The sequence below is a fragment of the Bacillus sp. NEAU-242-2 genome (genome assembly GCF_027853835.1).
GTDB classification, from domain to species: domain Bacteria; phylum Bacillota; class Bacilli; order Bacillales; family Bacillaceae; genus Bacillus; species Bacillus velezensis.
Genome location: NZ_JAPNNY010000001.1, coordinates 115,344 through 172,463 on the forward strand (window position 1 = coordinate 115,344; position 57,120 = coordinate 172,463).

Consider the following 57,120-nt stretch of genomic DNA (forward strand, 5'->3'; position numbering starts at 1 on the left):
ACGACCACCCGGAGCCCTGTGCGGTCAGTTTCATCCCTGACTTCAGAAATGCCTTCGACTTTTTTGTCTATGCGGTATTCGTCCATTTTCTTAACGAGATTGGCTTTGTTTACTTCAAACGGAATTTCTGTAATGACGATTTGCTCCCGTCCGCCTCTTACGGATTCCACTTCAGCCTTGCCGCGGATAATAATTTTGCCTTTACCGGTTTCATAAGCCTTCCGAATGCCGTCGACTCCTTGAATAATGCCTCCTGTCGGAAAGTCAGGCCCTTTAATCACCTGCATCAAGTCATCGACGGTGCAATCCGGAGATTCAATCCGTTTAATGACGGCATCAATGACCTCACCCAGATGATGAGGGGGAATATCAGTCGCATAGCCCGCTGAAATCCCGGTTGATCCGTTGACAAGCAAGTTAGGGAACATGGCGGGCAAAACAACCGGCTCTTTACTGGTGTCATCAAAGTTCGGAACGAATTCAACCGTATTTTTATCAATATCACGCAAAAGCTCTGACGCGATAGAAGATAATCTCGCTTCCGTATAACGCATGGCAGCCGGCGGATCACCGTCAATGCTTCCGTTATTGCCGTGCATCTCAATCAGCACATTCCGCACTTTCCAATCCTGGCTCATCCGCACCATCGCTTCATAAACGGAGCTGTCACCGTGCGGATGATAATTACCGATAACGTTTCCGACCGTTTTCGCCGCTTTACGGAAATTTTTATCGAATGTATTTCCGTCTGCGTGCATGGCGTATAAAATTCTCCGCTGCACCGGCTTTAAACCGTCACGAGCGTCGGGCAGCGCCCTGTCTTGAATAATGTATTTACTGTAGCGTCCGAAACGGTCGCCGATTACTTCTTCTAACGGTAAATCATGAAATAATTCTGGCTGTGCCACTATTAAACCTCCTCAGCGACCGACAAGTTTTCATTTTCTAAAATATTGCTTTCCTCATCTAATCCGAAGGCAACATTCTTTTCAATCCATTTTCTTCTCGGTTCTACTTTGTCTCCCATTAATGTCGTTACACGGCGCTCTACCCGTGCCGCATCGTCGATCTTGACTCTGACGAGCGTTCGCGATTCGGGATTCATCGTCGTTTCCCAGAGCTGGTCTGCGTTCATTTCTCCCAGACCTTTATAGCGCTGGATGGTATACCCTTTGCCGACTTTCTTTAAAACGCCGTCCATTTCTTCGTCGGACCAAGCATATTCAATAATCTCTTTCTTGCCGCTTCCTTTGCTCACTTTGTAAAGAGGCGGAAGGGCGATGAAGACTTTTCCATGCTCGATTAAAGGTTTCATATAGCGGTAGAAAAACGTTAACAGCAAGACTTGAATGTGCGCGCCGTCGGTATCTGCGTCCGTCATGATGATGATCTTGTCATAGTTGATGTCGTCTATATCAAAATCTGCGCCGACACCGCCGCCGATCGCATGAATAATCGTATTGATTTCTTCATTTTTGAAGATGTCTGCAAGCTTTGCTTTCTCTGTATTGATGACCTTTCCGCGAAGGGGCAGCACGGCTTGGAATTTCCGGTCTCTTCCCTGTTTTGCAGAACCTCCCGCAGAGTCTCCCTCCACCAGATACAATTCATTCTTCGCCGGATTTCTGGAACCGGCCGGTGTGAGTTTTCCGCTCAGCGTCGCTTCTGATTTTTTGCGCTTTTTGCCGCTTCTCGCTTCTTCTCTCGCTTTACGGGCCGCTTCACGGGCCTGGCTTGCTTTAATCGCTTTTTTGACAAGCAGGGTTGCCGTATCGCGGTTTTCTTCCAAGAAATAAGCAAGATTCTCGGAAATGACGGCATCCGCGGCGGATCTCGCCTCACTTGTGCCGAGCTTCCCTTTCGTCTGGCCTTCAAATTGCAGCAGTTCCTCCGGGATACGGACGGAAATGATTGCGGACAAACCTTCCCTGATATCGGCGCCTTCAAGATTCTTGTCTTTCTCTTTTAAAAGGGCGACCTTTCGCGCATACTCGTTAAACGCTCTTGTCATTGCCGTTTTGGCTCCTGATTCGTGGGTGCCGCCGTCCTTTGTTCTGACGTTATTAACGAATGACAGCATATTTTCTGAATACCCGTCATTAAACTGAAACGCGAAATCGACTTCAATGTCATGATGCTCGCCTTCAAAGGACACCACTTCGCATAAAGCGTCTTTTTCCTCGTTTAAATAAGCGACAAATGCTTCAATTCCGTTCTCATAATAAAATACTTCTTTTACGCCGTTCCGTTCATCAATTAATTCTATTTTCAAACCTTTTAACAAGAAAGCCGATTCGCGCAGACGTTCTGACAGCGTGTCAAAATTATAAACCGTTGCGCTGAACATTGACGGATCAGGTTTAAAATGGGTAAGCGTTCCCGTTTTTTTGGTCGTTCCGATTTTTTCAAGTGAAGTCACGGGCTTGCCGCCGTTTTCAAACCGCTGTTTATAAACATATCCGTCACGCTCAATAGTAACTGTCAGCCACTCCGATAATGCGTTTACGACAGATGCGCCGACACCATGCAGACCGCCGCTTGTTTTATAGCCGCCCTGTCCGAATTTCCCCCCGGCATGCAGCACGGTGAAAATAACTTCCGGCGTCGGCTTTCCGAGCTTATGCATCCCGGTCGGCATTCCGCGTCCTCTGTCCTGTACAGAGATGCTGTTGTCCTTATGTATCGTTACGATAATATGATCTCCGTAGCCGGCAAGAACTTCATCGACGGAATTGTCGACGATCTCATATACCAGATGGTGCAGGCCGCGTGCGTCCGTCGAACCGATGTACATTCCCGGTCGTTTTCTGACGGCTTCCAGGCCTTCAAGCACCTGTATGGCATCTTCGTTGTAATCAAATTGCTGTTTTCTAGCCAAACGTACAAACCCCTTTCAAAAAACCTGCTCTTAATCATTCTCTTTTTTAAATGTTTTCATGTCTTTGTTTTTCAGTATGCGCAAGCTTCGGTCCAATTCTCCTCGGACTCACAATTATAACCAATATGCTTGATTTCGCAACATATTTAAGCGAATGGCTCGTTTTTTTAGGCCGCAAGACATACATTCGAACGGCTTTTCATCTTTTTGGTGCCCTTTTCGGCAGATAAGAACATGAGTTCGCTTTCTATTATATAGCTTTATGCCGGCCATCGCAAACAGACTGCAAACCCCTGTATAAAGGGGTTTCTAAAAAAGCTGTTCATGCTTTATTGTATCTGTTTCATCATCATACGCAAAGAGTATTCTTTCAATAAAAAAGCAAAAACCCCTGATTTGCCAAGGATTTTTGCCTTTTTTGTTCCTATTTTATAACAGCGCGGGCGACTTTTATACATAAATCCATAACAGCCGTCCGTCCTTTGTCTGTAATCATGCGATACGCTTCTTCATTTGCAAGGCCCTGCTGCGCCCAAAAAACGGGAGCGTCCGTCTGTAAAAATTCTTCAGCAACGCCGGGAAGCTGCTCAGAGCGTCTGAACACATTCACGATATCAATCGGCCCCTCCACGTCTTTTAACGAAGCAACGGCTTTAACGCCAAGCGCCTCATCAATCGTTGGGTTGACGGGAATAATTTCATATCCTTCATCCTGCATCGCTTTGGAAACCATGTAAGAAGTCCGGTCGGGACGGTCTGACAGCCCGACGACTGCGATCCGTTTGCTCCGGTCCAGAATTTCTTTAATCTCTGATTTTGAAGGATTTTGCATCTTTACCATCTCCTTTTGATATATTGTACATGACCGCTTCGCCGGAATCAAAAAAAGCGCTTTGTCAGCTTAATTCTCAAAAAACTTGTCATCAGACGGTAACAACTCGTGTTAAAATAGAGTGAAGGGACATTGAAAAGGAGAAATGTAGATGTTGATTGTTTTATTGATTATTTTGGCCTATGTAATAGGCAGCATCCCGTCAGGTTTAGTCGTAGGCAAACTTGCGAAAGGGATCGATATTAGAGAACACGGAAGCGGCAATTTGGGCGCTACAAATGCTTTTCGCACGCTTGGCGTTAAAGCGGGATCTGTCGTCGTCGCAGCCGATATTTTAAAAGGCACCCTGGCCGCAGCGCTCCCATATTTACTGCACGTCCCCATTCATCCTCTTCTCGCAGGGGTGGCAGCAGTGATCGGCCATGTATTCCCGGTGTTCGCAAAGTTTAAAGGAGGCAAAGCCGTAGCCACATCAGGGGGCGTCCTGCTGTTTTATGCTCCGCTGTTATTCGTTACGATGGTTGCAGTATTTTTCGTATTTTTATTCCTTACGAAATTTGTTTCTCTGTCTTCAATGTTAACAGGGATTTATACGATTATTTACTGTCTGTTTGTAAAAGACCCTTATTTATTAATCGTAGTGACGCTCTTGACCGCGTTTGTTATCTACAGACACAGGGCAAACATCAAACGGATTATAAACAAAACAGAACCTAAGATCAAATGGTTTTGATGAAACTTCAATTTTGACATCAAAATGCCATATGCGTTTATAATAGAGATAATTTCTTTATATGAGAAACAAAAAGGGAGTGTTCCGGATGAACATGAAAGTAACGAAAGGCGCGCTGGATTGGTACAAAGAAGAGCTCGATCTGGAAACAGGCGACCATGTCCGTTTCTTTGTCCGTTACGGGGGATGCAGCAACGTCCAGAAAGGCTTTTCTCTCGGCATTTTAAAAGACCGGCCGATGAACATCGGCACCAGCACGGAAGTTGAAGGCATTACCTTTTTTATTGAAGAAAGCGACTTATGGTACTTTGATAATCACGATTTGTCAGTCACATATTCAGATCAGGCAGAAGAGCCGGTATTTGATTACGTGTAAAAAAAAGAACGCAGCGGATGCGTTCTTTTTTTACAGCCTGAACCTTTTGAGATGATCAGTCAGACGTTCTTTTTCTAATATGCTTCTTTGCGTTTCTCCGAGCAGGTCAAAGTGGGGAAATTCATTTTTATGGTGAATCCACTCCGGCTTCAGCCCGTACTCCGCTCCCCATCTGATCAGTTTATTGAGATCGCTTGAACCGGCCTTCGTCACGGTCTTAGCCTCCGGAAAGCGGTCGTCCAGCCAGTAATGCGTTAAAAAAGCGATTTTCCCTTCCGATACATCCCGCTTCCATCTTTCCAGTTCCTTACGCGTAATTCCAAATGCCATAACTGCAGCCGCTCCTTATTTTTTTGCCTTTTCGTAAGCGGCATGCCAATCAGGAAAAGCCTTGCGAAACTGAATCGGTTTGAAGCTCTCTTTATCAACGCATATATGAGAGGATGTCGCTTTGATGGCAAGTTCTTGATCCGGATTATAGATGTGGTAGCCGTAAACGGTTTTAAATCCGTTATATTCTTCAATCCAAGTATGTACGACAGCCGTTTCTCCGTAGCGGAGCGGCTTTTTATAAGAAATGCTGATATCCAATACAGGGGACAGCACTCCTCTATCTTCCATATCTTTGTAAAGGAATCCGAGTTCCTTAATCAGCGCCGTTCTGCCGACCTCCATCCAGACTAAGTAATTGGCATGATAGACGATGCCCATTTGATCTGTTTCCGCATAACGCACTTCTATTTCTTTTTTTGACACACGCAACGTTCTCTGCTCCCTTTTTATCAGATTAGCCCCATTTTATCACAACGAGCCGGAAAGAGAAAAAAACCAGGTTTCCCTGGTTTTTATTATGATTGATAGCCGTTTTCTCTTGCAGCCGATTCATCCTGAATTTCACTGCGGAACGATTCAATGCTTTCATTGCGTCTGGCATTCTTCTCTTGAATGCGCTGTTTTTCCTCATCTGTCGCAAATTCCATTGATTCTTTCGCTTCTTCTATATTTTCAATTGTATTCTGCACCATATCCTGCAGCTTTTCAACGTTATCGGAACGGTCATCCGGATTCGGTTTTTGATCATTGTTTGTCATAATGTCTGCTCTCCTTTGATGATGTTATTCGCCTTTCGTCTGCATGACAATCGGATGTCCGTTTGACTTGTCATGAAACTTTTCCCCTTTATTGCGTTTATATTTAACGGGTTTTGTCCCTAAGTGGCTCGGAGCGTATTGCGGCTGGCCGTCTTTCTTGTTTATGCCCATGTTCATCCCTCCTTAAGAGTATATTTTGCAAAAGGAGGTGTAAACATGACTGCAAATTAAAGGTTATTTTTGTTTGAACCGCTGCTCCAGCTTTTCTTCAAGCTGATTCAAATATTCCGTATTGGTCATCAGCTCACGTTTATTTTCCATAACCAATTCATGAAAAGAACGTTTTCGCATTTTTTTCAATCTTCTCACCTCCGTGTTTTCATTCATTTTTTCCAATTTTTCAAAACCTAAGCCCTTTACAATAAAAAAACTGAACCTCTATTTGAGATCCAGTTTTTCTTTCATTTCTTTTTTTGTCATCGTGCCTACGCGAATGTGCTGAATGGTTCCTTTTTCGTCTAATATGTATGTTGTCGGATAAGAAAGCACGTTGAAATCCCCGTTAATTCCGCTTTTGTCAATCAGAATAGGAAAGGTCAGCTGATAATGATCAGCAAATGATTTCACAGCCTGTATATTTTTTTCAGAGGATGTAAAATTAACGGCTGCTACCGCAATATCAGGATATTCTTTCTGCAGCTCCTGCATATCGGGCATTTCCATTCTGCACGGCTTGCACCACGTCGCCCAGAAATTGAGGAGCACTTTTTTTCCTTTATAATCAGAAAGGGAGATACTTTTTCCTGACAATGTATCAAGTGTAAAGTCAGGGGCTTTCATCCCTTCTTCTGTCCCTTCTTTCGGACTTTTTTGCACAGAATAAATGTTCCAGCCCGCATACACTAACAACCCGATAAGTAACATTCCGCCCAGCCATTTCGCAAGCATCTTAAGGCCTCCCGCATAAAAAGAGAGAAAGCAGACTGCTTTCTCTCCTTTGTTCATTCTGCTACTGTTTCATTTTATCGCGAAGCACCATTTGTAAAATGCCGCCGTGGCGATAGTAATCAATTTCCACTTCACTGTCGAAACGGACAACGACTTCAAACGTTTTTACCGTACCGTCTTCACTGATTGCTCTGACAGTCAGCAAGTCGCGCGGACGTACAGATTCATCAACATCCACCTCAATGACTTCCTTACCTGTTAAGCCGAGTGTATCCGCGTTTTCACCCTGTTTGAACTGGAGCGGCAGCACACCCATGAAGACGAGGTTGCTTCTGTGAATTCTTTCAAAGCTTTCGGCAATGACTGTTCTGATGCCGAGCAGGTTTGTTCCTTTTGCAGCCCAGTCACGTGAAGAGCCCATTCCGTAATCTTTTCCGGCCAGGACGACAAGACCCGTTTTATCTTCTTTATACCGCATGCAGGCATCATAAATAGATGTCACTTCCCCGGTAGGCCAATGTGTTGTGTATCCGCCTTCTGTACCCGGTGCGATTTGGTTTTTAATGCGGATATTGGCGAATGTTCCTCTCATCATGACTTCATGGTTTCCGCGGCGTGAGCCGTAAGAGTTAAAGTCACGAGGAGAAACGCCTTTTTCCTGCAGGTATTTGCCCGCCGGTGTGTCTTTTCCGATCGCTCCGGCCGGAGAAATGTGGTCAGTCGTCACGGAATCGCCGAATTTGCCGACAACGCGAAGTCCTCTTAAAGGCTCAACTTTTCCCGGCTCTACAGACATTTCCTCAAAGAACGGCGGGTTTTGAATGTAAGTGGAATCCTGGTCCCACTTATACAGCGCTTCATCCGTCGTTTCGATTTCGTTCCAGCGCTGGTTGTCGTCAAATACCGTTTCATACTCTTTGCGGAATAATTCCGGCGTAACAGTCTGTTTGACGAGAGAATTGATTTCATCCATGGACGGCCAGATGTCATCGAAATAAACATTTTGTCCGTCATTTCCGACACCGATCGGGTCCGTTTTCAGGTTGATGTTTACAGTGCCCGCCAATGCGTATGCGACAACAAGCGGCGGTGACGCAAGGTAGTTTCCTTTGACAAGCGGATGGATCCGGCCTTCAAAGTTTCTGTTACCCGACAGGACAGAAGTGATCAAGAGATCATTTTTAGCAACTGCTTCTTCAATCTCTGGAGAAAGCGGGCCGGAGTTCCCGATACATGTCGTACAGCCATACCCTACAAGGTTAAAGCCGAGCTCCTTCATGTAAGGAAGCAGACCTGAGTTGACTAAGTATCCAGTAACAACCTTAGACCCCGGTGCAAGTGAAGTCTTCACATAATTCGGCACTTTCAAGCCTAATTCTACCGCTTTTTTGGCTACCAATCCGGCACCGATTAATACATAAGGGTTTGATGTATTCGTACAGCTTGTAATAGCGGCGATTGCAATCGCCCCTGTTTTCATAACCGCATCTTCACCGCTGTTAAGTTTAAATGAAATTTCTTTGTTCTCTTCAGCAGCATCCGCTCCGAATCCTTGGTTGCCGGCCGGGCTGACAAGATGTTTTTTAAACGTTTCCTGCATAACGGAAAGCGGGATTAAATCCTGAGGACGTTTCGGGCCTGAAAGGTTCGCTTCGATTTTTGACAGATCAATTTCCACAACGTCTGTAAAAATCGGCTCTTCCGCGTCAGGCGTATAGAATAAACCGTTGCTGCGGCAGTATGCTTCCACAATATCGATCTGCTCTTCTTCACGGCCGGTCAGACGCAGGTAAGAAAGTGCTTCCTCGTCAACCGGGAAGAATCCGCAAGTCGCTCCGTATTCCGGCGCCATATTGGCAATAGTCGCCCGATCCGCAAGCGGAAGCTCAGCAACACCAGGACCGAAGAATTCAACAAATTTATTGACTACGCCTTTTTCACGCAGCACTTGAGTGACTTTCAGCGCCAAGTCAGTCGCCGTCGTTCCATTAGGCAATTTTCCGACAAGTTTCGCGCCGATGACCTCAGGAACAGGGAAATATGAAGGCTGGCCGAGCATTCCCGCTTCCGCCTCAATACCGCCGACACCCCAGCCGAGGACGCCGATTCCGTTAATCATTGTTGTATGGGAATCTGTTCCCACCAAAGTATCGGGATAGGTCACAAGTTCTCCGTCTTCCTCTTTCGTATGAACAACACTTGCCAAAAACTCAAGGTTTACCTGGTGAACGATACCTGTTGCAGGCGGAACGGCCTGATAATTGTTAAACGCTTTCTTTGCCCAGCTTAAAAATTTATAACGTTCTGCATTTCTTTCGAATTCTAAGTCCATATTAATGGCTAACGCATCTTCCGTACCGGCTTTGTCAACTTGTACGGAGTGGTCAATGACCAGGTCAACCGGAATTTCAGGATTGATTTTATCAGGGTCTCCGCCGACAGAGGCCATGGCTTTTCTTAAAGATGCCAGGTCAACTACGGCCGGAACGCCGGTAAAGTCCTGCAGAATAACCCGTGACGGTTTAAACGGCACATCGATATCTTTTAATTCAGCAGTACCCCATCTTGCTAAATTTTCAACATGTTCTTTTGTAATGACGCGTCCGTCTACCTGACGCAAAACGGATTCCAAAAGAACCTTAATAGAATAAGGAAGTTTTGAAACATTGCCGACCCCTGCGTCTTCCAATGCTTTTAATGAATAGTAGTTGTATGTTTTCCCATTTGAAGAAAATGTTTTTCTTGCTTGGAAAACGTCTTGTGTTGCGACTTTTTGCTGATTTGTCATTCTCCAAAATCCCCCTTCAATGATCAAGATCGTTCTTTAGATGAATGTTCACATTCCATCACAATTTTCTCACAATTTCATCTTAGTATAAAATCATACATAAGTAAATATCAATGTTTTTATTAAATACAATAAGATCGTCTTATCAGCATGATTTTCGGTAAATTTTGTCCGATTTTCCGCCTCATACAACGGGCTGTAAAGAGCCATATTAATGTTGAGGTGATGATCATGGTAAAACGGAAAGCCAATCATGTAATTAACGGCATGAATGATGCGAAAAGCCAAGGCAAAGGCGCGGGTTATATAGAAAATGACCAGCTCGTCCTGACGGAAGAAGAACGGCAGAACAATAAAAAAAGAAAAACAAACCAATAGCCGGAACACCTTAAAAAGGAGGCTTTAACATGACAAATAAAAATACAAGTAAAGATATGCATAAAAATGCTCCGAAGGGCCATAACCCCGGCCAGCCTGAACCGCTGAGCGGAAGCAAAAAAGTAAAAAACCGCAACCATACAAGACAAAAACATAATACAAGCCACGATATGTAAAACAGACCCCGGTGTCTGTTTTTTTGTGCCATTCACCCATTTAAAGCTTCTGCATACGTTATAGCAAGGCTTTTTAATATGGAGGAATGCTTCCATGAATCACTCAAAAAACGCTGAAGAATTTGATGATACGGAAGAATGGCTGCGGCAGTTTTACGAGGACCCGTATGCTTGGTATGACGAGACGCTGCCGATCGATCTATATGAAACAAGCCGTCAATATATCATTGAAGCCGACCTGACGGCGCTGAAGCAGGTGCAGGCGATCACCGTCACTCTTTCGGGAAATGAGTTTATGCTCTCTGTTAAAACGCTTGAACGGACGTTAAACAAACAAATGGTGCTTCCTTTTTATCTGAATGACAAACATATTTTCACTGATTTCACCAACCATATTCTGACCGTCTCCATGAACAAGGAGCCTAATGAGACTCCTGCCTCATTTTCCTTTCAATTTCCTCTATAACATAAAAAAGCCGCTTTCATCCCTCAATGGAAGCGGCTTTTTTGTCCGGTCATATCAGTCATATACCCTCAAAGTGAATCTCCCATGGCCAAATAGCAGAATCACTATACGATAGAATATGTTCTAGCAACCGGAATGACTGGACATCTATCATTTTTTCTATTCTTTTTTTCATGTGTTCTTCTATTCTGTCTTCGTTTACAATATGGTTAAAGTAAGGAGGAGATAGAACAATGCTAGAAGGCTGGTTTATGTGGTTTATTTTATTTTGGGTCATCGTGATGATCGGATTGCTGTCTATCGGCGGGTTTTTTATGTTTCGAAAATTTTTAAAACGCTTACCGAAAGAAGACGGCCGGTCAGAACTGGATTGGCAGGACTATTATATTGAAAAAAGCAGGCACTTATGGAATGCGGGTGACAAGGCGTTTTTGGATGAATTGGTCGCTCCCGTGCCGGAGCTCTTTCGGGATGTAGCCAAAGCGAAAATCGCCGGAAAAATCGGTGAACTTTCCTTAGCGGAGGAAGCTGAACAAATAAACCGTGATTTAATCATCAGGGGTTACATACTCGCCACTCCTAAGCGTGATCATCAATTTTTAAAAAAGCATCTTCGCGAAAAACAGATTGATCTTACTCCTTATCAGGCCCTGCTCAAATAAAAAACCTTTCCGGCGGACGGAAAGGTTTTAATTCATCTGAATATCAGCGGTCTTCAGTTCATTAGAAAGTTTGCGGTAAGACATAAACATCGCGATGCGCCACGGGACAATCATTCCGAAAGCCAGAATCCAAAACATTCCGCTTAAAGCTCCGTAATCAATCGTCGTGCTCAAAATAGATTTCATAGCGATTCTGATAACCAGCAAACCAATCAGGATAAACACAAACGCTTTTGACCGTTTTAAATAGATTTCATTATTTTTAATCTCAAATTTAGATGTTTTAATCAGAAAAATAGAGAAGATCACGCCCAGCGTAATGGCCTCCAAAAATTCTTCGCCCGTCACTCTGAAAATCGGAAAAAGGAACATAAGCGCTCCCGTACTCATGAAAATCGGCGGGAGAATTATTTTTTTAGGTGAAGCGGGCTTGTCGGAGGCTTTAATCCTGACGATCATCACGGAAATTGCCATGGCCGCTGCAATAACGGATGAAATTATAATCATCATCTTTATCATTCCTTTGCTTGCACGGAGTTTGATACTATATACTATACTCCAAAAACATAAAAAAAACCAATTTGAAAAGAGAACACGTTTACGTTCCCGCTACCCGGCCTACGGCCTCCAGCACTTTAGATGCTTCAAACGGTTTAACGATAAAGTCTTTAGCGCCTAATTCAATCGCTTCCAGAACGATCCGCTGCTGCCGCATGGCGGTGCACATGATGATCCGGGCTTTCGGGTCAAAAGCTAAAATATCCTGCAGCGCCTGTATACCGTTTTTGACCGGCATGGTAATATCCATTGTCACCAGGTCGGGACGGATTTTTTGATATACTGCCAGAGCTTCCTCGCCGTCAGCCGCTTCCCCGGCCACTGTGTAATTTGCCGATTCCAGAATCTCTCTGATTTTCACCCTCATGAACTTGGCGTCATCTACAACTAAAACTCGTGTCATATTCCCCTCCACATATTTAACATTAACTAGTCTTATTGTACCAAAAACGAAAGGGTATATAATAGTTCAAAAGTTATTAATCCGTTACAGACCCGTAAATCCTCCGAAAAGATTTGACAGAACGATCAGAATGTAGCTCATCCAGTTAAAAAACAGCATAACTCCGATCAGAATCATAAGAATGCCGCCGATTTTCATGATAAGCAGCTGATGCTTGCGAATCCAATTCATTCTGGTAATAAAAAATGAAAGAACAAGAAAAGGAATCGCAAAACCGAGAACATATAAAAACATATACGGCACTGCTGAAGAAGGATTTGTATTTGCCAGCGAAAACACGGCTCCTAAAATAGGCCCGCTGCACGGCGACCATCCGGCTGCAAACGCAAGACCGATCAGAACCGAACCGATAAACCCCTCCGGACGGCGCTTAAAGTGAATGCGCCGCTCTTTCATCATGAATTTCGGCTGAAACACGCCAGCAGTAATCAGCCCGAAAAGGATCAGCATGATAGCGCCGAACTGGCGGATCGCTTCATGATATTGGGTAAAAAAACTGCCGATAAACGAAGTTCCATATCCCAATGCGATAAAAATCACGGAGAAACCAAGCAAAAAACAAAGTGTATGCACGAGGCCACGCTTTTGCAGCATCACCTTTTCTGTTTTCACCTCGTCCATACTGACACCAGTTATGTAAGATAAAAAGGCGGGGTACAGCGGCAGACAGCATGGAGAAATGAAAGACAGAAATCCGGCCCCAAACGTCAGAAAGTAATTAAAACTCACGATGACACACTCCCTTCGAGTTATGACAAAATCATTTCATTTTTTTAACACTTTCCCGAGAAGGATTACTTTTTATAGAAAAAGCTTATATAATTTAATTTGACATCGAGATATTATACTCCTTCTTATTTGAAAAACAGTATAAATGTGGATATAATAATAGCGACTCAGGTGAAAGATTTATGTATGAAAGGATATATCCCTGTGATTAGAGAGCATCTATTAAATGAAATTGAAAAAAAACGGGCAGAGCTGCTTAAAATCGTCATGACAAACGGAATGACATCAAACATTACGATAGAACTCAGCCAGGAGCTTGACCACCTTCTCATACAATACCAAAAAGAACTGCACACCGGCAGTTGGGGTGAAACATGACGCCAAAATAAAAAACCCTCTCCGGGTTTTTTATTTTTATAACCATGTATCTCTATATCATAATCTGTACGTATTATTTCGCTTGATTATTCATGGCTTTCATCATTTGATTAATTTTCTTTTGAGAAGGTTTCATTCCCATTTGCATCATCATCATGCGTAACATTTGTTCATTAATAGGCGGATTCTTTTTCAAATAGCTCATCATATATTTACGAGCAATAAAAAACCCGAGTGCAACACCTATGAGCAATGCGACAACGCCCACTAGGATGCCAACCCATAAAGTCATTTTATTTCCTCCTTCATGTTGTCTAGTTTAAAGTGTACTAAACCAAAGGCTATTATACAACATTTACATCTCTTTTTCCTCGTTTTTAGACAAAATTTCTTTCTCTGACCGGATTTAACCACCCGTAGCGCCGTGTCTTGAAATCCATTGCAAGAAAACAGGGGCTGATTTTACGCAGAATCTCAAAGAAAATCGTTTCCGCCTCATAATCTCCCGAAGCCGCAATCTCAATTAAACTGTCTTTCATCATGAAGGTGGCGCGGCCCTTTTCTCCGGGCAGTGTAAGCCGGTAAATGGAATCCAAACGGCTGTAACTCATTCGGTTTAAATGCAGCTGGAGATGCTGATGCATATGTATCACCGGAATCGGTTCCGTTATATATTGAACTTGCTTTTCTGTCATTTGATATTCCTGGGGTGTCAGATCTGTCCAATGATAGTCTCGAAACAACTCAAACATAGCCGTTTCCCGCCCGAAGTAGTGGTTCGCAAACTCATCCTTTATCAGGTGCGTATAGTAATGACGTTCCATTTCCTCATCCCCTTTTACAGCGCTTCGTTATTGCTTTCTATTATACAAAAGGAGAAAAGAAAGAATTGTCTATTACTGTTACGCCGCCCCTTCTATTTTTGTCGCATAAACAGGAAAAAGAGGATGATTTGACTCATCCTCTTTTGTCTCGTTATTTGTTTAGAAGTTTTTTCACGCGGTCAACCACGTTTTCTGCAGTAAACCCGTATTCTTTCATAATTGTTTCTCCCGGAGCTGAAGCACCGAAACGGTCAATTGCGAGAACGTCTCCTTCAAGACCGGTAAATTTGCCCCATCCGAAGCTTGAACCCATTTCGATCGCAAGACGTTTCGTCACATTCGGAGGAAGCACGCTGTTTTTGTACTCGGCCGATTGTTTTTCAAAGCGGTCCCAGCTCGGCATGCTGACTACAGATACGTGAATGTTTTCTTCAGCCAGTTTCGCTTGAGCTTCGATCGCAAGTCCGACTTCAGAACCTGTCGCTAAAAGAAGAGCGGCCGGTGATTCCGTTTGGGCTTTGGAAACGATATAAGCCCCTTTTTCCACGCCCGCATACGCTTCTTCAGCCTGCTGATCAATCGTCGGCAGGTTTTGGCGTGTCAATACAAGAGCTGTCGGATGATCTTGGCTTTGAACGGCAACCTTCCATGCAGCTGCGGTTTCATTTCCGTCAGCAGGTCTGATCACAGAAAGGTTAGGAAGTGCGCGTAAAGAAGCAAGCTGCTCAATCGGTTCGTGAGTCGGCCCGTCTTCTCCTACGGCAATACTGTCATGCGTGAATACATAAGTGACAGGGAGTCCCATCAATGATGCCAGACGAATGGCAGGTCTTAAATAATCAGAGAATACAAAGAATGTGCCGCCGAATACGCGGAGGCCGCCGTGAAGCGCCATTCCGTTTAATGCAGCGCCCATCGCAAATTCACGGACACCGAACCAGAAGTTTTTCCCGGCGTAGTCTTTGGCCGTGAAGTCTCCTCCATTTTTGATTGTCGTTTTATTTGAACCCGCAAGGTCAGCAGATCCCCCGACAAAGAAAGGAATTTTCTTGGCGATCCCGTTCAGCACCTCACCTGAAGATGCGCGGGAAGCAAGGCTGCTGCCTTTTTCATAAACGGGAACTTCCTGATCCCAGTCTTTAGGAAGCTCGCCTTTCATGCCGAGTGACAGCTGTTCAGCAAGCTCAGGATATTTTTCTTTATAAGCCGCGAACAGTTCATTCCATTCCTGTTCTTTTTTCGAGCCGGCTTCTTTTACAGCTTGATTGAAATGCCCGTATACTTCTTCCGGAACATAAAAATCTTCTTCAAACGTCCAAGCATACGCTTCTTTTGTCAGCTTGCTCTCTTCTAGTCCTAACGGAGCGCCGTGGACGCCGGATGTGCCCGCGCGGTTTGGAGAACCGAAACCGATCGTGGTTTTCACTTCAATCAAAGTCGGTTTTTTATCATTCTGGCGCGCTTTTTCAATGGCAGCCGTCAATTCAGCGATGTTGTTTCCGTCCTCAACATAAAGAACTTCCCAGTTTATTGCTTCAAAACGCTGCTTTACATTTTCAGAGAAAGAGCGGTCTAAATCGCCGTCTAAGGAAATGTCATTAGAATCGTATAATACGATCAGGCGGCCTAATTCAAGATGGCCTGCAAGAGAAGCGGCTTCGGAAGAAATGCCTTCCATTAAATCGCCGTCTCCGCAAATACTGTATGTATAATGATCAACTACGTTGAATGAATCACGGTTATATGTCTCAGCCAGATGGCGTTCTGCAATTGCCATTCCCACTGCCATCGCAATCCCCTGTCCAAGCGGCCCGGTCGTTGCGTCTACTCCGGCTGTATGCCCGAACTCCGGATGTCCCGGTGTTTTGCTTCCCCATTGACGGAACTGTTTCAAGTCTTCAATGCTGAGGTCATATCCGCTTAAATGCAGCATGCTGTATAAAAGCATTGAACCGTGGCCTGCTGATAAAACAAAGCGGTCGCGGTTAAACCAGCCCGGATTCTGCGGATTTACATTCATAAATTTCGTCCACAGCGTGTATGCCATCGGAGCGGCTCCCATCGGCATGCCCGGATGTCCGGAATTCGCTTTTTCAATTGCGTCTATAGATAGTGTACGAATGGTGGCAACTGATTTCTTTTCAATTGTATCCATTATAATCCCCTTCCTTATTGTTGTACCTTTTCATCATAAAGCGATGCTGACTTTTTCTCAACTCTTTCAGCTTAAATTTGAGATAAACTTGTTGAAAATTGTCGTAAAGCACATCCTGATATTAGTATATACGAAAAAAGAATACGTATTGCCGTATTCTTTCTGTTTAATGAAGATTATTTTTCTGTTGTTCTCTTTTTAATTTTTCAGGGGTGACATCGTTGCCTTCCGGATCAATCACTTTTACGCTCTTTAACGTATTTTTCATTGAGGAGCGGAATCCTTTCAAATACTCCTGGCGAAGCTTTTGCTGTTCAGCTTTTTCCTCATCCGTTATCGTGTTTGATTTAGCTTTTTGAGCCAATTCGTTAATTCTTGCGATTTTTTCTTTAGAAATCATAATAAGCTCCTTTGGTGCGTGTTGATTATATACTACTAAAACGCAGTCTTTTTTACAACTGATGCGCGTCAGCTGCCTTCTGTGTCTGCGGTATATTCCTGAAACCGCCGGTGAACCGTGGCTTTGGACACGTCATAGCCGAATCCTCTTAGGGTCGCTGCGATTTCTGCAAAGGTAAGCTTGTTGGCTCTCAGCCTGATAATTTCCGAAACCGGAACCTCTTTTTTTTCTTTTCCGCTGTTTTCATGTCTGTTTTTCAGGTTCCGTTCAGGTTTGTAGCCGTTTTTCACGGCTCTTTTCATTCCCCGCCGGATTTTCATATTGTGAATTTTCCTTTGATATTCCTCAACAATACTGACGATTTCAAGTACCATCGAATCAGCTTCGGAAAGCTCCAGTTCACCTTTATGAGCCGTCGTATATATCTTTACGTTCTCCCTGTAAATACAATGCAAAAGCGCAATCTTGGCGTTTCCTCTTCCCAATCTCGTTTCGTCCTGCACCAATATCGCGTCAATATGTGATTTTTTAATTTCATCAAGCATTTCAAATACTCCGTCGCGGTCCATTTCATAACCGCTGGCTTTCTCAGAAATGACTTTCACGACTTCCATGCCGTTTGCAGCAGCGATCTCACTGAGCTCTTCTTCCTGTCTTTTTAATGACGTTTGCTGCTGTTCTTTGTTTGTGCTTACGCGGGCATAAATGAGCGCCTTCATTTCTCTCTTTCCTCTCTAATTGACAATGGCCAGCTGATATACGGCCGGATGCTTCTTCTTAATCGGAAGAATAAGTTCGTCTCCGGGCTTTATATCAGCAGTTTGGAGATGATTATTCTCCGTCACCCACTCAATGAAATCTTCTTTATTAATGTGTTTCTTTTCTGCTACATGATCCGCAAGTGACCAGAGTGTATCGCCGTCCTGAACCTTTATTTTAACATATTGGCTGAGGGACTGATCATTTCCCGCACATGAGACAAGTAAAATAGCGGCACTTAAAATCGCAGTAAACAGCCCGACAAATATGATAGATTCTTTCGCCATGTAAACAACCTCCGATAAGAATGTTTGTTCGCTTTTTATATCTTTCAGTATATACGAACAAATGTTTCTGTCAATCGTTTTTTTCGAACCTATGTTTGTACTGTCAGGAAAATCATGCTATAATCTACTTAAAATCGACGTTTTGAGGTGCGAAATATGACGAAGCTATCAAAAAGGCAGCTTGATATCCTGCGTTTTATTAAAGAAGAGGTAAAAACGAAAGGATATCCGCCTTCTGTAAGAGAGATAGGAGAAGCAGTAGGACTGGCTTCCAGTTCAACCGTGCACGGCCATTTGGCGCGGCTGGAGACAAAGGGCCTGATCAGACGGGACCCTACTAAACCGAGGGCGATTGAGGTATTGGATGAAGAAGAAGTCCATATTCCGAAAAGCCAGGTCGTAAACGTTCCGGTCATCGGGAAAGTGACGGCGGGTATTCCGATTACGGCTGTTGAAAATATCGACGAGTATTTTCCGCTTCCTGACCGGATGGTTCCTCCGGGCGAACATGTCTTTATGTTAGAAATCATGGGAGAAAGTATGATTGACGCCGGCATTTTTGACAAAGATTACGTCATTGTCAAACAGCAGAACACGGCCAATAACGGAGAAATCGTCGTAGCTATGACCGAAGATGATGAAGCGACGGTTAAGCGCTTCTATAAAGAAGACAATTATGTTCGGCTGCAGCCGGAAAATCCGACGATGGAGCCGATTATCCTGCAAAACGTAAGCATTTTGGGAAAAGTGATCGGCGTATTCAGAGCCGTCCATTAATTCTATTAAACTTCATTTATCGTAAAAAACCCCTTACAGAGGGGTTTTTTTGCATAAAAAAAGCAGATTCGCCCTGGCTTAAGAAACGAATCTGCTAAGGAGGAAAAACTTACATTCTTATTATCCGACATCACACTTTTGAAGTCAACTAATAATGTTTCCCTCAAGAAACTTTTCATCCATTTTTCAACTTTGTATATTTGTGCGTGATGAATTTGCTTTTGTTTATCTTTTCTTTGGGCGGGTGCATCAAAATTTATATATGAATATTTAGTACATAGTACAATAAGTTATATTTAAATATAAAAAAACCCGCTGCCTTTAGCGAGTATCTATTTTCAATCAAAATGATAATATTCTACACCGTAAAACCCTTTAATATAGACGGGACCACAGACGTTTGAAGAACTTTCAACCAGAATCCTGTATTTGTGATACGGATCAATTGATTTTTTATCCTGGGCACTGAGGTTTAGCCAGCTGCCGCTGTAGTTTTTAGAACTTAATGTATAAAAATTTCCGTTCAGCGCCATCCGCTGGAGTTTCATGCTTAAACCGCACGAAGAGTCGTTCATTATGGTGAACTTATAGCCTAAAAAATAATCGTCGGCAGCTACAGCCCCCGGATTTTCAATATGAAACTCTTTTGCGTTTCCCTCCAAAGTGAAGCTTGTTTTTGATCCGAATTCAATGGTAGCCGCTTTAGCTGAGTGTATTCCGCTAAAACATAATAAAAAAACAGCAATACATATCCAATATTTTTTCATTTTCATCCCCCTTTTTACATATTTTAACTTGTGAATCCTGTGATGTCTATTCACATTTTACTTTATAACCACTATATACCAGTTTAAAAATTTGCGGATTGCTTATAATGAAGAATAAACGAAATAACGAAGGTGGTTCAAATGAAACACGTAATTGCTTTCGCTTCTAAAACGGCGCTCACACTTGCTTTACTGTACATTGTTCTGGATCTTATGTACCAAGTAACCTTTTTAAACGTTCTGTTTATTACAGTGATCTTAAGTTTAATCACTTATTTTGCGGGTGATTGCATGATTCTGCCGAGAACAAGCAATTTCACAGCCGTTGCAGCTGATTTCGGAATTTCATTCATTATATTATGGATATTCCTGATGAACATTGGCGGGTTTAATGTCTCTCCTGCCGCGGCATCGGTTATCTCTGCACTTTGCATTTCTGTTTTTGAGGCATTTTTTCACCGGTATTTGCAGCAATATGTACTTCCCGAAGATTATCAGGACACAACAGAGACGGATAGCACGCTATGGAGCTATCAAACCGAGGCGTCTGAAGAATTAGTGCCGGAAAAAGACCCTCAGGAAAAAACATAAAAAGGAGGCAATCGCCTCCTTCTCTTTTTACTTTTGCTTCTGATCGTCCAGCGGCAGCTGCAGCAGTGAGTCTGTGCCTGTCGCTTTCGGCGTTTTTCCGTCCCATTTTTCAATCCATTTATATTTGATCATTTCATCGGACATTGATTTCTTAATGATTTCGTTATAGTCAGCGATCCCTTCCGCTTCAATTTTTTTCTTTTTCGCTTCGGCTTCGGCTATTTTAATTTCAGTTTGTGTCCGTTCAAGTTCCTGTGAAGACTTCACCCTTGCATCGATGGCTTCCTGTGTGGCTTTATCCGGCTTTGGTACGCCAAGCGTCAGATCATCAATTAAAAATCCAAGACTCTTCATATCATCAGCAAATCTCTTTTGAACATCGGCAGCGGCTTCTGCAGATTTTTGCCCGTATGTGTCAATAACCGAGTATTTGCTGATTGATTTTCGCGCCGCATCCCACAGCCTTGTTTTTAAATATGTATTTTCGATCGTTTCCACATCTACCGCCCCGAATTTGTTAAACAGATCGACTACTTTATCAGGCTGCACGACATAGTTATAAGCGATATCCATTTCAATATTTTTACCGTCAGAGGTTGCCACTTTTATATTTTCATTATTCACTGTCTGCATACGCACCGGGTATTCCGTTACTTTATTAAATAATCCGACTAAGTGCCAGCCTTGGTCCAATGTGTCGGATTTTACCCCGCCATTCGGTGAGTATACAACCCCGACATAACCGTTCGGTATTTTTTCAATGAATAGTGACGCTGTGACGCCCGCAATTAAAAGGGCTGCACCTATAATCACACCGCCGAGAATTTTTTTTGTGTTTCCGCGCTTATTTTCGCTCATGCTGATCTTCTTCCTCCCATGACTTTTTTAATTTTTTGGCTCCGCTTCCCACTTGTTTAAAGATTGGACTAAGCATCAGCCATAAACCGAATCCGATGATGACAAGAAGAATGATAGACCCGATCATCACTTTCATTTGCCCACCTCTTTTCTTTCATCCTGTCAATTATGTATACGATCTTAAGAACTTAAAGTTTCATAAATTTCAAAAGAAAAAGCCCCGCCGACAAAATAGGCGTGCTTATTAATAATTGTCACTGATAAAATCAGAAATCGTTTTTGTGAATTGATAAAAGGTCTTATTTTGTGTGGATGCTCTGCTTTTCAGCGTAAAAGTGTCAAATAGTGATGTTCTGAAGCCGGTGCTCATTTCGATTTGGATACTCAATCCGGATGAAGATTGATTGGCAAGGTTGTTCGGACTGACGCCTGCATATTTATCATTTGTGCCAAGAAGAACGGCTGGATACCCGTGCCGTTTCAGCACATCGGTCAAAAGTTCGGCCCGTTCTCTGTCTGTACCGCCGATTTTTATCTTTTTATCATCACTGCCGTAACCGTGCAATGAAATGACATTAGAGTGCTCTTTCACCATTTGCACGGCCTTAGGTTCATCGAAATGCGAACTTGTCAAATGCAGAGCCGCATTACCGGCTGATTTTAACCCTTCAAATAAATATAAACTCCGGTTTTCGGCAATTTCTCTGGCTAACTCACTGGTCCCCGGCTCTATGCCTCCGCCGTGTATAGCTAATATGAGGACAGAAGGGTCATGCTCCCGCGTTGAAATGGAAAAATCGGAAGGATCTTCATTCAGCTTTAATTCCTCGAAACTGCCGTAAATATCTGAAGCGGCATCAGCCCGAAAGAACGGCAGAAGCAAAAACGGTAAAATTAAAACTGAAATTCCTTTTTTGGTTATTGATGGCATTTGTATGTTTATGTTACAATACAAATGCTTCAGCCTTTGAAGCGAACGGCAGAACAGGGTGACTTTGGACGGTTTCTTCTGCTCTGCCTCTTTGCCAGCTGCTTTACGGTCTACTCTTCTAACCCTTTTTTCCATAACATCATCCTTTCTTTTGTTTGCACTTTTGTCACAATATTATATACGTTGGACAAAACCTCCGTTCATCTTGAAGAATAAAAACATCAAAACAACCTCTATCCTTTAACCTAAGAAAGTCTTTCTGTTCAAAGAGACGGAAAGCTTAAATGATAAAAATGAAACCCTTCTCCTTAGTTTTGTTTGATTTCCCAATTTAAGAATCCTCGAAACAAATTGAATGTAACTGTTGTTTCCATAAAAAAAGACTGCTGTTAAGCAGTCTTTTTTTCGTTTTATTTCGTGCCTGTTGATCCCAGTCCGCCCCGGTCATTGTTTCCGAGCTTGTCTACTTCGATCAGCTCCACTTCAGGCATTTTCTTCATGATTCTGAATTGGCAGATCCGCTCCCCCTTGGAAATGTCGGTATCCCGAAGAGCGAATGCAGGAAAAAACCAGAAGTCATTGTCGCCTTTATATGATTCATCAATGACTCCCATTGAATTTGTCTGAATGATACCGAAATGCTTATATGTACTTGAACGCGGAACGACATGGGCCTCGTATCCTTCCGGCAGTTCCATCGCAACTCCAAGCGGAATAAGTTTGAATTCGCCTTTTTTGATTGTTATATCTTCAGCTGCCCGCAGGTCAATCCAATCGCCCTGTTCAATTTTACTGATTCTCGTTTGCGTATCATCTGAATATTTAATTTTGATTTGTAAAGTCATGTTCGCTGCTCCTTTTGCTTCCCTATTTCAGTCGTATTGATGACCAATCCGTGCCCCATTATACCATTTAACTGATAAGAATGTTGATTTTGGTGTATATGCAGCCGAAGAGGAAGCACGGCGAAGACAATGAGAATAAACCTAAAATGAGGACCCCTCCTATCAGTTTTTTCCTCCATTTTCACATGACAGTTTCAATTACAATAATGTAAAGCTTTATATCCGTTCTTTCAACAGAGCTTTTTTTAAATTTCACCTTGGTTTCAAAAGGAATTTCGTTCTGAATAAAGAATTTGAAGAATAAGCGCTTAAAGGGCGCGCGATTTTTCTGTCCCCTGCCTCAGGCGCTTATATCAAAAGAAAGAGGTGTCTTTAGAATGGTTCAATTTAAAAACTTTCCTGATCCGTCTTTAAACGCCCCATTGCAGTCTCGCCCTGCACATCCCTCTGAATTGGAGCATCTCAAAGCAAGGATGCAGAATTTTATTAAGCATTCCGCAACGGATGATAATCTTGAGATCGCAGATGCCCGGGTGACGGCGGAAGGAATGGTCACCTCACTTTTAAAAGAACGGCTTGATACAGAATACGAAATGCTTATGAATAAAATCACCCGGGAAGTGAATGTGGAGGATTACGGAGCGGTCCCTGACGGCCGGGACAATACGGAAGCCTTTCGGAGAGCGATCGGGAACGGCCGGGTCAAAGTAAATGTTCCCGCAGGAGAATTTTTGGTTCAAGGGATAAAACTCCCCTCCTGGACTACCATTTCCGGTGAGGGACAAGGGATTACCGTGCTTAAGCTTCATGAGGACACTCCCGCATACGAATGGGTCGTTACTAACGATGATTACGAAAATGGAAACCGTAATATTTTTGTCCAGAACATGACTTTAGACTGGAATCCTGATCGTCAATGCGGAGTCAGGAACCCCGGAGGACAGTTTTCCAGCTGTTTAACATTTGCTAATGTGCAATACGGCTGGATTAAGAATGTTGAAACGGTTAACGCGGGTCTGCATGGTATAGATATTACATCTCCGACTTACGATCATTTGCCTGACACAGAATGGACGAAAGACGGCTGCCGTTATATATGGATTGATAACTGTGTGGCATACGGCGCCGGAGACGACGGCATTACCACCCATTACAGCGAATATATTTTCATTTCCAACTGCCATTCCGGAAACCCCCGCGGCACAGAGCATGCTGAGGGCAGCGCAAACTCGAACGGCATTGAAATTGACGACGGCTCTAAACATGTGTGGCTTTTAAATAACTATACGAGCGGAAATATCCGCGGGATTGAGGTAAAGGCGCACAGCCTGTGGCCGGCTTCTCAAAATGTTCATATTATCGGTCATGTTTCGTATCGTGATGTACGTTCATTTGATATTCGTCATATCGGCCATCATCAGGCCTCAGATCCCGAAAGCACGACGGCTTATGATGTTACTTTAACCGATTGCACCGCGATTGAACCGGTATTCAATGCTCTCTATGACGGTGTGACCCCGAGGGCGCTGGTCATCTCTGCCTATAAAAACGTTAATGTAAACGGATTCACAGCTATTGGTGATCCCTCATACGACTATGGCGGGAATCCAGTCGTGGCTCTTCAATACCGCAGTCAAAATATTACGATCAACGGCATTAAAATACGCGGCTTTACACAAGCCGGGGTTGACATCAATATATCCGGCGGATCTAATAAAACCGATTATGTTAAAATTTTAAATTTTGATATATACAAGTCTTCTCCTAAAGGCATCTCAATCGGCGGAGGCCAATATAACGTAAATATTATGAACGGTACAATGATCGGAGACGGCGGTTCCGTCGGAATTACGTCCCCTAACAGTCAGGCTGTCATTCTCGGGGTGCAAGCGGAAGGTTACAGCGCGGCCGCATCTATAAAAGGACAGACTTATGAGCAGATCCCCGTCAATTTAAAGGGAGGCGCACAGCTCGCGACCAGCTCCGGTTTTGCATTCAACCCGACAAGCGCCGTTATTGCGGGAACAGGCGATATTACGGCTAGGGGTGACAGAAATGCGATCATCAGCTCTTCCGGAGGTTCAAGTTCTGAAGGTTCAAGGGCATTTATCGCCGCTTCAAACAATGTCCATATTACAGGCGGCAAAGTCTCCAGAACGATTCTGTCATCAGAAAGCATTACATTGGAAGAACCATACACGGTTGCCGGAGGGCATCAGTCCATCAAATGGAAACTGGATTCAGCGGGCGGCCACGGTACGTTCGCCGGAGCTGTCACCTCTTCCCTGTCAGGGTACGGAGAATATTTTGAAAGTGTAACCGGCCAGACGATTCCCGCCGGGACGATCGTCACAGTGAAAGGCGAAAAAATTGAACCGGCTCACGTCGGAGATTATATGCTCGGCGTCATTTCAGAAACAGCCGCTTTTATCTCAGGAGCCGCAAGCTTCGGATGGCAAAGCCGCTTTTTGACAAATGAGTTCGGCGGTTTCATATACGAAAATGTGACTGACGAAGAAACAGGAGAAACGGTACGCGTACCGAAACAAAACCCGGACTGCAGTCCGGCTCTTGAAGCTGACTATGAAGCACGCGCGGCCAGAGACGAATGGCATATTGTCGGACTCAACGGCCGGCATTACGTACGGGTCGACAGTACGGTCAGCCCGGGAGATTATATCACGGCTCATAACGGAACCGGGACTAAAGCCGCGGAAGGCTGGAAGGTATTGAAACTGACGGCCTTATACAGTGCTGAAAAAGGGTACGGCATTGCAATTGCGGTTATCAAATAGGGTCTCAATATCAGGATCATCTCCTCTCTTTTCTATCGGGCGGGTATGATCCTGTTTTTTATACCGAATGAGATGCCTCTTTTTCAGCATACCGTTTCATTTGTCCAAGCCATCCATGCTTTCTGTCATAGAATACTACCGTCAGATGAAAAAAGGAGGAATATGAGTATGGATATGGATATGGGTATGAACGGACATTATGATCACCAGCCAAAGCAGCCTAAACAAAAGAAGAAACAAGATAAAAAGCATCTTGATTATGATTACATCGTTGTTTATAAAAGAAAATGCAAAAAATGTAAAAAATGCTGCTGACTTGACATATCAACACTTTTTACACCCGGTAAACCCCGGGTGTTTTTCTTATTATGGCGTTTCTCCGGGCTTTTTTCACCCAAAATCCGGTCATCTTATCACAATACATAAAAAGACTCTATTATTTTCTTCCCTTTTCGCCTAATGAAAAGTATTTCATTTACAGAAAACAACACAAATAGAACGACATGACTTTTGAGAAAATCTACTCTTTGCTTGGTCAATTTCTCTGCGATACCATGAATTTGCAACAATTTTTAAAAATTTCCTCAGGAGGTCATAGACATGAAAATCGCCAGAACAATAGTCGGATCATGCTTAGCTTTATCTCTAACAATTCCTTTCACAGCCAGTGCCTCAGCAGCCAGTCAGTCTGAACACGCAAACGCGCCTCACGTTTCACCCGTTGCAAATCCGTTAGAAAGTAAATTACCCCAAACAGCAGGCCAAAACGTAAAAGCAGCAGGTGTTGATGCCGGGCTGAACGTAAACGTAGATGTTCTCGGAATTTCAGATCGCATTGCTGAAGCGGTTAAGTCAGATCAAAACCGAACCGGCTGGGTAAAAAATGTCATGGAAACAACATTTTACGCATCAGGACAGAAGTACAACGTCATGGTGTTCAATTTAAATCAAGAATATGAAGACCGCTTTAACGGCGTTCAATTTTACGGATCAGCCGTTTATGACGGCATTACTTACGGAATCTGGGTCTTCGAAGACGGTTCCTTTGATAACAAAGGAGACGGGGGCTGGATCAATTGGGCATTCAGAGGATGGTTCGATCGTGATAATCAGCATATTGAATTCCACAGACCTTAATACAGAGAAAACTTGCGGCAGCGCCCGCAAGTTTTTATTTTGATAACGGGATACTGTACATTTTTCACCGTTATAACGACTATACTTGAAGTGCGGGCTCCGATCGCAGCCCCGGTAAAGTCTTTCAAAGTGAGGGTATGCCATGTCAAAGTCTTTAAAAATAGTGTTGTGGAGCATATTGGTTTTCATTATCTTGTTAGTGATGATCGGAATCGTTTCTTACAATCAAACTCCGTCTGCAGAAAGCGCAGCAAAAAGAATGCTTTACAGCGTCTAATCAATTTTAAGCCTTCATCGGCTTTTTTTATTTACCGCAGAACACTTGAAGTTCTTCTGTTTAGATCGTTACGTTCCCATTCGGAATGGAGTATACGCGTATATCACCAGGCAGTCCGTTTTGATACATGGTTCCGATTATGCCTTTCGCATCTTTTTTCTCTATTCCTCATCACATCCACTTTTTTCATGCTACTGCTCTTGAAACCAACCAATCATTTCTTCAGCCTGTTCCGTTGAATCAAAAGGGTCCAATCCTAATAGCGTGTGTTACATTTTCATTTTTAAAAAAACAAGCCAACTGCGCATCCTCTTCGCAACTGCTCAATATATGAGCCTATCCATTTCTATTACAGGAAGCAGTACGATTCCTGCTTACACTCATTTTAACGGATGGCCATGTGGAGGAAATATAGACTAAATAACCTTTTTTCAAAAAGTAAACTAGCATCCCTATCAAACTTTTCATTTCGGCATAGTATGTATTAATCCTCTTTAGGAGGTGAGATTATATGGGATTCTCAGGTGGTTATGGTAGCTCCTTTGCGTTAATCGTGGTGCTATTCATTTTATTAATCATCGTTGGGGCTTCTTTCCTCGGCGGTTATTAAGAATCCTCTTACCTCCGCATCCATGTCAGCAGCACCTCCATGATCGTACGGCGCCATAAATGAAATGTTTATGGCGCTCTGCTGTTTTTCCCCTTTTCATTCACACATTAAAACTAAAAAGATCGGCCGATGAATCAACATGCAGCCGATCAGTAATTCATAGATTATTGTGTAAGATTTACATCGATGACGTTATAGAAGGCATTGGAAGTATCCGCAACGTCCCATACCCCCAAAATGACATGATACCCGCTTCGATCAGTCGGCACAAAAATCTTATGAGTCAGATTCGTATCTGCCTTGGAACCGTCGTGGTTTACCGTTCCGATTAATTCAAATTCATCTCTTGACAAAGGTTTATTCGGATTCCAGTTTTTCTTGGTGATATAATAGTGCCACTTTGATGTCGCATGAGGAGCCGTGTAGTACCAAGTGAAGGTGTTAAAACCGCCGCGGATGTTTTGTTTTACCCAATAATCTGCAGTCTGCTTGTCTAAACCGAAGTCAATTTGTCCCGATCCCCCATTTGCAGACGCAATTCTTCCATCCGGCGGACCTGCAGCCGGAAATCCTTTCGGCCCTTCTACAGACTGAGGATTATCAATGACGGAGCCATATTTCTGCGCAGCGGCCGTCCAGCCCAATGTTTGTTTCTCTAAAGCTCCCATGTACGCTCTGCTGACGGGCTCTTTTATATACCCGTGCGCAGATGCATCACTTGAATAGAAAGCGCCTCCAATTCCAAGAGTAACAGTTAAAACTGCAGCTTTGACTAAACCCTTCATTACTGCATCATCCTCCCTCTTTTGTTAATAAAAACCTTTCAGTATATACACTTCACGATAGAGGATGAAATGACCTTCCTTTTCTTGATAGGAAAAAGCAATGAGGTTCGCGCTTTCCCCTTTGTTTTTTATAATCATAAAGAAAAAGCCGGGCCGATTCTGTTGTCGAATCCGCGATTGCCAAAAACCGGCCCGCCCCTTTTGCTCAGAACTTCATTCGCTGGATTTGCCGGTTTCTTTTCGGATAACCGGTGCTACTTCCGCTGCTAATCGTTCGATGTTTTCCGCGGCTTTTTTAAACGGCATACCTCCTATATCGATTTGCGCGAGAAATCGCTGATGCCCGAACAACTCATATTGATGCATGATTTTTTCAATGATCTGCTGTGAACTTCCCACAAATAAAGCTGTTTCTTTTCCGGACGCCCGCTCAAAATCTTCCTTCGTTAAAGGCTCATCGATCCCGTGATATGAATGAACGTGAGACCAGTAATTTGAATGATACGGGTAAAATTCTTGTATTGCCTGTTCATTCGTTTTTGAAATGAACATATGTCCGGTTACGGCAACCTTCACATTTTCCGGAGGATGACCGGCTTTAAAAGCCGCTTCTCGGTATTTGTCAACAAGCGGCTTAGATGACATCGGATCACCGCTCAGTACAGCTAATGCCAAACCCGCACCTGCACGCCCGGCTCGTTCTGCGCTTTCCGGAGTCCCCGAAACACCTAACCATAGCGGAATGCTTCCGCGAAAAGGCCGAGGAGAAATTTCTGCCTCGCGCAGCGGCGGCCGGTAACGTCCTTTCCAGGTAACCGATTCTTCCCCGGAATTTAGTTTTAAAAAAAGGTTAATGTGTTCTTCAAACAGTTCTTTATAATGGCCTACGTCATAACCGAAGAGAGGAAACGAGTCTAAAAATGCGCCCCGTCCCGCAATGATTTCCGCCCGGCCGTCTGAAATCAGATCAAGCGTTGCAAAATCCTCAAATAAACGGACGGGATCTGCGGTGGATAATACAGTCGTGGCACTGGTCAGCTTAATATTTTCAGTGATCTGTGAAATCGCTGATAAGATGGCCGGCGGCGAAGATACCGCATAATCAAGACGATGATGCTCGCCTACACCGAATACATCAAGCCCTGCGTCGTCAGCCAGTTTCGCCAGCTTCATCAATTCATCTATCCGCTGCTTTGCGCTGACTGTTTTCCCTGTCAGAGGATCGGGATATAATTCTGCAAATGAATAAATTCCAATTTCCATACAATCACGGTGTTCAGCCCTCACATTTCTCTCCTCCTGCACTGTGTAAAAAAGCTTTTATGTTATTCTATTCAGCCGTTTTATAAATAGGAATTCATTCAAAATAAATACAGAAGCTTAACATGCAGAAGGCCGGTATAAGAGGAAAAAAAGTTTCCGGCGCCCTTCAATTCTGCCCATTATACTCATGCAGCCGGACTAGGCAAGAACAAAGCCGGCACAAGCGGATTCGAATTCATGTGTTCATTTTCAGTCCAATTCAATCCAATCGTGATATTGATCATAAAGCTTTCGTATTCTTCCGGCATCAAGAGCGATGACTTCACACCCTCTGTCATCATACAGAAAGAAAATAATATCTTTTGTCATATTCACAAAGAAAACATCGGGATACCCAACGGAACAGCCCCCGAACCTTGGCTTCAGCGGAAAATCTTCGTGGACGGCTGCCTTAAGTAATTGAGGAATACGCAGATCTTTCCGTTTACATAATAAAGAAAACTGCTGCATTTCATATTCTTCTGCATCATCTTCTTCAAACGGACAGGGGCAGGTCTTCAACTGGATCCGATATAAATCATCCTTACACTTCAGAAACGGCTGATAAACCTTTAATTTTCTCGCGTGATTACCTTGAGTTTTGTGCTTATATACGTTGGCAACAAGGAACATGTCATCTCTATGTTCAAACAGCTCATTGAAAAGTGCGGCGGTTTGATGATGAACAAGCTGAAAATACTCAAGATTCAAAACACCGCTTTCATTAAATTGATACATATTGCCGCCGAGAGAAAAATGAATTCCCACGTCCCATTGATGATAAATGCCGGGCACTAATTTTAAAGTCGGAAACCTTTCCTTCAGATAATCATTTATTTTCATTCAAACATCTCACTTTCCGTTTCCCGCTCCAGGGACAGAAGAAGCCGAAAACATTCCGATTATTTCTTTTTTTACCCTTGTAATATTATTCCGATTGGAATACAATGAAATAGAACACTGTGAACCCCATTGGTCAGGGTGGATGCTGGTCACATTCATCCTGATCCTTTCTTTTACACAAGATCGCACCAACTTTGAACCCTCCGTTTCCAACCTTATTCATTGATGTTACATATATTTCAATGGTATTATTTTCTTATACATAAGCATCAAGAGGTGTCAGCTTTGAACAGCATCAGAAGATGAAGAGAATATTTCCGGTCTCACCGTAAAATAGGTCTTGACTCTGAACTGCTTTTCACATTTTGAGTATCAACCACTTTTCCATTCTCAAGCGCTTCTTTAAATGCATCAAAATGAATTGAACATTGCTGATTCGAATTACTTCCTGCACCTTCTGTCGCTAAACTGCAAAATGTCCATCACAATCTCCTCTCTATAATTTTACAACATTGCTATAATGATTTTCATGTTTTTCCCAACCTTCAAGCTGAATCTTTTTGATCGTTACTAGGTAACCTAAATACAAAAAAACCTGCTTTCAGCAGGGTTTTTTCAGTAAAGGAGAGGTTATTTCCCCACAAATTCTATTAACTATGTTTTTGTTTTAACCATTCTTTCTTTAGCAATGCGTATTGGTATGTGTTTTCATATTTAGGTGTTCCATCCTCGTGTGCAGTAAATGAAATAAATTCAAGAAAATAACCTTCTTTACGCATTCCTAATCTCTCACATAGTTTTTGTGACCTGCAGTTATCATCTTCAACATATGCATAAAGCCTTCTTGCTTCTTTTTGCATAAAGAGATACTCAAAGAAAGCCTTCGCACTTTCACTTGCGTATCCCATCCCTTCAAAACGGGCATTAAAATTCCAACAAACGGAATAGGTATCTGGCTCTTCTTTTAAATAAAATAGTTCTCCGACTAGATCATTACTGTCTTTTAAACAAACTGCAATATAAGAGTCATCTCGGCTTCTTTTTTGAACGTTTACGGCAGCTTCTTCTAACGTAGATATTCTGTCATCAAGAAAGCAATTCACTCTCGGATGTGCCGAATATTCCAACAGACCTTGCGCATCTTTCTCGGTAAAATTTCTTAAAATTAAGCGATGGGTTTCAATTTTTTGCATTTGCAGTCTCCTGTTTCATTGTTATCGACCTTTGAAAAGAACTTCTTCGTTTGTTGAAGAACTTATCACAATCTATTTTTACTATAATGATGGGTGTTATCATCTTTATCAAAAACAATAATCATTCATTTGCCGCCCGCAATGTAAAGTACTGAACAATTTTCCTGAAAAACCCTCAGTATCGAATATAGAAACGAGCAATAGTAATAAAACAAAGTTAAGCCATTAAAAGCTTATTCAGTATTTTTTCAAACTTATTTACGCTCATCATCTCATGAGTGAGAAATGTCCCATTATAAAACACGCTGAAAGTCGTCCAAACTGCCGGGGATTTTTGCGCCATATCTTTTGACGTTATTCTCAGGGCCTGAAAATGAAGCCCTTTCTTTTCAGTCAGTTCCTTTAAATCCTTTAACACTCCGACTGCAAATGGGCATTGAGCTGTATAAAATATTATGATTCCCTCATCATTAACGGAATTACTTTTCACCTGTTTTTTAAATACAGGAGGATGTGCATGTTCCTTCCACGTCAGTGACACCAACTGAAAATAGGGTTCTGCTTCATCTTGCACAGCAAATCCCATATGCTCGAAGAAATGCTTATCACTTAAATAAGGGAGTTTTTTCTTCCCCACTATATGAACTATCCCATCCATACCGCGGGATTTTGCATCTGACACACATTTTTCTAACAAGTGTTTCGCATGTCCGTTATTCTTATATTTACCTGAGACCCAAAGGCAATTAATAAACATAAAATTAGGTACACTTACCGGGACCCACGCTTCTTCTGCAGGTAAATATTCAATAAAAACTTTGGCCCGTTCGTTTAGGCGGTAGAACACCAAGCCATCACTCATCCGATCTTTGAGCCAGCTCTTCTTTTCATTTACCGCATCCTCATATTGTTTCGTACCTAACGCACAGCAAATATGATTGTCATCAATATTGTCCCTAGTCAACTCAATGTATTCCATTTTTCCTCACCCGCTTTCTTTTGGGAACATCAGCTTTACTTCCGGTGAACATTGTAATTTCTCAGAAATATAGAGTCCCAGAACCAATATATGAACGCAGCAGCAATGCTCTTTATGTAATAAATGAAACTTCTGAAAACCGTGAAATCAATTGACGGATTACCTATGTGCCAGAACAAGAACACAGCTAAAAAAGCGACTGCGGTATAAATGAAAAGATGAACCAAACTAAACTTTTTAGGCTTCTTTCTTAGCCATAGTTGCACAGGAACAGCAAACAAAAAGTAAGTAATCAATGCGTAAAAAGCAATGATAACTACAGTAACTAATGCAATTGGCACAAAACCCGAGTATACAAACATATATAGCCCGAAAATCAAACCATACGACAAACTTGAAAAAGCCAATGTGTAGGTATAGCTCTTTAATCTTGTTGAATTCAGCTTCAAGTCACCGCCCCGTTCATTTACTTCGCACTTACAATATCGTAGTTTTATTGTCTATTTGTCTGTTTTAATCACTATTTGACATTCAATTTTATAATCTGTTTCTCCTGTTTCAATCTTTGTATCATCGCGGTTAACTTTATATTTCCCCCCATACAAACTTGCTGATATCGGGTGCCTTATACCACTCTTTAACTGATCGTAAATGTATTTCTTGCCTTCTTGAAAATTCTTTCGAGGAACATGTCCTACTTTGCAATCATTTACATAGACAGCTATAGCTTCCGGATCGTACTTGTTGTTCTCTTCTAACCGCAATTCACAATTTGAGAAAAGGGAATTATGATAAATAAATATCGGCTCATCAAAAGTTGATTCTAGAATCTCTTTATTTGTCATACCATCATATTTTTCATCGAAGAAAAAGCTGTCTTCATCCTCAGTCTTGATGGCTTTCTTAATATCTTTTTGATAGTGTGATGTTCCTGCAACCTTAAAGTCTATATACTCGAAAAATGCAGACTTTTCTTCATATTTCCTTGAGAAGCCTGTCTCTTGAATCAAGATTGGGAAATTTTCTTTTTTCGATACCATCTCTGTTTCGTTATTAACGCCAACAGTGTTCATATTATTATTTTTATTCTCATTTTGTTCATTTTTAACTTTGTTCTTGAAAAAGTTGAGTATACCCAAATGTACCCCTCCATTTGAAATAAAAGATTGGTTTAATCAAAAAACTCATCATCAATAAAATCATTTTCTCTTGCAAGTTTATTCGAATCCTTTTTAAAAAACCTTTGCTTCAATTTTTCTTTAACTGTTAATTTTTTGTTTTTGTCCTGGCATATATGACATATATAATCTCCGTTGTTTGATAAATGAATAAGTAATTTATCGACACCTGACCTTTTGCAGATACACATCCTGTGCTGACCATCACTAAACGAAATATGACCGCAAGCATTTACGCTTGCATATATTCCTGAATGTTTTTTATGCATGTCCGGTTTTATGTAGTGCGCAGCCAATCTTCTGCATTTTAATGCATATTCATGCTCTTCGCCTTCTAAAGCATTAAATTCCTTATCAGTTAAATCTAAGGAGCACTTTCCTGTTCTAACTTTATAACAGTCATGTTTACTTAGCCTAAAATAAAAAGAATGTTTCGTAGGATTTATTAACTGATCCAACCTGATCCCCTTCTCTTTAAAAGAATGATTTTATGCAACTCCTTAAAATTTGTATTTCGTTACTTTTATTGTAACTTTAGTATACTATGATTACTTTTAATTATCAGTATACCCATAAAAAAGGTCAAGGAAATACCTTGACTGTGTATCGCTCACCAATCTGCATCCGGCTCATCGTGTTCGAATCCGTGAAATCCACACGTCTCCGCAGCCTGCTTCTTTTGTAATCAATAAGTAATGATTTCTGTTTGCATCACCATTCACCTTATCAGCCGAGCTCAAGTTCAAATGATTACCCGTGAAATTCTTTTCACTAAAGGTAAAATCATATCCTGCCAGTGTAATTCTCTGCAGTGCAAGTCAAATATCTATAGAAAGATTATGACCACAAAAGCAAAGCATTCTGTGCATTTGGAGACAAACCCCCATTTAAACACCATTCGGATGACAAATCATCCGTAGAATCCTCCCTTCATAGCTCCCTCAATTTTTGTAGAGGCACTTGCCCGCAAAAATGTAAGGGTTTTCAAAATAAGAGCAGTATGCTAAATTGTAAGATAAGTAAAAATTTTCTGCTAATATTTGAAAGGGGTGTATGATTTGAAAGCTGTAGTAGCAACAAAAGACAAAAGTATAGCGATCGTACAAAAAGAATTACGTCCTTTGCGACATGGTGAAGCCAAAGTTAAGATGGAATACTGCGGTGTATGTCATACTGACTTGCATGTTAAAAATGCTGATTTCGGGGATGTTACTGGCGTCACTTTAGGTCATGAGGGAATAGGCATTGTGACTGAGATTGGTGAAGGCGTAACAAGCCTGAAAAAAGGTGACCGCGTCTCTATTGCCTGGATGTTTGAAAGCTGCGGCTGCTGTGAATATTGCTTAACTGGCCGGGAAACCTTGTGCCGGGATGTAAAAAATGCCGGCTATACAGTTGACGGCGCAATGGCTGAAGAAGCAATCGTAGCGGTTGATTATGCAATAAAGGTGCCGGAAAATTTAGATCCTGCAGCAGCAAGCAGCATTACTTGTGCAGGTGTAACAACTTATAAAGCGGTTAAAGTCAGTGAAATTAAACCAGGTCAATGGATCGGTGTATTTGGAGTCGGCGGTTTAGGCAACTTGGCTGTTCAATATGCAAAAAACGTCTTTAACGCTAAAGTGATTGCTTTCGACATTAGTGATGAAAAATTGAATTTTGCTAAGAGCTTAGGCGCTGATGCGGTTGTAAACAGTTTAAACGAAGACCCCGTCGCTAAGGTAAAAGAAGTGACTAACGATTTAGGGCTTGATGCTGTGGTCATCACGGCTGTCTCTAAAACCCCTTTCAATCAAGCGATTGATGTTGTAAAAGCAGGAGCCCGTGTAGTCGCAGTCGGTTTACCGGTGGACAAAATGGATTTAGATATTCCCCGTCTCGTGTTAGATGGAATTCAGGTAGTAGGTTCATTAGTAGGTACCAGAGAAGACCTGAAGGAAGCTTTTCAATTTGCTGCGGACGGTAAAGTTGTACCTAAAGTGACAAAACGCCCGATCGAAGATGTGAATGATATTTTTGAAGAAATGGAGCAAGGTAAAGTGACCGGCCGCATGGTTATCGATTTTACTTCCTAATCATTAAGGCTGCCGGGAATGATACGGCAGCCTTTAATCTCTATTCTTGCTCAGCGCCCAACCCAGACTGAATAAGACTTTGTCATTTAGTTCAGAAAAGAAACTTTACAGACCATTCGGCGGTTATTCATTTTGCAAGTACTGCCTGAACTAACCCTGATACCAATATAAAGCAAGGTCATTCATTGCCGAAGCGTAGCTGTTATGAGGAAACCCACCAGAGGTTCCTCATAACACTAAAAACCTACTCACTGCACTTTTTACAGCAGACCTTATCAGAGTGTTTGCTTAACACTTTGTCCATTCTCCCCACAGGCATTTTCTTCTCACTTGGAAGTGTAAGATAAGCTGTTATCTCATCCCCTGATTTTAATGTTTTTCCGCAGATAGAGCATTTTAACTCAGTATTAAAGAAATTTTTTAATCCCATTCAGAAGCCTCCTTATTTACCTTTATAAAGTAATACGTTAAAGCTTTATAAAAGTTTCAGGTTAAAGAAATACTCCTTGCTTGGGAATATACTTCGTTTCAGTTGATCCGCAGCCGCCCCGGTCATCGTTATACCTCACTCAATCAGGCAGCTTCTTCCTTATATCCTCTACGACATTAAATGCGGGGAAAACGTTCATTCAAGAATTCAGCGTTAACCAAAAAGGAGAATACATCCTGAAATATGATAGCGGCACCGGTGATAGTGTCGATGGTTTCTTTAGATCTGTTGAGATCTAAATTCCGTTAGGAAAGTCGGCAGTTTTGCGGGACTTTCTTTTACAATCATTCTGCAGGAATAAAGGTAAAGTGTCGAATAAACATATGACCGTTTTGAAACGGAAACTTTATCGGCATCACAAACCCTCAAGCAGCCTCCTTGTATCGTACCTTGCGTCCCTTTGTGATTTGTTTTGATTTGTCGTATACTGCGCTTGCCCGGGAAATGATGAATATTTTCGTTAACTATGATTTCCCTGTACCTCTTCGTATGTGGCTCTGCATGATGAAGCAACTTCATGGCTCACCACTTTCATACACAGTTTTATGGCATGTTGTGCCATATCCCTCCTCTTTAAACAGCAAACCGTCCCATCCATTTCTCTCTTTCAGTTAACTTCCCATTATTTCATATTTTTAGAAGCTCTTCATTTTAGACTTAATATCCATTTTTTCTTATTTAGACTTAAATCTATGTCGAAATTTATCATCCGGCATATTATGTACTATCCTAACAACAGGAGGTGGCAATAATATGGGGAACTACGGTGGAAATTACGGTGGAAGTTCTTTCGTATTGATCGTTGTGCTGTTCATTTTGTTAATCATTGTAGGTGCTGCATTCCTTTTCTAGCACATTGACGATTTATATTCGTCTCCCAAACATTGCATCCCTTAGTTCGGACAGACGCCATAAGAAGTTTTATGGCGTTTTTACTTTTTAAAAAATCTATCTAAGATAAACATTTTTTATTTTTACTCTGGTAAGCGGGAGAGTTTCCTCCCCTGCCTGCGCCAATATTGCCGCTATGAAGAATAAAGCGAACAATCCAATTCGGAATAAAGACTTGTTCATGAACAAAACCCCTAAATAGTTGTTAAAAAACTAAGGCGGTTTTTAATTCATCAGGATTACAGATGTTGTGAACTTAAAAAGGATATTACTCACCTTTATAAAATTGTCATTCGTTAGATTTAGTCACTGAATCTTTTTTGTTTGGTATCTTAGCGGCCTTCCACACTCATTTAAAAAGGGTCCGCCCACAAAATACGGTGTTCACACATTAAGTCATTTTCACATAAAAAAACCGGATTCCTCTTCTAAGAGGTTCCGGCTTTTCTTTTTGTTCGGTCTTTGTCAGTTAAAATGCGGGAAATAGCTGGTGACGTGCTGCACACACCCGCTATTATAATATTTCAATAGAGCCTTCTGTTCCATGAACGCGGATTCGCTGCCCATCTTTTATCAATTGGGTTGCATTTTCAACTCCAACAACTGCAGGTAAGCCGTATTCACGCGCGATAACCGCTCCATGGGTCATCAGTCCGCCAACTTCAGTGACCAGGCCTTTTATGGATACAAACAATGGTGTCCAGCTGGGATCAGTATAGGAGGTAACTAATATATCTCCATCTTCCAAATCGGCATCTTCCATGTTTAAAATAACCCGTGCCCGGCCCTCTATGACTCCCGAGGAAACGGGCAGCCCTGCAATCGCTCCGGCCGGGAGATTTTCTCGTTTGTACTCGCCTGTAACGATTTCACCGTCAGACGTGATAACACGCGGCGGAGATAGTTTTTCATATACTTTGTACTCGCCTTTTCGTGTGCTGATGATTTGGTAATCCAATTTATTTGTGCGTACGACTTCCTGAAGTTCTTCAAAAGTGAGATAGTATATGTCTTCTTTTTCATGAATAACCCCCGCTTTTGCGAGTTGTTCGGCTTCTTTCAGTAAAGCCTGTTTATAAACGAAGTAGCGGCTGATCATGCCATATTTTGGATATTCTCTGAACCCGCTGAAGTTCCGGATGATTTGGATCATTCGTTTAGTTTCTCTGGCTTTTTGTTCACCGTCCGGTAATTGCTTCAATCGGTCTAATAACTCTTGTTCTTTCTTCAACGCCTCCTGCCGCCCTTGCTCAAATTTCCGCTGGCTGGCATTTGACTCAAAGTTTTTGAGATTATTAAGAATCATAGGGACAAGTGCAATTGGTTTTTCGCTCCATCGAGTTCTTGTGATATCAATTTCTCCGGCACATCGCATTCCGTACTTGTTGAGATAAGCATAGATAGCGTCATGGGTTTCCCGCCCGCCTTCAAACTTCACCAGCCCATCCAAAAAGTGATCATCTTTTACATTCTCTAAATAGGCAATTACTTCTGGATAAGGACGGATCACATCGGCGACGTCCAATAGCACAAGCCCCATTTCTGAAGTAATATTATGAGGTACAGATTGAGAAAGCGTATCTGCTGCGTTTTTTTCACCTAACCACTCGTTCATTTTTTCGTTAATCCATGATGAAGCATCCATTGCAGTTCGAATCAATACCGAACTTTTTGGATTAAATAAAATATTCTTTAATTCCTGGATATCTTCCAAAATAAAACGAAATAAATCAGATCCTGATTTCGTCTGGATGTTTTGTTTTAGCTCTTCTATCGATGCCTGACTGCTCTTAATCAAATCAGAAACAATTGCCGGATCGTTTTCAGCTTGATCCGGCATATCTGCATTGCCTTTGCCGGGAATCGGCGCCGTTTTATCATGTATCGGCTTAATGAAATCATGCCGCTCTATTATGGTCATAAGTGCGTCTTTTAAGAGCGGATCGTGCTGCCCCATGCCTTTTAAGAAAACTTCTCTGACATTAGGGGATGCCAGTTGATGTGTGACATCAACGAATAGCCTTCCGCCGGCTTTACGCATGGGTGCAGCAGTCGTCAACAGAAAAAAAGACAATCCAAGGGGTTTTATGGGATCCGTCATCATTTGCTGATGACCGACAGAGATATAGACGTGATTTTCTTGATCGTTCGCTTCAGGAACGGGGTATAACGTTGTGATCGGACGACTTTGGACAATATAAAAAGTATCGCGGTCCAAACACCATTCGATATCTTGCGGCTGGCCGAAATGAGCTTCGATCTGTCTCCCGATACGTGCCAGCTGTAAAATTTGTTCATCAGTCAGTGTTTGAATCTTTTGCTGATCAAGATCAATCTCCCGTGTTTCCGTTCCGCCTTCTTTTCGTCCATAGATAGCCAATTTTTTAGTTTCTATTCTCTTATCGACGATTTGCCCGTCCTGTACTTTATAACAATCGGCAGAGACTAAGCCGGAGACCAGTGCTTCACCAAGTCCAAAACCGGCATCAATGGATAGCAGCTTTCGGTTTCCGGTCATCGGATCAGCGGTAAATAAAATCCCCGAAGCCTGAGGGAACACCATCCTTTGGATGATAACGGATAAATAAACTTGGCTGTGATCAAATCCATTTTGCATACGGTAAATGACCGCGCGATCCGTAAATAGGGACGCCCAACATTTACTGATATGCTGCAAGATCGCATCGACGCCGGTAATATTTAAATAGGTGTCTTGTTGACCGGCGAAAGAGGCATGCGGTAAATCCTCAGCTGTCGCACTGGAACGTACGGCATAGGCATGTTTTTCGCCAAATCGGGAGAGATAGCAAGCAACTGCTTTGACTACATCTGAAGGAATTTCTGCTTCCATAATGGTTTGCCGGATTTTTTTGCTGACTTCACCAATTTGATCCCGATTCTCCGCTTTCAGCATGGTCAGTTGACCCAACAGCGCTTGTAACGTTTCGTTTTGTTCAATGGCTTTTCGATATCCTGCGGTTGTGACACAAAATCCTTCCGGTACTTGTATTCCTTGAATTTTTGATAATTCCCCTAAATGTAACCCTTTTCCTCCAATGAGCAAAGGCTGTGTTTTTTCAATTTCGTGAATGCCGAGAACCAAAGAACTCATTCTATATCTCCCCTTCAAAAAAATTTGACAAGAGCTTTTCAGCATGATATAATCATAATATAAGATGGATAACTATGACTTTTCACACAGAAAGCGCGCGTGTTCTGATTATATCACCGTGTCTGTTTTTGTGCAATATAAAAAGAACCTGGCCAATTTGGCGAGGTTCTTTCTTCATTTTCTAAGGAACTCCTGAAGTTGAGTAATACCTGCGAATCCATTGCAGAAAGGCTATCTCCACGGATTCAAGAAACAGGAAAATCTCAATAATAAAAAACATCCCCCTCACGCAATGTGAGGGGATGTTTTGTGTGTATACTTCTCAATTCATCGTCATATGAGTTTAGACTGATGCAGTCACAACTTACAAGAATGCTTATCAGTTTCCTTCAATAGCTAACACATTTGAAGTTACATTAGCGCTGCCGTTGCTTTGATATCCCTCAACTGACCTCCTGAAAATTAGGTTTGTCGAAAGCTCTTTAAAGCTGTATTGAGATCTTTTGTGTGAGCGTAAATGTTCTTATACAACTCGAATAATGTTTTATATTTTTGAACATTTTGTTCTTTTGGATAAAATGCAGCTGCTTCATGAATGAACTGCTCTGCACATTCTTCAAGAGAGTCAAACCACCCGCTTCCGAAGGCGGCTAACATCGCAGCCCCCATGGCCGGACCTTGTTCATTTTCTAACTTAACCACCCTCGTATTGAAAATATCAGCCTGCATTTGAAGCCACGTTTCATTTTTAGCTCCCCCGCCAATAGAGACAACCGTATCAACTGATTTTCCCGCTTCGCGGAATAGCTCAATTGATTCATATAAAGAGAATGTGATGCCTTCCATTATCGCCCTCAAAAAGTGCTCTCTTTTATGGGCTCCGTCCATTCCGATCAAGCTTCCCCGAATAGATGAATCAGCATGCGGCGTTCTTTCACCGACCAAGTAAGGAGTGTACAGCAGTCCATTTGCTCCTATCGGAACAGATTCCACGCCCTGCAATAATTGTTCAAACGATTCGTTCGGCGCAAACGTTCTTTTAAACCAGTCCAAGCTGTACCCTGCAGCGAGCGTGACTCCCATCGTATAAAAAGAATCCTTCTTTCCATGATTAAAAAAGTGCACTTTCCCTTTAAAGTCCCTTTCTTTGTCTTCTTCACAGGAAAGTATGACTCCTGACGTCCCGATACTGCATAATGTTTTTCCCGAAGAAAGAATACCGGCTCCGACAGCACCGCAAGCATTATCTGCTCCCCCAGCGTATACTTTTGTTTTTTCGAGCAGCCCTGTCTTCGCCGCAACGCTCGGAAGCAGCGATCCTACACAGTCATGGGATTCAACCAGCGGAGGACAAATTTCTGCTGAAATACCAAATTGATTGCAAATCTCATCGCTCCACTCTTTGCGGGTCATATGTAAAAGTAACGTTCCTGCCGCATCGGAGTATTCGGTGTGAACGGCGCCGGTCATGCGGAATCTCACATAGTCTTTCGGAAGCAGAAAAACAGCGGTTTTGTTAAAAAGTTCAGGCTCATGTTCCTTCACCCATAACATTTTAGGTAATGTAAACCCTTCAAGGACACGATTTTTTGTGATATCAAGCAGATGATCGCCAAATGTCTCGGTTATCCTGCTGCATTGAGGCGTCGTTCTAGTATCATTCCAAAGAATCGCATGACGCAGCACCTGCCGATCTTGGTCAAGCAGTACTAACCCATGCATTTGTCCTGAATAGCTAATCCCGTCAATATCCCCAGATTGGACGTTGGATATCGAAATCAATTCAGCCAATGCTTCAATTGTTTGCTGCACCCAGTCTTCAGGATTTTGCTCACTATATCCCGCCTTCTCTTGGATGAGCGGATAACTTTTGGACGCTTCTGCACAAACCTTGCCGTTTTGATTGACTAAAATGGTTTTAACGGCACTCGTTCCAAGGTCTATTCCAATGACATACTTCATTTTTTCACTCCTTCCTCTCTAAATAGATCCCCATTGAAATGACCCGCCATAACAGTAACTTCATGACGGGCAATTGGGAACTTGGCTGCCTGCATCTTTTTACAGCGGGATCTGGAACTTCTTTTTTCATTTGTTATACCTGTAAAATGTATTGGTTTAATATCGCTTTTAACCGTTCCTGTCTCCCTGATTCGTTTTTAATTGGCTGATTGTTCAGCGCATATTGCTCAAGCGTCTTGAAATTAGCTCTTCCTTCTGCAATTTCAAGGCCAATCCCTTCAGTAAAGCTGCGGTAACGGTGTTGAATCACATCTTCAAACACACGATCTTCGATTAACTTGTGTGCGGCTTTCAATCCTCTTGCAAATGTATCCATCCCTGCAACATGGGCATATAGTAAATCATCAGGCTCAAAAGAAGATCTCCTGACCTTTGCGTCAAAGTTTAATCCTCCGCTTCCAAGACCGCCATTTTGCAGGATTTCGTACATTGCTAATGTCGCAGAATATAAATCTGTCGGAAATTCATCTGTGTCCCAGCCTAAAAGCGGATCACCCTGATTCGCGTCAACAGAGCCGAGAAGGCCATGCACTCTCGCCATGCGTAATTCATGTTCGAATGTATGCCCGGCTAATGTGGCATGATTGGCTTCGAGATTTAATTTAAAATGATTGTCTAAGCCGTATTGCTTTAAAAAGGCAATGGTTGTTGCTGCGTCCGTATCATATTGATGGGTGGTCGGCTCTTTTGGTTTTGGTTCAATCAAAAACTGCCCTGTATACCCGATTTCCTTCGCATAATCCACTGCCATATGCATAAATCTGGCCATATTATCAAGCTCAAATTTTAAATCGGTATTTAACAAAGTTTCGTACCCTTCACGTCCGCCCCAAAATACATAGTTCTCGGCGCCAAGCTCTTTTGCTGTTTCTAATCCTTTTTTTACTTGGGCTGCGGCATACGCAAATACATCTGCATTACAAGAAGTCGCCGCACCATGCACAAAACGGGGATTCGTGAACATATTTGCAGTATTCCATAAAAGCTTAACGCTGCTGGTTCTCATGTAGTCTTTTATCATGTCCACGATTATATCCAGATTTTGATTTGTCTCTTTTAACGTACTTCCTTCCGGTGCGATATCCCGGTCATGAAAAGCAAAAAATGGCGCATCCAGTTTTTCAAACATCTCAAACGCTGCATCTACCCTCGCTCTCGCCAGATCCATGCCTTTATAGTGATCCCACGGTCTCTGCATCGTAGCTGCGCCAAACATGTCTGTGCCGTCAGCGGTAAATGTATGCCAATAGGCAATAGAAAATCGCAGATGCTCTTTCATTGTCTTTTCGCCGATTACTTCTTGAGGATTATAATATTTAAATGCTAAAGGATTAGTGGAATCTTTCCCTTCGTAAATCACTTTGTTTACGCTTTCAAAATAGCCGACTGAACCGGAATGAGAGTGAGCCATGTGTGATTTCCCCCTTAAAAATAAATTCTAAACATGATCATTCAAATACAGATGCTTTTATGTCATGTTATATATTAGTTTGTTGCCTAAACAAACTAACTTATTTTCATCTTATATAACCTCATCAGTATTTTCAATATTTTTTTTAGTTTTTTACGAACACATTAGATATAATAAAGGTTGCATTCGCTATGTACTGCGTTTCGCACGATAACACAGAACGTTCAACTTAATTTAAAGATTATACAAATGGAGTGGATGAAGTGGATATCGCTGATCAAGCCTTTGTCAAAAAAGTTAACCAAAAGTTATTACTAAACGAAATACTTAAGAATTCTCCTATTTCAAGAGCAAAATTATCTGAAATGACCGGATTAAATAAATCAACTGTTTCGTCACAGGTAAACACATTAATGAAAGAAAACCTCGTATTTGAAATAGGTCAGGGACAATCAAGCGGCGGCAGAAGACCAGTCATGCTTGTTTTTAATAAAAAGGCAGGATACTCCGTAGGAATAGATGTTGGTGTGGATTATATCAATGGCATTTTAACAGACCTTGAAGGAACGATCGTTCTTGATCAATACTGCCATTTGGAATCCAATTCTCCAGAAATAACGAAAGACATTTTGATTGATATGATTCATCACTTTATTACGCATATGCCCCAATCTCCGTACGGGCTTATTGGTATAGGTATTTGCGTGCCTGGACTCATTGATAAAGATCAAAAAATTGTTTTCACTCCGAACTCCAACTGGAGAGATATTGACTTAAAATCTTCGATACAAGAGAAGTACAATGTGCCTGTTTTTATTGAAAATGAGGCAAACGCTGGCGCATATGGAGAGAAAGTATTTGGAGCTGCAAAAAATCACGATAACATTATTTACGTAAGTATCAGCACAGGGATAGGGATCGGTGTTATTATCAACAATCATTTATATAGAGGAGTAAGCGGCTTCTCTGGAGAAATGGGACATATGACAATAGACTTTAATGGTCCTAAATGCAGTTGCGGAAACCGAGGCTGCTGGGAATTGTATGCTTCAGAGAAGGCTTTATTAAAATCTCTTCAGACCAAAGAGAAAAAACTGTCCTATCAAGATATCATAGACCTCGCCCATCTGAATGATATCGGAACCTTAAACGCATTACAGAATTTTGGATTCTATTTAGGAATAGGCCTTACCAATATTTTAAATACTTTCAACCCACAGGCCGTAATTTTAAGAAATAGCATAATTGAATCGCATCCTATGGTTTTAAATTCAATGAGAAGTGAAGTGTCGTCAAGGGTTTATTCCCACCTAGACAATAGCTATGAACTATTACCATCTTTCTTAGGAAAAAATGCACCCGCTTTAGGAATGTCCTCTATTGTGATTGATCATTTTCTCGACATGGTTCATAACTGAAATGTATAAACTTCTATGTTTTACGCTCATCTTTAAAGATGGGTTTTTTGTTTTGTTATTTTCATCCTGAATGGGAGCATATCTGACGTGTTTTTCCACACAGGCACATTCTAATATGAAAAAGGAGTTCCAAAATAGAAAGCTCCTTTTTCATGCGGACATTCATTTTTCTTTATAACGGAAATATCTGAAGTCGGCCGGAATTTGATTTCCGCTCGTATCTTGGCATTGCATCCCTACAAAAGCTCCTGTAAAGAATCCCCCGCCTCGGATATAATCATCTGATAATTTTTTCGATTCCAATGCAATGTCGATTTTGTGCCAATCTTCTTTGTTAAATGAATAGAAATAATAATATTTTTCGTTTTCAATATTCACTTTTAAATAGACGTACTTGACTTCACGGGGAATTACAATTTTATTTTTTAACGGTTGTGAAAAAGAAAAGTTATCACATATCGTTAAATCAAGAATACGGCCAAGTTCTTCATCATGCGTGACTTGAAGAGCCGTCCAGTTCTCTGTATTGTAATAGTTCACCAAACCAGCGGCTTGCTGAAAATTTTCCGGATAAAACGCAACAGCCGTTTCCGCTTCAAAATGGAGACTTTGCCAGCGTCTGGCTACAAATGCCTGAGTAAACGTCGAAGTTAAGGATTCATGGCCGTATAATCGTAAATGATTTGGCGCTTGAGTTAATGAACCTAATTTCTCCGTAAAAGGGATTCTTAATGTTTGAAAATTAATATTTAATGCTGCATCCTCAAATTCATCAACTTCCGGATACGTGTCTTCAAACATTGTTTCAGGTATAGAAGGTGCATCCACTTCCAAGCTCCCTTCTTTTCCGCCTTCTACATAAGGCCAGCCATCTTTCCAATAGAGCTTTTGAATAGCTGTTTCTCTGCCCAAAGGACAATATCCTCTCTGCTGAAAAATTGAATCATCGTCCAGATGAATGGGACGTCCCGTTAAATGAGCTAAATACCACTCATCTGTATGTGTGTGAACAATAGATGCATGCCCGCATTTTTGCAATGGGTTTCCTGGATCATGCCATGACGTTAAGATTGGGTTATCAGGATGAACTTCATATGGCCCCTCAATATTCGCAGAACGGGCAATTGTAGCAGCATGTTCGAACCGCGTTCCTCCTTCTGCGGTTAATAAATAATAATAGTTCCCGATATGATAAAGATGCGGCGCTTCCGTCAGCTTTCTTTCAGTTCCTTTAAATATCACTTTCGGTTTACCGATCAGTTTTTGCTCCTTATCAGAATATTCCTGCATGACAATGCCTCCAAAGGAGTGCCGATCAATACGCTGATCCCATAACATATTTAATAAATATTTTTTCCCATCCGTATCATGGAATAAAGAAGCATCAAAACCCGAGCTGTTTAATGTGATCGGCTCCCCCCAATCACCATCAATCGTGTCACAAGTCACTAAATAATTGTGGCAATCTTTCCAGGCGCCATCTACGACCTTAACATCCGTATAGATCAGCCAAAACTTTCCGTCACTGTAACTTAAACATGGCGCCCAGACCCCGCCTGAATTAGGATTTCCTTTCATGTCTAATTGCGAAACTCTCTGTAATGGATGTGCAACTAAGTGCCAATTGACTAAATCTTTTGAGTGGTGTATCTGGACTCCCGGAAACCACTCAAATGTAGATACAGCGATATAATAATCCTCTCCAACCCTGCAAATACTCGGATCGGGGTTGAATCCTTTAAGTACTGGATTGATAATCTTCATGCAGAACGCCTCCTCAGCTATTTTCTGTTGACTCATCATGTTTTAAGCTTTGAAATCGTCAATATGATCCAAATAAACTTTGTCTCTATTCTCTAATTCTCGCACCATGTTTTTATATTTTTTCTCATCTAAGTTATAGAAATTAATATCAATCATGGCCAGAACCAGTAAGAACACGGGAATAATGGTTGCTGTAATTAAAATTCCCGTCAATGCCTCCGGCGTTTGCACCTGATTTGCCACATATCCAAACTGATCTAAAACCAAACCCGGTACAACCCCTCCCAAGGCCATGCCGAATTTAAAGAAAAATCCGATAATAGCGTATATGAGACCGCCCATTCTTTTCCCGGTCTTATACTCTCCATATTCGATTGTTTCAGGTATAAGCGCCCACATATAGCCCCCGGCAGTGAGACTTCCGGCAGCAGCCAGCAATCGAAAGGAAAGTATCAGGAATATATTACTTGACGGAACGAACAGTAAAGCTAAGAGGCCGATCATATTCAGTAATAATGCATAATTTAGTAATTTCTTCTTCCCTAATAATTGATGAAGCTTTGGTATAAACGGTAAAATGACCAAAGCAGGCAAACTTCCCAACAAACCGTACCACTTCACTAAATCCGCTCTTTCTAAATTATACGTTACGTAATAGATGCCAACCGAATTACTGATTGAATTCACTCCAAAAATAATAATAAAGAAAATACTTAATACAACTAGAGGCCGATTAACACGAAATTGCTCAAATATATCCGATAATTTAATTTTTTCTTCAGATTTTTGAAGCGTGACACGCTCTTTTGTGCTTTTAAAACAAAAGATTAAAAGGCACCCGCCTATAACTCCCATAATACCCATGGTTAGCTGCCAGCCAAGAGATTCGCTGCCGAAAGTATCGCTTAAATAAGCAGCCAGTAAGGGAACAAAAAATGCAACGACAAGTCCCCCAAGATTCGCAAATAACATACGGACAGACGTTATACTAACAACTTCTTGATTATTTCGGGTCATTGCAGATGTTAACGCGCCATATGGCACGTTTATCATTGTGTATGTAAGCGACAAGCCGACATAGGTGATATAAGCATATATTAATTTCCCCATATCCGAAAAATCCGGGGTTGTAAAACAGAGTATTGCCAATATGACAAATGGAAAAGCTCCGAATAAAAGATACGGTCTGAAGCGCCCAAACCTGCTATTTGTTCTGTCAACTATTGTTCCGATAAAAGGATCAGCGAGAGCGTCGATGATTCTAACCACTAAAAACATCGTACCGGCTGTTGCTGCCGGTAAACCAAATATATCTGTATAGAAGAACAAAAGATAAGTAGACACTGTTGCATAAATTAAATTACATGCAAAATCTCCAGACGCATATCCAACTTTTTCAACCATGCTGATCTTCTTTACATTTTCACTGAGCATGATTTCCTCCCCTTTTCGATCCTTTACATAAGGAACATTATGAAATGGTATAACATTTCTTCAATTTTATCGGCCAGTGAAGGCTTTATAAAAGCGCTTTCAAAAAAATGATAGCGATTTACTTTCACAGAGCATTTTCATCATAGTGAACAGGATAAAAGCTTGGCTTTCACTTTTTATATACCTCCAATTAAATCGAGCCTCTTATCCCCCTCCCATTTAAGACCTTTACATGATGGGCAATTAAAGTGGTTTTATTAGTTTGTTGATCGAACAAACTAACTTGATTTCATATTATAAAATCTTTTCTGCTTTTTCAACTCTTTTTTCAGAGAATTTAAAACCGACCAAAGGACGTACCATGTTGTAATTGCCGGCTGCTTCGACAGACGTTAAGTAAAAACCCCATGTGTCACCTGACTGATTTATTAAATGATAAGCACTTCCATCATCTTTTGTTTAGTAAAACTTATTAAGAAACATGCACTTGAAAAAATGCGAATCATATATAAGTGATATCCCGTTTAATTGGTTGAGGAGGATATTATGAAACCTATGCTGCCTTTTGAAAAATATTTTGGTGATTTAGAACTGGTTTATGCATTTTATGGAGCTATGCCTACCGGTGTTACTGTCTCAGAAACCGGTCGTATATTCATTTGTTTTCCGAAATGGGGAGACGATGTTAAATTTACGGTTGCGGAAATAATTGGGGATAAATTGCAGCCTTATCCTGATTTACAAACCAATTTGGTTAACCCTGAGAATATCAAAATGACTTTCATCAGTGTCCAAAGTGTAGTTGCTGATGGAAGAGGAACGCTTTGGATACTAGATACAGCGGCGCCCAATTTTTCTGAACCAATTAAAGGCGGGGCAAAATTAGTCGCTGTTGATTTAAAAACCAATACAATCAGAAGAGTGTATACCTTTACAGAAGATGTTGTCCTTCCAACAACTTACCTGAATGATGTCCGATTTGATTTTCGTGTTGGAACTGCAGGTTATGCCTATATAACGGATTCTTCTTCCAAAGGACCAGGAGCTATTATCGTCGTTGATTTAGAAACCGGAAACGCATTTAGACGGTTAAATGGAGCAAATCCAACTTCACCGGATTCCTCTTTTATACCGAAAGTAGAAGGCAAAATTTTGATGAATCGTAACAGGGATGGTTCAACTTCCCCATTTAGGCTGGCATCCGACGGTATTGCGATCTCTCCTGACGGAAAGGTATTATTTTTTTGTCCCCTGACCAGCCGCCATTTGTTCTCTATCTCAACAGAAGCCCTGAGAGATAGAAATATATCGGACATGGATTTACTTTATTATGTGGCGTATTGGGGAGAAAAAGGCGCGTCTGATGGAATGATTACAGATGCAAAAGGAGCCGTTTATGCCGGAGATTATGAGAACAATAGTATTCGAAAGATGCTGCCGAATGGCACAATGGAAACGATCGCACATGATCCGATAATTTTATGGCCGGATACTTTTTCGATTGGTCCGGATGGATACTTATACGTCATCGTGAACCAATTACATCGGCAGGCTAGATTTCATTATGGAGAAGACTTACGACAGAAACCTTATAGTTTACTTCGTATCAAAATTGATGAATTTCCTGCTCCTGCTTTTTGAAAATAAAAATGGCCGGTTCAATTTTAGAGCATAATTGGCTTCATGTAGCCTTCATCCTAAACCGAATAAGGGATTACAATTAATACGTGGCCTCAATTATGGAGTTAGATTCATAACTTCAATTTTTTTTGGTCATATTTTGGTCAAGGACCAAAATATCGACCTCTTAATCTTATGACAAAATCAAAAAATCCCCTGACACCAATAGTGCCAAGGGATTGAGCGATTAATACTGAGACATGTACTGTTCGCGCTCCCAAGGGTGAACTTGCGTGCGGAACATATCCCATTCGATTTCTTTTGCTTCGATGAAGTGTTCGAACAGGTGCTCGCCGAGCGCTGCAACCATGACTTCGTTTGATTTGAATTCGTCGAGAGCTTCCGCCAGTGTCGCCGGAAGATCTACGATGCCGTTTTCCATGCGCTCTTCTTTGCTCATGACGTAGATGTTGCGGTCAATCGGAGCCGGTGCTTCAAGTTTGTTTTTGATTCCGTCAAGGCCTGCTGCAAGCAATACGCTTAACGCCAAGTACGGGTTTGCCGCCGGGTCTACGCTGCGGACTTCAACACGCGTGCTGATGCCGCGGGAAGCCGGGATACGGATCAGCGGGCTTCTGTTTTGTGCGCTCCATGCCACGTAGCAAGGTGCTTCATAGCCCGGAACAAGGCGTTTGTAAGAGTTCACTGTCGGGTTTGTGACAGCCGTAAAGCTTGTCGCGTGTTTTACGATACCGGCAATGAAATGTTTTGCTGTTTCACTCAGCTGAAGATCAGCGTCTTTATCAAAGAATGCGTTAACGTTATCTTTAAAGAGTGATAGGTTGCAGTGCATACCGGAACCGTTTACGCCGAACAGCGGTTTTGGCATGAATGTCGCATGCAGACCGTGTTTGCGGGCGATCGTTTTGACAACCAGTTTGAAAGTTTGGATGTCGTCACAAGAACGGATGGCACCGGCATATTTAAAATCGATTTCGTGCTGACCCGGAGCAACTTCATGGTGAGATGCTTCGATTTCAAAGCCCATTTCTTCAAGCTCAAGCACGATATCGCGGCGGCAGTTTTCTCCCAAGTCAGTCGGAGCCAGATCGAAGTATCCGCCTTTATCGTTCAATTCAAGCGTCGGTTCGCCTTTTTCATCTAATTTAAACAGGAAGAATTCAGGCTCAGGTCCAAGATTGAAATCGCTGAAACCGAGTTCTTTCATTTCTTTCAGAATCCGTTTGAGGTTGTTACGCGGGTCACCTTCGAACGGCGTGCCGTCCGGATTGTAAATGTCACAGATGAAGCGTGCTACTTTACCTTTTTCAGCCGTCCATGGGAAGATTACAAATGTGTTCAGATCAGGATATAAGTACATATCAGACTCTTCGATACGGACGAAACCTTCGATGGAAGAACCGTCGAACATGCATTTATTATCAAGTGCTTTTTCAAGCTGGCTCACAGGAATTTCCACGTTTTTAATCGTTCCGAGAATGTCTGTGAATTGAAGGCGGATATACTTTACGTTTTCCTCATTTACTAATTTTACGATGTCTTCTCTTGTGTACTTTGCCATTTCGTAAAACTCCTCCTCTAAAAGGTAAATGTATATAGCAAAACAGTTGCTAACGGATTAATGAAAGAATCGGGACATGTCACCTTGGCGGAAAGTATTTCCCCGCTGGAAACGGCCTGCCTGCATCAGTTCGTTTTTCAGAAGCTTTCTGAGTTCGTCATCAGACAGATTGTGCTTCATCGGTTTGGCTGTTTTTTCGGATTTTTCTTCCGGTTCGGCAGATGCCTTATCCAGAATTTGTTTGATCCCCGCCATATTGACGCCTTGTTCAATCAGATTTTTGATTTCTAACAGTTTATCTACATCATGGAATGAAAATAATCGTCTATTTCCTTCGCTTCTCGCTGGAAATATCAATCCATTTTCCTCATAATATCGAATTTGCCGGGCAGAAAGTTCTGTTAACTGCATGACAATTCCAATTGGAAATAAAGGCATTGAGCGGCGAATGTTATCACTCATCTCAATTTCCTCCTTTTCTTATCTTAGTCTCATTATAGGTGATGTTATATTTTGTGTCAACACAATGTGAGGAATCTTAACATCAAATTCTTTGAAAATTGCAACCGGCCTAAATCAGCTCTTTTTCCATTAAAGCATTTACGGCGCTGCAAATCGCATTTTTCACGTGCGCGTAGGTTAATCCTCCTTGGACATACGCGACATAAGGCGGTCTGATAGGTCCATCTGCTGATAATTCAATGCTTGCTCCCTGTACGAAAGTGCCCGCTGCCATAATGACATCGTCTTCATATCCCGGCATATAGCTCGGATAAGGCGTCACATGCGCATTAATCGGTGAAGCATATTGTATCGCCTGGCAAAAAGCGATCATCTTATCAGGGTCCTGAAACTCAACTGATTGAATCAGATCCGTTCTCGGCGCATTCCATGCAGGGTTTGACGTAAAGCCGAGCTTTTCAAGAAAACAGGCGGTAAATACCGCGCCCTTCAAGCTTTGCGCCACTACATGCGGAGCGAGAAAGAAACCTTGATACATTTCCTGCAGTGAATAAAGCGAAGCCCCGGCTTCACTTCCGATTCCCGGGGAGGTCATCCGGTAAGAGCAGGCCTCAATCCACTTGGCTTTCCCTACAAGATAGCCGCCCGTTTTAGCAAGGCCGCCGCCCGGGTTTTTAATCAGGGAGCCGGCCATAAGATCCGCTCCGACGTGGCAGGGTTCCCGCTCTTCTGCAAATTCTCCGTAGCAATTGTCCACAAAAACAATGACATCTTCTTTGATTTCCTTTACGAAACGAATCATCTCTTCAATTTCATTTATTCTGAAAGACGGACGATTCGCATATCCTTTTGAACGCTGGATGCCGACCACTTTTGTATTCGGTTGGATTGCAGCCCGGACCGCTTCAAAGTCCACTCTGCCTTCTGATGTTAAATCGACTGCATTGTATCCGATTTGAAATTCCTTAAGCGAGCCTGAATACTCCCCGCCTCTTACTCCGACGATTTCCTCGAGTGTATCGTAAGGCTTGCCTGTGATATAAAGCAATTCGTCCCCGGGTCTCAGCACACCGAAGAGCGCGATTGAAATCGCATGCGTTCCGGAAATGATTTGCGGCCGCACAAGCCCCGCCTCTCCTCCGAACACATCAGCATAGATCTTCTCCAGTGTATCTCGTCCGATATCATCATAACCGTATCCGGTTGAAGGCGTAAAATGCGTATCGCTTACTTTATGTTTTCTGTAGCTTTGCAGGACTCTCCATTCATTCCGTTCACTGATTTCTTCTATTCTTTTATGAACGGCGGAGATTTCCGCTTCTGTTTCTTCGGCGGTTTTTTGTAAAAGAGCGCCGTGGGTCAGTGTGTCAAACATGTTGTGTATACCTTCCTTACATGAATTTCTTCAATTCTCCGAGTATGCTTTGTTCTTCCTGTACATAACCTGAGACTTCGTAGCGTTCATTTTCTTCATTAAAATAAAGGCTGTCGATCATGGTCTCTGATTTGATGCGTGACATCAATTTGCCTTCGGCGGCAGGCACATGAACTTCATACGGCATCATCAGCTCTCGGCGCAAATAAGCTTCGATTTCCGCTTTTAGTTTTGCTTCATCCCCGGCGATTCTGGCGCTGATCATGATGTGGCCTTCTCCCGCTGTCGGGATGAAGTCAGGAAGTGTCTCGTCACGTTTGTTATAAGCGGTCAGCACCGGAATATCATCTGCCTCAAGCTCTTTTAACAGACCGAGGACAGTCTGTTCATGCCCGGCATAATCTTCATTGGATGAATCAATGACATGAATGATCAAGTCTGCTTCCTTCACTTCCTCAAGCGTTGAACGGAAAGCGGCAATCAGCGTCGTCGGCAGATCCTGAATGAAACCGACCGTATCAGACAAAAGGACGCTGTAGCCGCTTGGGAGCGCCATCTTTCTCGTCATCGGATCAAGTGTTGCAAACAGCAGATCTTCTTCATAGCTGTCTGAGCTTGTTAATTGATTGAACCACGTTGATTTTCCTGCATTGGTATAACCGACGAGTGCAGCCTGAAGCACGCCGTTCTTTTTGCGTCTCTCCCGATAACGGCTTCTGTGGCGGATAACCGTTGACAGCTGCACGTTAATTTCGTGTATGCGGTTTCTAATGTGGCGCCGGTCTGTTTCAAGCTTTGTCTCACCGGGCCCTCTCGTCCCGATTCCGCCGCCTTGTCTTGAGAGATTGATTCCTTGTCCGCTCAGACGCGGCAGCGCGTATTGAAGCTGGGCCAATTCGATCTGAAGCTTTCCTTCTCTCGTCTTCGCCCTTTTTGCGAAAATATCCAAAATAAGCTGCGTGCGGTCGATGATCTTCGCTTCAATTGCAGTGGCGAGTGATTTAAGCTGGCTCGGTGACAGTTCATCATTAAAAATAACCAGATCCGCTTCAAGCTCTTCACACAGCGCCTTCAGCTCGTCTACTTTCCCCTTGCCTATGTATGTAGCGGCATCCGCTCTGTTCCGTTTTTGCGTAATCCGGGTCAGCACCGTTCCGTCAGCCGTTTTTGTCAATGAAGCAAGCTCTTCCATGGAATGTTCAAAGTGCTCATCTGTCATGTGCGGAAGCTGGCAGCCGACCAAAATGACCGTTTCTTTTTTTCCTTCCTGTTCGTTCAAATGGATGTTCCTTTCTGTGTCGTATTGGGCAGTAGTACTATCATACCAAACCCGCAGGGCGTATACCACACATCCGGCGGGTTTTAAAGAGAGAAATAAAAAAGAGACCCCTCAAACCGGCTGAGAGGTCTATTCGTGAGCTGCCGCCTCATCTTTTATAAGTAAATCCTGGCTCTTGATCGTCATTAAATCGTTTTTTAAGTATTGGTCTCCCATTAAAAGTCTCATGGCCTGAGCGCGGATTGATTTTTCAATCACGTTTCTGACAAAGCGCCCGTTGCTGAATTTAATGGGGCTTGTCGTGCTTTTCACTGTCATTAAGTAATCTTTTAACTTCCACTCGGCTTCCTGGCTTAATTGATACTCCCGCTCTGCTATCATGCGCTTTGCGATGTCCATCAGCTGAGTGACAGAGTAATCCGGAAAATCGATGCTGATAGGAAAACGCGATTGCAGGCCGGGATTTAATGACAGGAAATGTGTCATTTCTCTCGAGTACCCTGCCAGGATCAGAATAAATTCATGCTGTTTGTCTTCCATATGTTTGACAAGCGTATCAATCGCCTCTTTACCGAAATCCTTTTCTCCGCCCCTTGCAAGTGAGTATGCTTCATCAATGAATAAAATACCCCCAAGCGATTTTTTAATCAGATCTCTCGTTTTTTGCGCCGTGTGTCCGATGTATTCACCGACGAGATCGGCACGTTCCGCTTCGATCAGATGTCCTTTGGAAAGAACGTTCATTTCGAAGAAAAGCTTGCCGATCAGTCTCGCGACGGTGGTTTTCCCTGTGCCTGGGTTCCCTTTGAACATCATATGAAGAGCTTGTTTTCCGACTTTCAGCCCTTGTTCGGCCCGTTTTTGGTTGACGAATATCCAAGCGTAAATTTCTTTAATGTTGCGTTTCATTTCTTCCATACCCACTAATGTGTTCATTTCTTTTTCAATTTCTTTCAGAATGCTGTGCTTGGCTTCATTTTTTTGCAGGGCGGCCTGATATTCCGCCTCAGCTTCTGCATTTGTCAGCACTTGCTTTTGGCCATTAAGAATGATGTTAATTTGTCCGTTATTTTTATAGGTTACAGCGCGCTCCAACATGCTCACCTCTCTGTTCTCTCTTTATCTTACTCATGATGAAGAGGTTCGGTGACATCCGCCTATCATCATGAGGCCCGTTTTCCTCTTTATCTGTCACTTTTTCCGTTCTCTTCGGGAATGATGTTGAATCCTGCGCTTTCCCGAGAAATATTTTTCATTTCTTATTGTATTCAGCAGAAACGGGAGGACAAACCATTTATTTTTATTTTCCGGGAAATGTTGGGTGTATCTCTCATTTTTTTCATGAATGACAGCCGTACAAGCACCTTTTGAACATCATCATATGCTGTAATGAGGTGATGGAGAATGGTTAAAATTTTTATAGACCCCGGTCATGGCGGAACTGATTCAGGTGCAACCGGAAACGGACTTCAGGAAAAAGCGGTCACGCTGGAGATCGCACTGGCTTTGCGCACGATTCTGACGAATGAGTATGAAGGAGTTTCTGTCACGATGAGCAGGACAAGCGATAAGACGGTCAGCCTGACGGAAAGAACGGATGCCGCCAACAGCTGGGGCGCAGATTATTTTTTATCCATTCATATTAACTCAGGAGGCGGAACCGGATTCGAAAGCTATATTTACCCCGGTGTCGGAGCGCCGACCTCGACTTACCAATCAGCCGTCCACACGCAAGTAATTCAAGCATCGGGTTTTAATGACCGCGGAAAAAAAACAGCCAACTTCCATGTGCTGCGGGAGACAAGGATGCCGGCGATTTTGACGGAGAATGGTTTTGTTGATACGTCAGCTGATGCAAACAAACTGAAAACAGCCAGTTTTATTGAAAGCCTTGCAAGAGGACATGCCAAGGGCTTGGAGCAAGCTTTCGGTCTAAAAAAAAAGGCTGACTTATATAAAGTGCAAATCGGCGCATTCAACGTGAAAGCAAATGCTGATGCGCTTGCCGCCGATGCGGTGTCTAAAGGTTTTGACGCGATTGTGCTTCCAAAAGGCGGCTTATTTAAAGTGCAGATCGGCGCATTCTCTTTCAGAGATTATGCTGAAGCGTTGGCAGCGCGGGCCGAAAAAGCCGGATTTGATGCCTTCATTGTGCAAGACTAAACGAAAAAACCCCTGCTCTCCCTTTTTTGGGACGAACGGGGGTTTTTTGTTATTGAAGTATATCGGCGACAAACTGAGACCAAGCTTCAAGACGCTGATACACATTTTCCTCTTTCAGTTCGCTCAGTTTCATCCAGCGCCCGGCGATTTGATCTTTTTCTTTCACTTCGACTTGTGCTGCAGGCGCTAACTGGAGCGCAGAAAGGATGCCGATATGCACCTTCCCTACATCGTTTTCATCATCATTGATCAAGCCGAGTGTGACAATGTTTT

General features: G+C 42.4%; 62 protein-coding genes (2 of these 62 running past the window's edge). 18 read left to right on the forward strand and 44 right to left on the reverse strand.

Annotated features, from left to right (window positions below):
* From parC to OWN49_RS00275, 3 genes are all read right to left on the reverse strand, one after another.
* Window positions 1–908 carry the 5' portion of a DNA topoisomerase IV subunit A gene (gene parC / locus OWN49_RS00265; protein WP_069013574.1) on the reverse strand. 1,516 nt of this gene lie to the left of the window's left edge, so the window shows 908 of its 2,424 coding nt (coding positions 1–908); the start codon lies at window positions 906–908; the stop codon falls past the left edge of the window.
* Between the two features lie 2 nt (window positions 909–910).
* On the reverse strand, window positions 911–2,878 hold the full coding sequence (gene parE / locus OWN49_RS00270) for a DNA topoisomerase IV subunit B (protein WP_014305073.1): 1,968 nt from the start codon (window positions 2,876–2,878) through the stop codon (window positions 911–913).
* Window positions 2,879–3,302: 424 nt separating this feature from the next.
* Entirely contained in the window at window positions 3,303–3,710 is a 408-nt protein-coding gene (locus OWN49_RS00275) for a CoA-binding protein (RefSeq protein WP_007410316.1), read from the reverse strand.
* Between the two features lie 151 nt (window positions 3,711–3,861).
* Between OWN49_RS00275 and plsY the strand changes: the two genes are divergently transcribed.
* Both plsY and OWN49_RS00285 read left to right on the forward strand, forming a co-directional pair.
* A complete protein-coding gene (gene plsY / locus OWN49_RS00280; protein WP_077722386.1) occupies window positions 3,862–4,443 on the forward strand; it encodes a glycerol-3-phosphate 1-O-acyltransferase PlsY in 582 nt (193 codons plus the stop codon).
* An 88-nt stretch (window positions 4,444–4,531) separates the two neighbouring features.
* Window positions 4,532–4,819: a HesB/YadR/YfhF family protein gene (locus OWN49_RS00285; RefSeq protein WP_007410318.1), complete on the forward strand. Its 288-nt coding sequence runs from the start codon at window positions 4,532–4,534 to the stop codon at window positions 4,817–4,819.
* Between the two features lie 30 nt (window positions 4,820–4,849).
* Here the strand turns inward: OWN49_RS00285 and OWN49_RS00290 are convergent, their stop codons facing one another.
* The 7 genes from OWN49_RS00290 to acnA form a co-directional block, all read right to left on the reverse strand.
* Window positions 4,850–5,149, reverse strand: coding sequence for a hypothetical protein (locus tag OWN49_RS00290; RefSeq protein ID WP_003153968.1), 300 nt, complete (start codon window positions 5,147–5,149; stop codon window positions 4,850–4,852).
* A gap of 15 nt (window positions 5,150–5,164) precedes the next feature.
* A complete protein-coding gene (locus OWN49_RS00295; protein WP_077722385.1) occupies window positions 5,165–5,581 on the reverse strand; it encodes a YbgC/FadM family acyl-CoA thioesterase in 417 nt (138 codons plus the stop codon).
* 86 nt (window positions 5,582–5,667) lie between these two features.
* On the reverse strand, window positions 5,668–5,910 hold the full coding sequence (gene tlp / locus OWN49_RS00300; RefSeq protein ID WP_003153975.1) for a small acid-soluble spore protein Tlp: 243 nt from the start codon (window positions 5,908–5,910) through the stop codon (window positions 5,668–5,670).
* A 24-nt stretch (window positions 5,911–5,934) separates the two neighbouring features.
* Entirely contained in the window at window positions 5,935–6,081 is a 147-nt protein-coding gene (locus OWN49_RS00305; RefSeq protein ID WP_003153977.1) for an acid-soluble spore protein N, read from the reverse strand.
* Window positions 6,082–6,144: 63 nt separating this feature from the next.
* The gene (locus tag OWN49_RS00310; RefSeq protein ID WP_012117651.1) at window positions 6,145–6,270 is read right to left on the reverse strand and encodes an FbpB family small basic protein; all 126 of its coding nucleotides are present in this window, start codon (window positions 6,268–6,270) and stop codon (window positions 6,145–6,147) included.
* Between the two features lie 78 nt (window positions 6,271–6,348).
* Window positions 6,349–6,858: a TlpA family protein disulfide reductase gene (locus tag OWN49_RS00315; protein ID WP_003153980.1), complete on the reverse strand. Its 510-nt coding sequence runs from the start codon at window positions 6,856–6,858 to the stop codon at window positions 6,349–6,351.
* 61 nt (window positions 6,859–6,919) lie between these two features.
* Window positions 6,920–9,646 (reverse strand): aconitate hydratase AcnA, encoded by a 2,727-nt coding sequence (gene acnA, locus OWN49_RS00320; protein WP_003153981.1) that lies wholly within the window; start codon window positions 9,644–9,646, stop codon window positions 6,920–6,922.
* 231 nt (window positions 9,647–9,877) lie between these two features.
* On the opposite strand from acnA, the gene sspO reads away from it, so the two are divergent.
* The 4 genes from sspO to OWN49_RS00340 all read left to right on the forward strand — a co-directional run bounded on the left by sspO (window position 9,878) and on the right by OWN49_RS00340 (window position 11,328).
* Window positions 9,878–10,024 carry an acid-soluble spore protein SspO gene (gene sspO / locus OWN49_RS00325; RefSeq protein ID WP_003153982.1) on the forward strand — a complete coding sequence of 49 codons (147 nt, stop codon included), beginning with the start codon at window positions 9,878–9,880 and terminating at the stop codon, window positions 10,022–10,024.
* A gap of 29 nt (window positions 10,025–10,053) precedes the next feature.
* Entirely contained in the window at window positions 10,054–10,200 is a 147-nt protein-coding gene (locus OWN49_RS00330) for a small acid-soluble spore protein P (RefSeq protein ID WP_003153984.1), read from the forward strand.
* A gap of 94 nt (window positions 10,201–10,294) precedes the next feature.
* Window positions 10,295–10,666: an Hsp20/alpha crystallin family protein gene (locus OWN49_RS00335; protein WP_003153985.1), complete on the forward strand. Its 372-nt coding sequence runs from the start codon at window positions 10,295–10,297 to the stop codon at window positions 10,664–10,666.
* A gap of 233 nt (window positions 10,667–10,899) precedes the next feature.
* Window positions 10,900–11,328 carry a DUF2621 domain-containing protein gene (locus OWN49_RS00340; protein WP_003153987.1) on the forward strand — a complete coding sequence of 143 codons (429 nt, stop codon included), beginning with the start codon at window positions 10,900–10,902 and terminating at the stop codon, window positions 11,326–11,328.
* A 27-nt stretch (window positions 11,329–11,355) separates the two neighbouring features.
* Here the strand turns inward: OWN49_RS00340 and OWN49_RS00345 are convergent, their stop codons facing one another.
* The 3 genes from OWN49_RS00345 to OWN49_RS00355 form a co-directional block, all read right to left on the reverse strand.
* Window positions 11,356–11,847, reverse strand: a complete 492-nt coding sequence (locus OWN49_RS00345; protein ID WP_088005392.1) for a CcdC family protein — start codon at window positions 11,845–11,847, stop codon at window positions 11,356–11,358.
* A gap of 79 nt (window positions 11,848–11,926) precedes the next feature.
* Window positions 11,927–12,289 (reverse strand): response regulator, encoded by a 363-nt coding sequence (locus tag OWN49_RS00350; RefSeq protein ID WP_071391776.1) that lies wholly within the window; start codon window positions 12,287–12,289, stop codon window positions 11,927–11,929.
* An 84-nt stretch (window positions 12,290–12,373) separates the two neighbouring features.
* Window positions 12,374–13,081, reverse strand: a complete 708-nt coding sequence (locus tag OWN49_RS00355; protein ID WP_088056486.1) for a cytochrome c biogenesis protein CcdA — start codon at window positions 13,079–13,081, stop codon at window positions 12,374–12,376.
* Between the two features lie 201 nt (window positions 13,082–13,282).
* Here OWN49_RS00355 and OWN49_RS00360 point away from each other — a divergent pair, with 201 nt between their 5' ends.
* The gene (locus tag OWN49_RS00360; protein WP_012117647.1) at window positions 13,283–13,456 is read left to right on the forward strand and encodes an aspartyl-phosphate phosphatase Spo0E family protein; all 174 of its coding nucleotides are present in this window, start codon (window positions 13,283–13,285) and stop codon (window positions 13,454–13,456) included.
* 73 nt (window positions 13,457–13,529) lie between these two features.
* Here the strand turns inward: OWN49_RS00360 and OWN49_RS00365 are convergent, their stop codons facing one another.
* The 6 genes from OWN49_RS00365 to yneA all read right to left on the reverse strand — a co-directional run bounded on the left by OWN49_RS00365 (window position 13,530) and on the right by yneA (window position 17,881).
* Window positions 13,530–13,748: a YneF family protein gene (locus tag OWN49_RS00365; protein ID WP_003153994.1), complete on the reverse strand. Its 219-nt coding sequence runs from the start codon at window positions 13,746–13,748 to the stop codon at window positions 13,530–13,532.
* An 85-nt stretch (window positions 13,749–13,833) separates the two neighbouring features.
* Complete coding sequence (sirA, locus tag OWN49_RS00370) at window positions 13,834–14,280, reverse strand: sporulation inhibitor of replication protein SirA (RefSeq protein WP_069013573.1); 447 nt, start codon at window positions 14,278–14,280, stop codon at window positions 13,834–13,836.
* A 151-nt stretch (window positions 14,281–14,431) separates the two neighbouring features.
* The gene (tkt, locus tag OWN49_RS00375; protein ID WP_077722384.1) at window positions 14,432–16,435 is read right to left on the reverse strand and encodes a transketolase; all 2,004 of its coding nucleotides are present in this window, start codon (window positions 16,433–16,435) and stop codon (window positions 14,432–14,434) included.
* 166 nt (window positions 16,436–16,601) lie between these two features.
* Window positions 16,602–16,835: a DUF896 domain-containing protein gene (locus OWN49_RS00380; protein ID WP_003153997.1), complete on the reverse strand. Its 234-nt coding sequence runs from the start codon at window positions 16,833–16,835 to the stop codon at window positions 16,602–16,604.
* A 68-nt stretch (window positions 16,836–16,903) separates the two neighbouring features.
* On the reverse strand, window positions 16,904–17,554 hold the full coding sequence (locus OWN49_RS00385; protein ID WP_003153998.1) for a YneB family resolvase-like protein: 651 nt from the start codon (window positions 17,552–17,554) through the stop codon (window positions 16,904–16,906).
* 15 nt (window positions 17,555–17,569) lie between these two features.
* Window positions 17,570–17,881, reverse strand: coding sequence for a cell division suppressor protein YneA (gene yneA / locus OWN49_RS00390; RefSeq protein ID WP_077722383.1), 312 nt, complete (start codon window positions 17,879–17,881; stop codon window positions 17,570–17,572).
* A 156-nt stretch (window positions 17,882–18,037) separates the two neighbouring features.
* On the opposite strand from yneA, the gene lexA reads away from it, so the two are divergent.
* Complete coding sequence (lexA, locus tag OWN49_RS00395) at window positions 18,038–18,658, forward strand: transcriptional repressor LexA (RefSeq protein ID WP_003154004.1); 621 nt, start codon at window positions 18,038–18,040, stop codon at window positions 18,656–18,658.
* 338 nt (window positions 18,659–18,996) lie between these two features.
* On the opposite strand, the gene OWN49_RS00400 is transcribed toward lexA, so the two are convergent.
* The gene (locus OWN49_RS00400; RefSeq protein WP_077722382.1) at window positions 18,997–19,425 is read right to left on the reverse strand and encodes a hypothetical protein; all 429 of its coding nucleotides are present in this window, start codon (window positions 19,423–19,425) and stop codon (window positions 18,997–18,999) included.
* A 141-nt stretch (window positions 19,426–19,566) separates the two neighbouring features.
* Between OWN49_RS00400 and OWN49_RS00405 the strand changes: the two genes are divergently transcribed.
* Complete coding sequence (locus OWN49_RS00405) at window positions 19,567–20,016, forward strand: YndM family protein (RefSeq protein WP_003154009.1); 450 nt, start codon at window positions 19,567–19,569, stop codon at window positions 20,014–20,016.
* Window positions 20,017–20,043: 27 nt separating this feature from the next.
* Here OWN49_RS00405 and OWN49_RS00410 read toward each other — a convergent pair whose 3' ends face one another.
* From OWN49_RS00410 to OWN49_RS00425, 4 genes are all read right to left on the reverse strand, one after another.
* Complete coding sequence (locus tag OWN49_RS00410) at window positions 20,044–20,874, reverse strand: prohibitin family protein (protein WP_003154011.1); 831 nt, start codon at window positions 20,872–20,874, stop codon at window positions 20,044–20,046.
* The gene (locus OWN49_RS00415) at window positions 20,861–21,010 is read right to left on the reverse strand and encodes a hypothetical protein (protein WP_003154013.1); all 150 of its coding nucleotides are present in this window, start codon (window positions 21,008–21,010) and stop codon (window positions 20,861–20,863) included. The genes OWN49_RS00410 and OWN49_RS00415 overlap by 14 nt, the downstream gene beginning before the upstream one ends.
* A gap of 108 nt (window positions 21,011–21,118) precedes the next feature.
* Entirely contained in the window at window positions 21,119–21,940 is an 822-nt protein-coding gene (locus OWN49_RS00420; protein WP_077722381.1) for a poly-gamma-glutamate hydrolase family protein, read from the reverse strand.
* A 275-nt stretch (window positions 21,941–22,215) separates the two neighbouring features.
* Window positions 22,216–22,650: a dUTP diphosphatase gene (locus OWN49_RS00425; protein ID WP_003154017.1), complete on the reverse strand. Its 435-nt coding sequence runs from the start codon at window positions 22,648–22,650 to the stop codon at window positions 22,216–22,218.
* Window positions 22,651–23,027: 377 nt separating this feature from the next.
* On the opposite strand from OWN49_RS00425, the gene OWN49_RS00430 reads away from it, so the two are divergent.
* The 4 genes from OWN49_RS00430 (at window position 23,028) to OWN49_RS00445 (ending at window position 27,469) form a co-directional block, all read left to right on the forward strand.
* Window positions 23,028–25,445, forward strand: a complete 2,418-nt coding sequence (locus tag OWN49_RS00430) for a peptidase G2 autoproteolytic cleavage domain-containing protein (RefSeq protein ID WP_077722380.1) — start codon at window positions 23,028–23,030, stop codon at window positions 25,443–25,445.
* A 168-nt stretch (window positions 25,446–25,613) separates the two neighbouring features.
* Window positions 25,614–25,760, forward strand: coding sequence for a hypothetical protein (locus tag OWN49_RS00435; RefSeq protein ID WP_164672386.1), 147 nt, complete (start codon window positions 25,614–25,616; stop codon window positions 25,758–25,760).
* Between the two features lie 285 nt (window positions 25,761–26,045).
* Complete coding sequence (locus tag OWN49_RS00440; RefSeq protein ID WP_017417867.1) at window positions 26,046–26,582, forward strand: hypothetical protein; 537 nt, start codon at window positions 26,046–26,048, stop codon at window positions 26,580–26,582.
* Window positions 26,583–27,370: 788 nt separating this feature from the next.
* Window positions 27,371–27,469: a YjcZ family sporulation protein gene (locus tag OWN49_RS00445; RefSeq protein ID WP_003154022.1), complete on the forward strand. Its 99-nt coding sequence runs from the start codon at window positions 27,371–27,373 to the stop codon at window positions 27,467–27,469.
* 164 nt (window positions 27,470–27,633) lie between these two features.
* Here the strand turns inward: OWN49_RS00445 and OWN49_RS00450 are convergent, their stop codons facing one another.
* From OWN49_RS00450 to OWN49_RS00485, 8 genes are all read right to left on the reverse strand, one after another.
* Complete coding sequence (locus OWN49_RS00450) at window positions 27,634–28,254, reverse strand: lytic polysaccharide monooxygenase auxiliary activity family 9 protein (RefSeq protein WP_003154023.1); 621 nt, start codon at window positions 28,252–28,254, stop codon at window positions 27,634–27,636.
* 213 nt (window positions 28,255–28,467) lie between these two features.
* On the reverse strand, window positions 28,468–29,541 hold the full coding sequence (locus OWN49_RS00455; protein WP_060386963.1) for an LLM class flavin-dependent oxidoreductase: 1,074 nt from the start codon (window positions 29,539–29,541) through the stop codon (window positions 28,468–28,470).
* Window positions 29,542–29,766: 225 nt separating this feature from the next.
* Window positions 29,767–30,399: a DUF3885 domain-containing protein gene (locus OWN49_RS00460; RefSeq protein WP_176283341.1), complete on the reverse strand. Its 633-nt coding sequence runs from the start codon at window positions 30,397–30,399 to the stop codon at window positions 29,767–29,769.
* A 650-nt stretch (window positions 30,400–31,049) separates the two neighbouring features.
* A complete protein-coding gene (locus OWN49_RS00465) occupies window positions 31,050–31,592 on the reverse strand; it encodes a GNAT family N-acetyltransferase (protein ID WP_077722376.1) in 543 nt (180 codons plus the stop codon).
* Window positions 31,593–31,809: 217 nt separating this feature from the next.
* Window positions 31,810–32,571, reverse strand: a complete 762-nt coding sequence (locus tag OWN49_RS00470) for a GNAT family N-acetyltransferase (protein ID WP_077722375.1) — start codon at window positions 32,569–32,571, stop codon at window positions 31,810–31,812.
* A 35-nt stretch (window positions 32,572–32,606) separates the two neighbouring features.
* Window positions 32,607–33,020, reverse strand: a complete 414-nt coding sequence (locus tag OWN49_RS00475) for a UPF0715 family protein (protein WP_077722374.1) — start codon at window positions 33,018–33,020, stop codon at window positions 32,607–32,609.
* Between the two features lie 51 nt (window positions 33,021–33,071).
* The gene (locus OWN49_RS00480; RefSeq protein ID WP_015388191.1) at window positions 33,072–33,710 is read right to left on the reverse strand and encodes an HIRAN domain-containing protein; all 639 of its coding nucleotides are present in this window, start codon (window positions 33,708–33,710) and stop codon (window positions 33,072–33,074) included.
* Between the two features lie 32 nt (window positions 33,711–33,742).
* On the reverse strand, window positions 33,743–34,207 hold the full coding sequence (locus OWN49_RS00485; protein WP_015388192.1) for a hypothetical protein: 465 nt from the start codon (window positions 34,205–34,207) through the stop codon (window positions 33,743–33,745).
* Window positions 34,208–34,807: 600 nt separating this feature from the next.
* Between OWN49_RS00485 and adhP the strand changes: the two genes are divergently transcribed.
* On the forward strand, window positions 34,808–35,824 hold the full coding sequence (gene adhP / locus OWN49_RS00490; RefSeq protein WP_176283340.1) for an alcohol dehydrogenase AdhP: 1,017 nt from the start codon (window positions 34,808–34,810) through the stop codon (window positions 35,822–35,824).
* Window positions 35,825–36,068: 244 nt separating this feature from the next.
* Here the strand turns inward: adhP and OWN49_RS00495 are convergent, their stop codons facing one another.
* Complete coding sequence (locus OWN49_RS00495) at window positions 36,069–36,254, reverse strand: hypothetical protein (RefSeq protein WP_003154035.1); 186 nt, start codon at window positions 36,252–36,254, stop codon at window positions 36,069–36,071.
* 813 nt (window positions 36,255–37,067) lie between these two features.
* Between OWN49_RS00495 and OWN49_RS00500 the strand changes: the two genes are divergently transcribed.
* The gene (locus OWN49_RS00500; RefSeq protein WP_003154037.1) at window positions 37,068–37,166 is read left to right on the forward strand and encodes a YjcZ family sporulation protein; all 99 of its coding nucleotides are present in this window, start codon (window positions 37,068–37,070) and stop codon (window positions 37,164–37,166) included.
* A gap of 553 nt (window positions 37,167–37,719) precedes the next feature.
* Here OWN49_RS00500 and ppsA read toward each other — a convergent pair.
* The 3 genes from ppsA to xylA form a co-directional block, all read right to left on the reverse strand.
* Entirely contained in the window at window positions 37,720–40,317 is a 2,598-nt protein-coding gene (gene ppsA, locus OWN49_RS00505) for a phosphoenolpyruvate synthase (protein WP_077722369.1), read from the reverse strand.
* 462 nt (window positions 40,318–40,779) lie between these two features.
* The gene (xylB, locus tag OWN49_RS00510) at window positions 40,780–42,279 is read right to left on the reverse strand and encodes a xylulokinase (RefSeq protein WP_176283339.1); all 1,500 of its coding nucleotides are present in this window, start codon (window positions 42,277–42,279) and stop codon (window positions 40,780–40,782) included.
* Window positions 42,280–42,412: 133 nt separating this feature from the next.
* Complete coding sequence (gene xylA / locus OWN49_RS00515; RefSeq protein WP_176283338.1) at window positions 42,413–43,750, reverse strand: xylose isomerase; 1,338 nt, start codon at window positions 43,748–43,750, stop codon at window positions 42,413–42,415.
* A 263-nt stretch (window positions 43,751–44,013) separates the two neighbouring features.
* Here xylA and xylR point away from each other — a divergent pair, with 263 nt between their 5' ends.
* Window positions 44,014–45,168, forward strand: a complete 1,155-nt coding sequence (gene xylR, locus OWN49_RS00520; RefSeq protein WP_176283337.1) for a transcriptional repressor XylR — start codon at window positions 44,014–44,016, stop codon at window positions 45,166–45,168.
* 162 nt (window positions 45,169–45,330) lie between these two features.
* Here the strand turns inward: xylR and xynB are convergent, their stop codons facing one another.
* Both xynB and OWN49_RS00530 read right to left on the reverse strand, forming a co-directional pair.
* Window positions 45,331–46,932, reverse strand: a complete 1,602-nt coding sequence (gene xynB, locus OWN49_RS00525) for a xylan 1,4-beta-xylosidase (protein ID WP_176283336.1) — start codon at window positions 46,930–46,932, stop codon at window positions 45,331–45,333.
* Between the two features lie 42 nt (window positions 46,933–46,974).
* Window positions 46,975–48,366 carry an MFS transporter gene (locus tag OWN49_RS00530; protein WP_176283335.1) on the reverse strand — a complete coding sequence of 464 codons (1,392 nt, stop codon included), beginning with the start codon at window positions 48,364–48,366 and terminating at the stop codon, window positions 46,975–46,977.
* Window positions 48,367–48,912: 546 nt separating this feature from the next.
* Between OWN49_RS00530 and OWN49_RS00535 the strand changes: the two genes are divergently transcribed.
* Entirely contained in the window at window positions 48,913–50,007 is a 1,095-nt protein-coding gene (locus tag OWN49_RS00535; protein ID WP_176283334.1) for an L-dopachrome tautomerase-related protein, read from the forward strand.
* A 226-nt stretch (window positions 50,008–50,233) separates the two neighbouring features.
* Here the strand turns inward: OWN49_RS00535 and glnA are convergent, their stop codons facing one another.
* The 5 genes from glnA to spoVK all read right to left on the reverse strand — a co-directional run bounded on the left by glnA (window position 50,234) and on the right by spoVK (window position 55,782).
* Entirely contained in the window at window positions 50,234–51,568 is a 1,335-nt protein-coding gene (gene glnA / locus OWN49_RS00540; RefSeq protein WP_003154048.1) for a type I glutamate--ammonia ligase, read from the reverse strand.
* A 57-nt stretch (window positions 51,569–51,625) separates the two neighbouring features.
* On the reverse strand, window positions 51,626–52,030 hold the full coding sequence (locus OWN49_RS00545) for a MerR family transcriptional regulator (RefSeq protein ID WP_007410366.1): 405 nt from the start codon (window positions 52,028–52,030) through the stop codon (window positions 51,626–51,628).
* 109 nt (window positions 52,031–52,139) lie between these two features.
* Window positions 52,140–53,405 carry a methionine gamma-lyase family protein gene (locus OWN49_RS00550; protein WP_176283333.1) on the reverse strand — a complete coding sequence of 422 codons (1,266 nt, stop codon included), beginning with the start codon at window positions 53,403–53,405 and terminating at the stop codon, window positions 52,140–52,142.
* A 16-nt stretch (window positions 53,406–53,421) separates the two neighbouring features.
* The gene (gene hflX, locus OWN49_RS00555) at window positions 53,422–54,684 is read right to left on the reverse strand and encodes a GTPase HflX (protein ID WP_003154051.1); all 1,263 of its coding nucleotides are present in this window, start codon (window positions 54,682–54,684) and stop codon (window positions 53,422–53,424) included.
* Window positions 54,685–54,813: 129 nt separating this feature from the next.
* On the reverse strand, window positions 54,814–55,782 hold the full coding sequence (spoVK, locus tag OWN49_RS00560; RefSeq protein WP_015417523.1) for a stage V sporulation protein K: 969 nt from the start codon (window positions 55,780–55,782) through the stop codon (window positions 54,814–54,816).
* A gap of 306 nt (window positions 55,783–56,088) precedes the next feature.
* On the opposite strand from spoVK, the gene OWN49_RS00565 reads away from it, so the two are divergent.
* Window positions 56,089–56,847: an N-acetylmuramoyl-L-alanine amidase gene (locus OWN49_RS00565; RefSeq protein ID WP_069013563.1), complete on the forward strand. Its 759-nt coding sequence runs from the start codon at window positions 56,089–56,091 to the stop codon at window positions 56,845–56,847.
* Window positions 56,848–56,896: 49 nt separating this feature from the next.
* On the opposite strand, the gene OWN49_RS00570 is transcribed toward OWN49_RS00565, so the two are convergent.
* Window positions 56,897–57,120 carry the 3' portion of a hypothetical protein gene (locus OWN49_RS00570; RefSeq protein ID WP_044053225.1) on the reverse strand. It continues 397 nt past the right edge of the window, so the window shows 224 of its 621 coding nt (coding positions 398–621); its start codon lies off the right edge, out of view — the gene reads right to left on this strand; the stop codon is at window positions 56,897–56,899.

Coding starts and splice junctions, on each gene's coding strand:
- OWN49_RS00275 (WP_007410316.1), bottom strand. CDS start 3,710: ATGCAAAATCCTTCAAAATCAGAGATTAAAGAAATTCTGGACCGGAGC.
- plsY (WP_077722386.1), top strand. CDS start 3,862: ATGTTGATTGTTTTATTGATTATTTTGGCCTATGTAATAGGCAGCATC.
- OWN49_RS00285 (WP_007410318.1), top strand. CDS start 4,532: ATGAACATGAAAGTAACGAAAGGCGCGCTGGATTGGTACAAAGAAGAG.
- OWN49_RS00290 (WP_003153968.1), bottom strand. CDS start 5,149: ATGGCATTTGGAATTACGCGTAAGGAACTGGAAAGATGGAAGCGGGAT.
- tlp (WP_003153975.1), bottom strand. CDS start 5,910: ATGACAAACAATGATCAAAAACCGAATCCGGATGACCGTTCCGATAAC.
- OWN49_RS00305 (WP_003153977.1), bottom strand. CDS start 6,081: ATGGGCATAAACAAGAAAGACGGCCAGCCGCAATACGCTCCGAGCCAC.
- OWN49_RS00315 (WP_003153980.1), bottom strand. CDS start 6,858: ATGCTTGCGAAATGGCTGGGCGGAATGTTACTTATCGGGTTGTTAGTG.
- acnA (WP_003153981.1), bottom strand. CDS start 9,646: ATGACAAATCAGCAAAAAGTCGCAACACAAGACGTTTTCCAAGCAAGA.
- sspO (WP_003153982.1), top strand. CDS start 9,878: ATGGTAAAACGGAAAGCCAATCATGTAATTAACGGCATGAATGATGCG.
- OWN49_RS00330 (WP_003153984.1), top strand. CDS start 10,054: ATGACAAATAAAAATACAAGTAAAGATATGCATAAAAATGCTCCGAAG.
- OWN49_RS00335 (WP_003153985.1), top strand. CDS start 10,295: ATGAATCACTCAAAAAACGCTGAAGAATTTGATGATACGGAAGAATGG.
- OWN49_RS00340 (WP_003153987.1), top strand. CDS start 10,900: ATGCTAGAAGGCTGGTTTATGTGGTTTATTTTATTTTGGGTCATCGTG.
- OWN49_RS00345 (WP_088005392.1), bottom strand. CDS start 11,847: ATGATAAAGATGATGATTATAATTTCATCCGTTATTGCAGCGGCCATG.
- OWN49_RS00350 (WP_071391776.1), bottom strand. CDS start 12,289: ATGACACGAGTTTTAGTTGTAGATGACGCCAAGTTCATGAGGGTGAAA.
- OWN49_RS00365 (WP_003153994.1), bottom strand. CDS start 13,748: ATGACTTTATGGGTTGGCATCCTAGTGGGCGTTGTCGCATTGCTCATA.
- sirA (WP_069013573.1), bottom strand. CDS start 14,280: ATGGAACGTCATTACTATACGCACCTGATAAAGGATGAGTTTGCGAAC.
- tkt (WP_077722384.1), bottom strand. CDS start 16,435: ATGGATACAATTGAAAAGAAATCAGTTGCCACCATTCGTACACTATCT.
- OWN49_RS00380 (WP_003153997.1), bottom strand. CDS start 16,835: ATGATTTCTAAAGAAAAAATCGCAAGAATTAACGAATTGGCTCAAAAA.
- OWN49_RS00385 (WP_003153998.1), bottom strand. CDS start 17,554: ATGAAGGCGCTCATTTATGCCCGCGTAAGCACAAACAAAGAACAGCAG.
- yneA (WP_077722383.1), bottom strand. CDS start 17,881: ATGGCGAAAGAATCTATCATATTTGTCGGGCTGTTTACTGCGATTTTA.
- lexA (WP_003154004.1), top strand. CDS start 18,038: ATGACGAAGCTATCAAAAAGGCAGCTTGATATCCTGCGTTTTATTAAA.
- OWN49_RS00400 (WP_077722382.1), bottom strand. CDS start 19,425: ATGAAAAAATATTGGATATGTATTGCTGTTTTTTTATTATGTTTTAGC.
- OWN49_RS00405 (WP_003154009.1), top strand. CDS start 19,567: ATGAAACACGTAATTGCTTTCGCTTCTAAAACGGCGCTCACACTTGCT.
- OWN49_RS00410 (WP_003154011.1), bottom strand. CDS start 20,874: ATGAGCGAAAATAAGCGCGGAAACACAAAAAAAATTCTCGGCGGTGTG.
- OWN49_RS00415 (WP_003154013.1), bottom strand. CDS start 21,010: ATGAAAGTGATGATCGGGTCTATCATTCTTCTTGTCATCATCGGATTC.
- OWN49_RS00420 (WP_077722381.1), bottom strand. CDS start 21,940: ATGGAAAAAAGGGTTAGAAGAGTAGACCGTAAAGCAGCTGGCAAAGAG.
- OWN49_RS00425 (WP_003154017.1), bottom strand. CDS start 22,650: ATGACTTTACAAATCAAAATTAAATATTCAGATGATACGCAAACGAGA.
- OWN49_RS00430 (WP_077722380.1), top strand. CDS start 23,028: ATGGTTCAATTTAAAAACTTTCCTGATCCGTCTTTAAACGCCCCATTG.
- OWN49_RS00435 (WP_164672386.1), top strand. CDS start 25,614: ATGGATATGGATATGGGTATGAACGGACATTATGATCACCAGCCAAAG.
- OWN49_RS00440 (WP_017417867.1), top strand. CDS start 26,046: ATGAAAATCGCCAGAACAATAGTCGGATCATGCTTAGCTTTATCTCTA.
- OWN49_RS00445 (WP_003154022.1), top strand. CDS start 27,371: ATGGGATTCTCAGGTGGTTATGGTAGCTCCTTTGCGTTAATCGTGGTG.
- OWN49_RS00450 (WP_003154023.1), bottom strand. CDS start 28,254: ATGAAGGGTTTAGTCAAAGCTGCAGTTTTAACTGTTACTCTTGGAATT.
- OWN49_RS00460 (WP_176283341.1), bottom strand. CDS start 30,399: ATGAAAATAAATGATTATCTGAAGGAAAGGTTTCCGACTTTAAAATTA.
- OWN49_RS00465 (WP_077722376.1), bottom strand. CDS start 31,592: ATGCAAAAAATTGAAACCCATCGCTTAATTTTAAGAAATTTTACCGAG.
- OWN49_RS00470 (WP_077722375.1), bottom strand. CDS start 32,571: ATGGAATACATTGAGTTGACTAGGGACAATATTGATGACAATCATATT.
- OWN49_RS00495 (WP_003154035.1), bottom strand. CDS start 36,254: ATGGGATTAAAAAATTTCTTTAATACTGAGTTAAAATGCTCTATCTGC.
- OWN49_RS00500 (WP_003154037.1), top strand. CDS start 37,068: ATGGGGAACTACGGTGGAAATTACGGTGGAAGTTCTTTCGTATTGATC.
- ppsA (WP_077722369.1), bottom strand. CDS start 40,317: ATGAGTTCTTTGGTTCTCGGCATTCACGAAATTGAAAAAACACAGCCT.
- xylB (WP_176283339.1), bottom strand. CDS start 42,279: ATGAAGTATGTCATTGGAATAGACCTTGGAACGAGTGCCGTTAAAACC.
- xylA (WP_176283338.1), bottom strand. CDS start 43,750: ATGGCTCACTCTCATTCCGGTTCAGTCGGCTATTTTGAAAGCGTAAAC.
- xynB (WP_176283336.1), bottom strand. CDS start 46,932: ATGAAGATTATCAATCCAGTACTTAAAGGATTCAACCCCGATCCGAGT.
- OWN49_RS00530 (WP_176283335.1), bottom strand. CDS start 48,366: ATGCTCAGTGAAAATGTAAAGAAGATCAGCATGGTTGAAAAAGTTGGA.
- OWN49_RS00535 (WP_176283334.1), top strand. CDS start 48,913: ATGAAACCTATGCTGCCTTTTGAAAAATATTTTGGTGATTTAGAACTG.
- glnA (WP_003154048.1), bottom strand. CDS start 51,568: ATGGCAAAGTACACAAGAGAAGACATCGTAAAATTAGTAAATGAGGAA.
- OWN49_RS00545 (WP_007410366.1), bottom strand. CDS start 52,030: ATGAGTGATAACATTCGCCGCTCAATGCCTTTATTTCCAATTGGAATT.
- OWN49_RS00550 (WP_176283333.1), bottom strand. CDS start 53,405: ATGTTTGACACACTGACCCACGGCGCTCTTTTACAAAAAACCGCCGAA.
- spoVK (WP_015417523.1), bottom strand. CDS start 55,782: ATGTTGGAGCGCGCTGTAACCTATAAAAATAACGGACAAATTAACATC.
- OWN49_RS00565 (WP_069013563.1), top strand. CDS start 56,089: ATGGTTAAAATTTTTATAGACCCCGGTCATGGCGGAACTGATTCAGGT.